The 55,778-nt window shown below is 67.0% G+C and carries 55 protein-coding genes and 1 pseudogene (1 of these 56 running past the window's edge); 20 read left to right on the top strand and 36 right to left on the bottom strand.

The window, feature by feature from the left end:
* From ABIA73_RS05150 to ABIA73_RS05130, 5 genes are all read right to left on the bottom strand, one after another.
* Nucleotides 1-791 carry the start of a TonB-dependent receptor plug domain-containing protein gene (locus ABIA73_RS05150; RefSeq protein ID WP_354275510.1) on the bottom strand. It extends 2,068 nt beyond the left edge of the window, so 791 of the gene's 2,859 nt are visible here — the first part of the coding sequence; it begins with the start codon at nt 789-791; the stop codon falls past the left edge of the window.
* A 487-nt stretch (nt 792-1,278) separates the two neighbouring features.
* Complete coding sequence (locus ABIA73_RS05145) at nt 1,279-2,595, bottom strand: ABC transporter permease (RefSeq protein ID WP_025878344.1); 1,317 nt, start codon at nt 2,593-2,595, stop codon at nt 1,279-1,281.
* Between the two features lie 13 nt (nt 2,596-2,608).
* Nucleotides 2,609-3,766: an ABC transporter permease gene (locus tag ABIA73_RS05140; RefSeq protein ID WP_032978283.1), complete on the bottom strand. Its 1,158-nt coding sequence runs from the start codon at nt 3,764-3,766 to the stop codon at nt 2,609-2,611.
* Nucleotides 3,767-3,780: 14 nt separating this feature from the next.
* Nucleotides 3,781-4,470 (bottom strand): ABC transporter ATP-binding protein, encoded by a 690-nt coding sequence (locus tag ABIA73_RS05135; RefSeq protein WP_025878346.1) that lies wholly within the window; start codon nt 4,468-4,470, stop codon nt 3,781-3,783.
* Nucleotides 4,471-4,587: 117 nt separating this feature from the next.
* Entirely contained in the window at nt 4,588-5,835 is a 1,248-nt protein-coding gene (locus tag ABIA73_RS05130; RefSeq protein WP_032978286.1) for an efflux RND transporter periplasmic adaptor subunit, read from the bottom strand.
* Between the two features lie 202 nt (nt 5,836-6,037).
* Here ABIA73_RS05130 and ABIA73_RS05125 point away from each other — a divergent pair, with 202 nt between their 5' ends.
* From ABIA73_RS05125 to ABIA73_RS05115, 3 genes are read left to right on the top strand one after another with little or no spacing between them, the layout of a single operon-like run.
* Nucleotides 6,038-6,373: an ATP-binding cassette domain-containing protein gene (locus ABIA73_RS05125; protein WP_025878348.1), complete on the top strand. Its 336-nt coding sequence runs from the start codon at nt 6,038-6,040 to the stop codon at nt 6,371-6,373.
* A gap of 6 nt (nt 6,374-6,379) precedes the next feature.
* The gene (locus ABIA73_RS05120) at nt 6,380-7,594 is read left to right on the top strand and encodes a sensor histidine kinase (RefSeq protein ID WP_354275509.1); all 1,215 of its coding nucleotides are present in this window, start codon (nt 6,380-6,382) and stop codon (nt 7,592-7,594) included.
* Complete coding sequence (locus ABIA73_RS05115; protein ID WP_025878350.1) at nt 7,591-8,193, top strand: response regulator transcription factor; 603 nt, start codon at nt 7,591-7,593, stop codon at nt 8,191-8,193. Before ABIA73_RS05120 ends, ABIA73_RS05115 begins: the two co-directional genes overlap by 4 nt.
* A gap of 509 nt (nt 8,194-8,702) precedes the next feature.
* Here the strand turns inward: ABIA73_RS05115 and ABIA73_RS05110 are convergent.
* The 10 genes from ABIA73_RS05110 to ABIA73_RS05065 all read right to left on the bottom strand — a co-directional run bounded on the left by ABIA73_RS05110 (nt 8,703) and on the right by ABIA73_RS05065 (nt 17,228).
* A complete protein-coding gene (locus ABIA73_RS05110; RefSeq protein WP_354275508.1) occupies nt 8,703-9,239 on the bottom strand; it encodes a cytochrome b in 537 nt (178 codons plus the stop codon).
* On the bottom strand, nt 9,236-10,342 hold the full coding sequence (locus tag ABIA73_RS05105) for a catalase family peroxidase (RefSeq protein ID WP_336023736.1): 1,107 nt from the start codon (nt 10,340-10,342) through the stop codon (nt 9,236-9,238). Before ABIA73_RS05105 ends, ABIA73_RS05110 begins: the two co-directional genes overlap by 4 nt.
* A 168-nt stretch (nt 10,343-10,510) precedes the next feature.
* On the bottom strand, nt 10,511-11,878 hold the full coding sequence (locus ABIA73_RS05100; RefSeq protein ID WP_223497514.1) for a leucyl aminopeptidase family protein: 1,368 nt from the start codon (nt 11,876-11,878) through the stop codon (nt 10,511-10,513).
* Nucleotides 11,879-11,881: 3 nt separating this feature from the next.
* Nucleotides 11,882-12,610, bottom strand: coding sequence for an HAD family hydrolase (locus ABIA73_RS05095; RefSeq protein ID WP_025878355.1), 729 nt, complete (start codon nt 12,608-12,610; stop codon nt 11,882-11,884).
* A 62-nt stretch (nt 12,611-12,672) separates the two neighbouring features.
* On the bottom strand, nt 12,673-13,143 hold the full coding sequence (locus tag ABIA73_RS05090) for a hypothetical protein (protein ID WP_032978295.1): 471 nt from the start codon (nt 13,141-13,143) through the stop codon (nt 12,673-12,675).
* 97 nt (nt 13,144-13,240) lie between these two features.
* Nucleotides 13,241-14,347, bottom strand: a complete 1,107-nt coding sequence (locus tag ABIA73_RS05085; RefSeq protein ID WP_025878356.1) for an AI-2E family transporter — start codon at nt 14,345-14,347, stop codon at nt 13,241-13,243.
* 67 nt (nt 14,348-14,414) lie between these two features.
* On the bottom strand, nt 14,415-14,852 hold the full coding sequence (locus ABIA73_RS05080; RefSeq protein ID WP_025878357.1) for a hypothetical protein: 438 nt from the start codon (nt 14,850-14,852) through the stop codon (nt 14,415-14,417).
* Nucleotides 14,849-15,319, bottom strand: coding sequence for a phage holin family protein (locus ABIA73_RS05075; RefSeq protein WP_025878358.1), 471 nt, complete (start codon nt 15,317-15,319; stop codon nt 14,849-14,851). The genes ABIA73_RS05080 and ABIA73_RS05075 overlap by 4 nt, the downstream gene beginning before the upstream one ends.
* 8 nt (nt 15,320-15,327) lie before the next feature.
* Entirely contained in the window at nt 15,328-15,690 is a 363-nt protein-coding gene (locus tag ABIA73_RS05070) for a hypothetical protein (protein ID WP_025878359.1), read from the bottom strand.
* Nucleotides 15,691-15,794: 104 nt separating this feature from the next.
* A complete protein-coding gene (locus tag ABIA73_RS05065) occupies nt 15,795-17,228 on the bottom strand; it encodes a Do family serine endopeptidase (protein WP_025878360.1) in 1,434 nt (477 codons plus the stop codon).
* A gap of 489 nt (nt 17,229-17,717) precedes the next feature.
* Here ABIA73_RS05065 and ABIA73_RS05060 point away from each other — a divergent pair, with 489 nt between their 5' ends.
* Both ABIA73_RS05060 and ABIA73_RS05055 read left to right on the top strand, forming a co-directional pair.
* Nucleotides 17,718-18,632 carry a histone gene (locus tag ABIA73_RS05060; protein ID WP_354275507.1) on the top strand — a complete coding sequence of 305 codons (915 nt, stop codon included), beginning with the start codon at nt 17,718-17,720 and terminating at the stop codon, nt 18,630-18,632.
* Between the two features lie 137 nt (nt 18,633-18,769).
* A complete protein-coding gene (locus tag ABIA73_RS05055; protein ID WP_134831883.1) occupies nt 18,770-19,468 on the top strand; it encodes a hypothetical protein in 699 nt (232 codons plus the stop codon).
* A 15-nt stretch (nt 19,469-19,483) separates the two neighbouring features.
* On the opposite strand, the gene ABIA73_RS05050 is transcribed toward ABIA73_RS05055, so the two are convergent.
* On the bottom strand, nt 19,484-19,843 hold the full coding sequence (locus tag ABIA73_RS05050) for a DUF1428 domain-containing protein (protein ID WP_025878363.1): 360 nt from the start codon (nt 19,841-19,843) through the stop codon (nt 19,484-19,486).
* Between the two features lie 278 nt (nt 19,844-20,121).
* Here ABIA73_RS05050 and ABIA73_RS05045 point away from each other — a divergent pair, with 278 nt between their 5' ends.
* Nucleotides 20,122-20,694 carry an OmpO family porin gene (locus tag ABIA73_RS05045; RefSeq protein WP_025878364.1) on the top strand — a complete coding sequence of 191 codons (573 nt, stop codon included), beginning with the start codon at nt 20,122-20,124 and terminating at the stop codon, nt 20,692-20,694.
* A gap of 191 nt (nt 20,695-20,885) precedes the next feature.
* Nucleotides 20,886-21,563, top strand: coding sequence for a response regulator (locus tag ABIA73_RS05040; protein ID WP_025878365.1), 678 nt, complete (start codon nt 20,886-20,888; stop codon nt 21,561-21,563).
* A gap of 9 nt (nt 21,564-21,572) precedes the next feature.
* Here ABIA73_RS05040 and ABIA73_RS05035 read toward each other — a convergent pair whose 3' ends face one another.
* On the bottom strand, nt 21,573-21,962 hold the full coding sequence (locus tag ABIA73_RS05035) for a DUF6165 family protein (RefSeq protein WP_218788447.1): 390 nt from the start codon (nt 21,960-21,962) through the stop codon (nt 21,573-21,575).
* Between the two features lie 165 nt (nt 21,963-22,127).
* Here ABIA73_RS05035 and ABIA73_RS05030 point away from each other — a divergent pair, with 165 nt between their 5' ends.
* Nucleotides 22,128-22,826 (top strand): TorF family putative porin, encoded by a 699-nt coding sequence (locus ABIA73_RS05030; protein ID WP_313283903.1) that lies wholly within the window; start codon nt 22,128-22,130, stop codon nt 22,824-22,826.
* On the opposite strand, the gene ABIA73_RS05025 is transcribed toward ABIA73_RS05030, so the two are convergent.
* Nucleotides 22,823-23,971: an MFS transporter gene (locus tag ABIA73_RS05025; protein ID WP_189914910.1), complete on the bottom strand. Its 1,149-nt coding sequence runs from the start codon at nt 23,969-23,971 to the stop codon at nt 22,823-22,825. The two genes, ABIA73_RS05030 and ABIA73_RS05025, sit on opposite strands and share 4 nt — an antisense overlap.
* A gap of 144 nt (nt 23,972-24,115) precedes the next feature.
* On the opposite strand from ABIA73_RS05025, the gene ABIA73_RS05020 reads away from it, so the two are divergent.
* Nucleotides 24,116-25,003, top strand: coding sequence for a LysR family transcriptional regulator (locus tag ABIA73_RS05020; RefSeq protein WP_354275506.1), 888 nt, complete (start codon nt 24,116-24,118; stop codon nt 25,001-25,003).
* On the opposite strand, the gene ABIA73_RS05015 is transcribed toward ABIA73_RS05020, so the two are convergent.
* Nucleotides 24,972-25,439 (bottom strand): YehS family protein, encoded by a 468-nt coding sequence (locus tag ABIA73_RS05015; RefSeq protein WP_088100722.1) that lies wholly within the window; start codon nt 25,437-25,439, stop codon nt 24,972-24,974. The genes ABIA73_RS05020 and ABIA73_RS05015 overlap by 32 nt on opposite strands.
* Before the next feature lie 85 nt (nt 25,440-25,524).
* Between ABIA73_RS05015 and ABIA73_RS05010 the strand changes: the two genes are divergently transcribed.
* The gene (locus tag ABIA73_RS05010) at nt 25,525-26,019 is read left to right on the top strand and encodes a hypothetical protein (RefSeq protein WP_354275505.1); all 495 of its coding nucleotides are present in this window, start codon (nt 25,525-25,527) and stop codon (nt 26,017-26,019) included.
* Between the two features lie 88 nt (nt 26,020-26,107).
* The gene (locus ABIA73_RS05005; RefSeq protein WP_025878372.1) at nt 26,108-26,860 is read left to right on the top strand and encodes an SDR family NAD(P)-dependent oxidoreductase; all 753 of its coding nucleotides are present in this window, start codon (nt 26,108-26,110) and stop codon (nt 26,858-26,860) included.
* Between the two features lie 85 nt (nt 26,861-26,945).
* Here the strand turns inward: ABIA73_RS05005 and ABIA73_RS05000 are convergent, their stop codons facing one another.
* From ABIA73_RS05000 to ABIA73_RS04985, 4 genes are all read right to left on the bottom strand, one after another.
* Nucleotides 26,946-27,839, bottom strand: a complete 894-nt coding sequence (locus ABIA73_RS05000; protein WP_279208116.1) for an SPOR domain-containing protein — start codon at nt 27,837-27,839, stop codon at nt 26,946-26,948.
* A 21-nt stretch (nt 27,840-27,860) separates the two neighbouring features.
* Nucleotides 27,861-29,549 (bottom strand): arginine--tRNA ligase, encoded by a 1,689-nt coding sequence (gene argS, locus ABIA73_RS04995; protein WP_279208117.1) that lies wholly within the window; start codon nt 29,547-29,549, stop codon nt 27,861-27,863.
* A 114-nt stretch (nt 29,550-29,663) separates the two neighbouring features.
* Nucleotides 29,664-30,368, bottom strand: coding sequence for a RadC family protein (gene radC, locus ABIA73_RS04990; protein ID WP_025878375.1), 705 nt, complete (start codon nt 30,366-30,368; stop codon nt 29,664-29,666).
* Nucleotides 30,369-30,439: 71 nt separating this feature from the next.
* Nucleotides 30,440-31,066 carry a response regulator gene (locus ABIA73_RS04985; RefSeq protein ID WP_025878376.1) on the bottom strand — a complete coding sequence of 209 codons (627 nt, stop codon included), beginning with the start codon at nt 31,064-31,066 and terminating at the stop codon, nt 30,440-30,442.
* Nucleotides 31,067-31,291: 225 nt separating this feature from the next.
* On the opposite strand from ABIA73_RS04985, the gene coaBC reads away from it, so the two are divergent.
* The 3 genes from coaBC to ABIA73_RS04970 are packed head-to-tail and all read left to right on the top strand — an operon-like array spanning nt 31,292 to nt 35,394.
* Complete coding sequence (gene coaBC / locus ABIA73_RS04980) at nt 31,292-32,548, top strand: bifunctional phosphopantothenoylcysteine decarboxylase/phosphopantothenate--cysteine ligase CoaBC (RefSeq protein ID WP_059064131.1); 1,257 nt, start codon at nt 31,292-31,294, stop codon at nt 32,546-32,548.
* Nucleotides 32,545-33,033: a dUTP diphosphatase gene (gene dut, locus ABIA73_RS04975; RefSeq protein ID WP_025878378.1), complete on the top strand. Its 489-nt coding sequence runs from the start codon at nt 32,545-32,547 to the stop codon at nt 33,031-33,033. The genes coaBC and dut overlap by 4 nt, the downstream gene beginning before the upstream one ends.
* Before the next feature lie 12 nt (nt 33,034-33,045).
* A complete protein-coding gene (locus ABIA73_RS04970; protein WP_180831796.1) occupies nt 33,046-35,394 on the top strand; it encodes a phosphomannomutase/phosphoglucomutase in 2,349 nt (782 codons plus the stop codon).
* A 336-nt stretch (nt 35,395-35,730) separates the two neighbouring features.
* Here the strand turns inward: ABIA73_RS04970 and ABIA73_RS04965 are convergent, their stop codons facing one another.
* The 8 genes from ABIA73_RS04965 to pyrE all read right to left on the bottom strand — a co-directional run bounded on the left by ABIA73_RS04965 (nt 35,731) and on the right by pyrE (nt 45,191).
* Complete coding sequence (locus ABIA73_RS04965) at nt 35,731-36,444, bottom strand: response regulator transcription factor (RefSeq protein ID WP_025879418.1); 714 nt, start codon at nt 36,442-36,444, stop codon at nt 35,731-35,733.
* A complete protein-coding gene (locus tag ABIA73_RS04960; protein ID WP_134831886.1) occupies nt 36,425-39,085 on the bottom strand; it encodes an ATP-binding protein in 2,661 nt (886 codons plus the stop codon). The genes ABIA73_RS04965 and ABIA73_RS04960 overlap by 20 nt, the downstream gene beginning before the upstream one ends.
* 51 nt (nt 39,086-39,136) lie before the next feature.
* Nucleotides 39,137-39,781: a potassium-transporting ATPase subunit KdpC gene (gene kdpC / locus ABIA73_RS04955; RefSeq protein ID WP_025879420.1), complete on the bottom strand. Its 645-nt coding sequence runs from the start codon at nt 39,779-39,781 to the stop codon at nt 39,137-39,139.
* A complete protein-coding gene (gene kdpB / locus ABIA73_RS04950; protein WP_059064134.1) occupies nt 39,778-41,838 on the bottom strand; it encodes a potassium-transporting ATPase subunit KdpB in 2,061 nt (686 codons plus the stop codon). The genes kdpC and kdpB overlap by 4 nt, the downstream gene beginning before the upstream one ends.
* Before the next feature lie 9 nt (nt 41,839-41,847).
* Entirely contained in the window at nt 41,848-43,557 is a 1,710-nt protein-coding gene (gene kdpA, locus ABIA73_RS04945; protein ID WP_025879422.1) for a potassium-transporting ATPase subunit KdpA, read from the bottom strand.
* A 12-nt stretch (nt 43,558-43,569) separates the two neighbouring features.
* Entirely contained in the window at nt 43,570-43,662 is a 93-nt protein-coding gene (locus ABIA73_RS04940; RefSeq protein ID WP_005407770.1) for a potassium-transporting ATPase subunit F, read from the bottom strand.
* A gap of 175 nt (nt 43,663-43,837) precedes the next feature.
* On the bottom strand, nt 43,838-44,512 hold the full coding sequence (locus ABIA73_RS04935) for a hypothetical protein (RefSeq protein ID WP_025879423.1): 675 nt from the start codon (nt 44,510-44,512) through the stop codon (nt 43,838-43,840).
* 19 nt (nt 44,513-44,531) lie between these two features.
* Complete coding sequence (pyrE, locus tag ABIA73_RS04930) at nt 44,532-45,191, bottom strand: orotate phosphoribosyltransferase (protein WP_025879424.1); 660 nt, start codon at nt 45,189-45,191, stop codon at nt 44,532-44,534.
* Between the two features lie 238 nt (nt 45,192-45,429).
* Between pyrE and ABIA73_RS21515 the strand changes: the two are divergent.
* Nucleotides 45,430-45,543: pseudogene (locus ABIA73_RS21515) on the top strand (SOS response-associated peptidase family protein); the annotation flags it as partial.
* A 4-nt stretch (nt 45,544-45,547) separates the two neighbouring features.
* Here ABIA73_RS21515 and ABIA73_RS04925 read toward each other — a convergent pair.
* The 3 genes from ABIA73_RS04925 to ABIA73_RS04915 are packed head-to-tail and all read right to left on the bottom strand — an operon-like array spanning nt 45,548 to nt 47,666.
* A complete protein-coding gene (locus ABIA73_RS04925; RefSeq protein WP_256994001.1) occupies nt 45,548-46,381 on the bottom strand; it encodes an XVIPCD domain-containing protein in 834 nt (277 codons plus the stop codon).
* Between the two features lie 14 nt (nt 46,382-46,395).
* Nucleotides 46,396-47,031: a Tle-like phospholipase domain-containing protein gene (locus ABIA73_RS04920; RefSeq protein WP_486669441.1), complete on the bottom strand. Its 636-nt coding sequence runs from the start codon at nt 47,029-47,031 to the stop codon at nt 46,396-46,398.
* Nucleotides 47,028-47,666 (bottom strand): hypothetical protein, encoded by a 639-nt coding sequence (locus tag ABIA73_RS04915; RefSeq protein ID WP_218788459.1) that lies wholly within the window; start codon nt 47,664-47,666, stop codon nt 47,028-47,030. Before ABIA73_RS04915 ends, ABIA73_RS04920 begins: the two co-directional genes overlap by 4 nt.
* 630 nt (nt 47,667-48,296) lie before the next feature.
* Here ABIA73_RS04915 and ABIA73_RS04910 point away from each other — a divergent pair.
* The 4 genes from ABIA73_RS04910 (at nt 48,297) to ABIA73_RS04895 (ending at nt 51,206) form a co-directional block, all read left to right on the top strand.
* Entirely contained in the window at nt 48,297-48,659 is a 363-nt protein-coding gene (locus tag ABIA73_RS04910; RefSeq protein WP_025879431.1) for a hypothetical protein, read from the top strand.
* Nucleotides 48,660-48,790: 131 nt separating this feature from the next.
* Nucleotides 48,791-49,597: an exodeoxyribonuclease III gene (locus ABIA73_RS04905; protein ID WP_354275504.1), complete on the top strand. Its 807-nt coding sequence runs from the start codon at nt 48,791-48,793 to the stop codon at nt 49,595-49,597.
* Entirely contained in the window at nt 49,594-50,898 is a 1,305-nt protein-coding gene (locus ABIA73_RS04900; protein ID WP_032977021.1) for an AmpG family muropeptide MFS transporter, read from the top strand. Before ABIA73_RS04905 ends, ABIA73_RS04900 begins: the two co-directional genes overlap by 4 nt.
* Before the next feature lie 77 nt (nt 50,899-50,975).
* The gene (locus ABIA73_RS04895) at nt 50,976-51,206 is read left to right on the top strand and encodes a hypothetical protein (protein WP_025879428.1); all 231 of its coding nucleotides are present in this window, start codon (nt 50,976-50,978) and stop codon (nt 51,204-51,206) included.
* Nucleotides 51,207-51,293: 87 nt separating this feature from the next.
* Here the strand turns inward: ABIA73_RS04895 and ABIA73_RS04890 are convergent, their stop codons facing one another.
* Both ABIA73_RS04890 and ABIA73_RS04885 read right to left on the bottom strand, forming a co-directional pair.
* Complete coding sequence (locus ABIA73_RS04890; RefSeq protein WP_080277682.1) at nt 51,294-52,421, bottom strand: anhydro-N-acetylmuramic acid kinase; 1,128 nt, start codon at nt 52,419-52,421, stop codon at nt 51,294-51,296.
* Between the two features lie 64 nt (nt 52,422-52,485).
* Nucleotides 52,486-53,955, bottom strand: coding sequence for a M23 family metallopeptidase (locus tag ABIA73_RS04885; protein ID WP_025879426.1), 1,470 nt, complete (start codon nt 53,953-53,955; stop codon nt 52,486-52,488).
* Between the two features lie 167 nt (nt 53,956-54,122).
* Here ABIA73_RS04885 and tyrS point away from each other — a divergent pair, with 167 nt between their 5' ends.
* Entirely contained in the window at nt 54,123-55,331 is a 1,209-nt protein-coding gene (gene tyrS / locus ABIA73_RS04880; RefSeq protein WP_032977018.1) for a tyrosine--tRNA ligase, read from the top strand.
* The last annotated feature ends 447 nt before the right edge of the window (nt 55,332-55,778 follow it).

Here is a 55,778-nt window from a genome sequence, read left to right as displayed (position 1 = left end):
CCCGGGCCCACGGTCAGCGGCTTGCCACCGACGGTGACCGTGCCCCACTGGGTGGTCGGGCTCAGCGCGTCGACGTCGTCGGCATGGCGCGGGCCACCCGGGTAGCGGCTGAACTCGCGCGCATCGCCGAGGATTTCGTCTTCCTTGGTGCGCTCGGCGCCGACGCTGAACCAGCCGCGGTCGAAGGTCTTGCCGAAGGTGGCGCTATAGGAGCGCTTCTGGCCGTCGCCTTCACCGTACTGGCCGACATAGACGCTGGCTTCGCCACCGTCGAAGTTCTTGCGGGTGATGATGTTGACCACGCCGGCGATGGCGTCCGAGCCGTACAGCGCCGAGGCGCCATCGGTCAGCACTTCCACGCGTTCCACGATCGCCGACGGAATCGAGGCCAGGTCGGAGTAACCGCCGGCGCTGACGCCCATGCGGCGGCCGTCGATCAGCACCAGGCTGCGTTCCGGGCCGAGGTTGCGCAGGCTGACATACATGCCGCCGAAATCGCGCGAGGAGCTCAGCGAGGACGAACGGCTCAGGCTCGGTGCGCCGGCTGCAGTGACGTCCTGCAGGATGTCGGCAACGTTGACGTAGCCCTTCTTCTCGATGTCGGCGCGGTTGAGTGCCACCACCGGCTGCGCGGTCTCGACACTGGCCTGGCGGATGCGCGAGCCGGTGATCTCGATGCGGTCGAGGTTGGTGGGGGTATCGCCGGCTTCCTGTGCGAAAGCGGGCGTGGTGCAGCTGGCGGCCAGCGCGATGACGATCGCGTTGCGCAGCGGGGTGGTCTTCAGGGACATCCGTGAAATCTCGTGTTTCAGAAAAAACATGCGTCCGTTCTATGGACGCGTGGGGTGCTGCAAACCAACGTGGGGGCCGGATTCTAGAGTGTTTTCATCGGTAACTGTTTGTCCGCGCGCGCTGTAACGCCGCGAAAATGAATCGCAACCAACAATCCACAGGTGCACTGTGCGCAACGTCACGCGCGATGCGTTTGCGATGGGCAGAGGCACCGATAGCGGCGGTGTTTGCGCAATCTGTAATCGTTGTTGCGTGCGTACACGCATCCATCCACGCATGGCGTGGATCTACTGCAACAACGTCGGCGTCCACACCATGCGGATGGGCCGGTAGATCCACGCCATGCGTGGATGGGCCAGTAGATCCACGCCATGCGTGGATGGGCCACCAGTAGATCCACGCCATGCGTGGATGACGTGCAAAGAAAAAGGGACGGAGCCTTCGCTCCGTCCCCTGCGCAACGTCCACTCAATCAATGCGTGATGCTCAGGTCTCGCGCAGCGCCGTGGTGATCGGCAGGCGTGCCGCGCGCAGTGCCGGGAACAACCCGCCCACCAGGCCGATGCCCAGCGCCCACTTCAGCCCGCTCCACAGCAGTTCCGGCGATACATGGAACTTGAACACTACCGCGCTGAAGTTGCTGCCGATGGTGGACACGCTGTAGCCGTTGAACAGCAGCCATGCCACCGCGCAGCCAAGCAGTCCGCCGAGCAGGGCCAGCAGCATGGTTTCCAGCATCACCGCAGTCACCACCGGCAGGCCACGGAAGCCGATCGCACGCATGGTGGCGATCTCGCGTGCGCGCGTGGCCACGGCGGCATACATGGTGTTGAGCGCACCAAACACAGCGCCTACGGCCATGATGGTGCCGATCACCTTGCCGAGGATGTCGATCAGCTTGGTCAACCCGCCACCCTGCTTGCTGTAGTAGACGCGGGTGGTTTCCACGTCCAGCTTCAGGCGCGGATCGGCGGCCACGGCGGCCTTGAACTGCTCGAAGCCGGCCTTGCCGTCGGTACGCACGCTGATCGACTGCCAGGCACTGCGCTGGTAGGTGGTGGCCAGCGTGTCGGCGTCGGTCCACAGTTCCGAGTCATGCGCATCGCCGGTAGCGAACACGCCCACGACCGTCCAGGTCTGGTTGCCCAGGGTGAGCGTTTTGCCAACATCCATGTCGCGGAACTGGCTCCTGGCGCCCTGGCCGACCACGATCTCGCGCAGGCCGGCGGCGAACCGGCGGCCTTCGACGATCTTGACCTTGTCATGCACGGCCCACGCCTGCGGGCCGACACCGCGGAACTGCGCATTGACGTCGGTGCCATCGGCCTTGGACACCAGGTTGACCACCTGCGAGAGTTCCGGCGACAGCAGCGGCCGCCCCTGCGCATCGCGAGTGATGCCGGGCAGGGTGGACAGCGTCGGGACCTGTTCGCGGGTGATGACCGAGTTGGTCTCGGCCTGCGAACCGCCGCGCAGCACGATCGCGGTGGTGTCATCGCCGGTGTTGTTGAGCGTGGCCTGGAAGCCTTCGCCCATCGCCAGCATCGCGACCAGTACGCCGACCACGCCGGCGATGCCGACCACGATCACCGAGGAGGCACCCCAGCGTTGCGGCAGGCTGGCGATGCCGATGCGGGTGGCGGCCAGGGCCAGCCGGCCACTGCGGGTGAGCGCCAGCCACAGCCCCAGCAGCACCGCGATGGCAGCGACGCCGATCCACGGCAGGCTGATCCAAACCACCAGGCCAACGACCAGCAGCAGCACGGTCACCGCGTTCCCCAGCCACTTCTTGAGCTTGTTCATGTCGGTGTCCTCTTCAGCGGCCGGCGAGCGCGTCGACGATCTTCAGGCGCTTGGCGCGCAGTGCGGGCAGCAGCCCGACCACGATGCCGATCACCACGATCAGGACGATGCCCACCAGCCAGGTCGGCGTCGGTACGTGCGGCGGCAGCATGCCCATGCTCTTGGGGCTGATGGCCGGCAGGATCAGCGCCGCCAGGCCCATGCCGATCAGTCCACCGAGGCCGATCAGCAGCACCGATTCGACCATCACCAGGGTCAGCACCGTGCTGTCCTTGAAGCCCAGCGTCTTCAGCGTGGCCAGTTCCGGAACGCGCTCGCGCACCGCCTGGGCCATGGTGTTGCCGGTCAACAGCAGCAGGGTGAAGAACACCGCGCCCATGATCGAGGTGACGATCATGCCGATGTCGGCGAACTGTTTCACGAACGCCTGCTGGAACGCCGATTCGGTCTGGGTCTTGGTTTCGTGGTCGGAATTGGCCGAGATCGCATCGATGGCCTGCGCCACCCTCGACGACTGCTCCGGGTTGTCCAGCGTCACCGTGTACCAGCTCACCTGGTTCTTGATGTAGTCGTTGGACTCATCGAAGTACTTCCAGTTCATCATCAACTGGCGTTCTTCATTGGCCGCCAGTGCGCGATCCTTCGAGCGGTAGATGCCCTTCAGCTCCAGCGGCCAGTCGTTGCTGCCGCCACGCGGGAAGATGGTGGCCTGCAGCGGGATGGTGTCGCCGATCTTCCAGCCGAACTGCTTGGCCAGCGTCTCGCCGACGATCGCGCCGGTACGGGTCTGCTGCCAGTCCTGCAGCTGCGCCGGGTCGATCTGCAGCTCGCGGTAGACATCGAAGTAGTTGGGCGCCACCGAGAAGTTGGGGAAGAAGTTCTTCGGGTCCTGGTAGATGCCGCCGAACCACATGCCGTAGGTGACATCGCGCACGCCGCTGACCTGGCGGATCTGCGTTTCCAGGCGGATCGGCAGCGACTGGGTGATCGACAGGCGCGAAGCCACCACCAACCGGTTGGCACCTTCCACGCTGCCACCGGACGAGAACGCCACGCGCACCGAGTCGAGCATGCCGAACAGCAGGAACGCGGCCACCACCGACAGCAGGGTCAACAGGGTGCGGGTGCGGCTGCGGAACAGCTGCGCCCAGACCAACGAGAAGTATTTCATCGCTGTGGCCTCCGTCAGTGGGCCAGCGGCGCGTCGGCCAGCTCGCCCTTGTCCAGGTGCACCGTGTGGGTGGCGTACTCGGCTGCCTTCGGGTCATGGGTGACCATGATGATGGTCTTGCCGTGTTCGCGGTTGAGCTGCTGCAGCAGGCCCAGGATCTCTTCGGCGGACTGGCGGTCAAGATCGCCGGTAGGTTCGTCGCAGATCAGGAAGGTCGGGTCGGAGACGATCGCGCGGGCGATCGCCACGCGCTGCTGCTGGCCGCCGGACAGTTCGTTGGGGCGATGGCTGCGGCGGTCGGCCAGGCCGACCAGGGTCAGCGCGATCTCGGCATTGCGCTTGCGCTGCGCCGCGCTGAGGTGGGTCAGCAGCAACGGCAGTTCCACGTTCTTCTGCGCGGTCAGCATCGGCATCAGGTTGTAGAACTGGAACACGAAGCCGACATGGTGGCTGCGCCACGTCGACAGCTGGCCGCCGCTCATCTGGTCGATGCGCTCGCCTTCGATGCTGATCTCGCCGCCGGTGGGGTTGTCCAGGCCGCCGATCAGGTTGAGCAGGGTGGTCTTGCCGGAACCGGACGGGCCCATCAGCGCGACGAAATCGCCGCTGGCGATATCCAGATCGATGCCGTGCAGCACCTGCACCTTTTCGGGGCCACGCTGGTAGGTCTTGGTGATGTTGCGCAGTGAAACCAGGGTCGACATGGGTGGTTCTCCACGAAAGGCGGGAAACGGGGATGCGTCCCGGCCAACGGCCGGCACGCGTCGAACAGTGGTGCTTTCCAGCGGTACTGCCGGTGGCGCCATGCGGGCGCCGGGCCGTTACTGCGCTTGCTTCTGCTTGACCCTGGTGCCGTCGCGCAGGGTGTCCGGCGGGTTGACCACCACCGACTCCCCCGCGCTCACGCCCTTGAGGATCTGGCGGTCCTTGCCCATCGCCTGGCCCGCCTCGACCGTGCGCTGCTGCACACGGTTGTCATCGCCCAGTGCGAAGGCCACCGACGCGCCCTCACGCTCGACCACCGCAGTGGCCGGAACGCGCACGCCCTGTGGCTTGGCTTCGGTCTGCGGCTTGGCCTGTTCCAGGAAGCTGACCCGCACGCCCATCTCCGGCACGATGCGCGGATCTTTCACCTTCAGTGCGACCCGTACCTTCACCGTGGCCTTGCCGCGGTCAGCGGTGGGGACGATGGCGATCACCTCGGCCGGGATCTTCCAGTCCGGGTAAGCGTTGAGCGTGGCTTCCACCGGCATCTTCGGCTGCACGCGGCCGATGAAGGCTTCGCCGACCTCGACTTCGATCTCCAGCGATTCCATGTCGACGATGGTGCCGATGCCGGTACGGGTGAAGCCACCACCGGCCGACAGCGGCGAGACGATTTCGCCGGGCTGCGCGGCCTTGGCGGTGACCACGCCGGAGAACGGCGCGCGCACGATGTTGTTGTCCACGCCAAGGTCGGCGATGGACAGCTGGTCGTTGGCAACCTTGACGTTGCGTCGTGCGGTTTCCAGCTGCGCACGCAGGCTGTCACGCTGGGCCACGGCCTGGTCGTACTGCGAACGCGAGACCAGCTGCTGGCCGACCAGCGCCTGCAGGCGGCTGGCTTCAGCGGCGGCCTGCTTCTGCTGGGCTTCCAGGCCGACCACCTGGCTGCGTGCGGCCTGCAGCTGCGAGGCGTACAGGTTGCGCTGCGCGTCGGCATCGATCGGGTCCAGGGTGGCCATGATCTGCCCCTGTTCCACCCGCATGCCTTCTTCGATCATCACCTCGCGCACCTTGCCGGTGATCTTGGCCGACACCGTGGCCATGCGCCGGGCGACCACGTAGCCGCTGGCGTCGAGCACCGAGCTGCTGGCGCTGCCCTGCTGGATGGCCACCGCCGGCGCGGTGTCCACTTCCACGGTGGGCGCGCGGCCGAACAGTGCGAATGCACCACCGGCCAGCAGCACGATGATCACGGCCACGGCGATCCACAGCCAGCGGCGGCCACCACTGCCGCCACTGGAGGCGGGCGGCGGCGACTTGCGGTCGATACGGAGTTCCTTCAACAGCTCGGCAGAAGCGTTCATTCGTTCCATCACAGGCGTTCGGGCGGGTGTGACCGGAAGGGCAGGCAGCGGCGGTTCCGGCGGTGGAGCGTGCGGCACAGCATGAAGGCAGGTGCATCGGCGATGGCAGTGACAGCTGTCATCCGATGTCATTGACGGCGGCAACTGCGAAATGTGACCACGGCGGCACAGGATGGCAACGTCCCCGCTACCGGTACCGCCCATGGATACGATCGCTCCGTCGCTGGCCCGCCTGCAGCAGGTGCAGGTGCGTTACCGCGACCATACCGCCCTGCACGGCATCGACCTGCAGGTGCGCGCTGGCCAGGTACTGGCCCTGCTGGGCCGCAACGGTGCCGGCAAGAGTACCGCGATCAGCGTGCTGTTGGGCCTGCGCCGTGCCGACGCCGGCCAGGTCGAGCTGCTGGGCGGTGATCCGCAGCAGCGCGATCAGCGGCTCGGCCTCGGCGTGATGCTGCAGAGCACCAGCCTGCCGCCGATGCTGCAGGTGGATGAACTGGTGGCGCAGGCGTGTCGGCGCCTGCGCCGGGTCGGCTGAACTGGCATGATCGGCAGCGATCGTCCCCGCCTGGAATCTTCCGTGCCACCGAGCTGGCTTGCGTCCCTGCTGCGCCCTGCCCCGGATTCGGCGGTGGCCGAACTGCTGCGGCGTGGCAAGTCGCCCTGGAGTGGTGCGATCCACCTGCTGTGGTCGGTCTGGATCTTCCTCACCCCGGTGCTCGGGAATGGCTTCACGCTGCGCTGGCTGTTGCTGACGCTGGCCAGCTATCCGTTGTTCCTGCTGTTCTATGCCAGGGTGATGCTGGCGCCACGGCACCACGCCTGGCGCTACGCCCTGGGCATGATTGCGATGGCCCTGGTGCTGCTGCCGTGGTATCCGTCGGGACTGAGCTACTTCGTGTTCGGCTGCGTGATGATCCGCATGAGCAGCCGCGGCGGCTGGTGGGTGTACCTGTTGCAGCTCACTGGCCTGAATCTCCTGTTCTGCAGCACCGCGCTCTACTTCGGTTATCCGTGGCAGGCCATGGTGTGGATGCCGGCGGTGTCGTTCATTGTCGGGCTGGTGGTCAACGTGGAGGCCTTGAGCCATCAGCGCGACGTTGCCCTGCAGCTGTCCCAGGACGAGGTGCGGCGCCTGGCGACCACCGCCGAGCGCGAGCGCATCGGCCGTGATCTGCATGACCTGCTGGGGCATACGCTGTCATTGATCACGCTGAAGCTGGAACTGGCGCGCAAGCTGTACGACCGCGATGACGCGCGTGCCCGGCAGGAAATCGGCGAGGCCGAGGACATTGCCCGCGAGGCGCTGGCACAGGTACGCAGTGCGGTCACCGGCATCCGCGCCAGCGACCTGGCCGGCGAGCTGGCCTCGGCACGCCTGCTGCTGGAATGCCAACAGGTACACCTGCAGTACATGCCGCCGCCACCGATGCCAGTGGAGGTAGAGCGTGGGCTGGCACTGGTGCTGCGCGAGGCGGCGACCAACATCGTGCGCCACGCGCAGGCGACCCGGGTGCAGGCGGATTTCATGCTTGAGGACCGACAGTTGGTGATGCAGATACGCGATGACGGCCGTGGTGGCGTGCAGGCCGAGGGCAACGGACTGTGTGGCATGCGTGAGCGCGCAGCGGCGCTGGGTGGCCAGTTGACGCTGCAGTCGCCGCGCGGGGAAGGCACGCTGCTGACCGTGCGCGTGCCCCTGGTGGCCGCGACTACGCCGCTGTCGCCGGCATCGCTGGCACAGGGAGGTGCGGCATGATCCGCATACTGCTGGCCGAAGATCAGGCGATGGTGCGCGGCGCGCTCTCGGCGCTGCTGGGTCTGGAACCCGATATCGAAGTGCTTGGCAGTGCTGCCGACGGCGAAGCCGCCTGGCGCATGCTGCAGCAGCTGCAGCCGGACATCCTGGTCACCGACATTGAGATGCCGGGGCTGAGCGGGCTGGAACTGGCCCAGCGCATCGCCCGCCATGAACTGCCGATCAAGGTGGTGATCGTGACCACCTTCGCCCGTGCCGGTTTCCTGCGTCGCGCATTGGAAGCGGGCGTACTGGGCTATCTGCTGAAAGATGCACCGGCCGAGAACCTGGCCGAGGCACTGCGCAAGGTGAAGCAGGGCATCCGTGCGATCGATCCGCAGCTGGCGCTGGATGCGTGGTCGCAGGCCGACCCGCTGACCGATCGCGAGCGCCGCGTGCTGCGCCTGGCGGGCGAGGGCCGCACCGCCAGCGAGATCGCCGAGCAGCTGGGGCTGTCGCACGGCACGGTGCGCAATTACCTGTCCGAATGCATTGGCAAGCTGGGCGTGGCCAACCGGATCGAGGCGTACCGGCTGGCGCGGCAGAAGGGGTGGTTGTAGGGGGTGTCACTTTCTTTGCTCGTGCAAAGAAAGTAACCAAAGAAACACGCCGCCGGCCGCGAGCCGGTGCTGCGCACCGGTACCCTGCGCTTCTCGGTGAATCAGGGGACGGCGCCGAACTCGCTGCGCTCAGACATCGGCGCCTCTACGCCCCTGCTTCCCCTGCGATGCTCGGCTCGCTATAAGGCGGACCCAACGTCAAACGCCACACCTGCACCCAGTAGATCCACGCCATGCGTGGATGCTCTTCGCTTTGCTTTTCCAATCCGCCTTCAAGCGAGCCGAGCACCGCAGGTCCGGCGAGGGCGCAGAGGCGCGGGTGTCTGAGCGCAGCGAGTTCCGCGCCGTCCCTCGGCGGACCGAGGAGCACAGGGCACCGGCGTGCGAAGCACGCCGGCTCGCGGCTGGCGGCGCGTTTCTTTTGGTTACTTTTCTTTTCGCGCGAAAAGAAAAGTGACACCCCTCCGCAGTCGCGGAAATGACCAGCCGGGAACCCCCGGCGAACCCATTCAATCCTTCCCGCGTGCCATCGCCTGGAACACGCCATCGCGGCGCACCCACAGGTGGAACAGCGCCGCACCCACGTGCATCAGCACCGTGGCGAACAACACGTATGCCAGCAGGCTGTGCGCATTGCGCAGCGCGGCGTACAGCGCTGGCGTGTGCGGCACGATCGGCGGCAGGTGCAGGCCACCGCCCAGCACGATCGGGTAGCCGCCGGCCGACAGCATCGCCCAGCCGATCAGCGGCATCGCCAGCATCAACGCGTACAGCATCCAGTGCGAAGCCTTCGCCGCCAGCACCTGCCAGGCGGGAAGATCCGCTGGCAGCGGCGGTGGGCGGTGGCGCAGGCGGTTGTACAGGCGCAGCACCGCCAGCAGCAGGATGGCGATACCCAGCGGCCGGTGCAGGTCGATCAGCATGGGGCGCAGGTGCAGCGAGGCGACCATGGTCACGCCGATGAACAGCATGGCGATGATCATCAGCGCCATGGACCAGTGCAGCACCCGGGCGAGCAGGTTGAAGTAGCCGTTGCCGGTACTCATCGTGCTTCCCCCTTCGTCTGTGCCGCCGCACCGCTGGCGCGCTCGCGTTCGCGGCGGTTGAACGACTGCGAATACACCGCCGAGCGCGCAGCCAGGATCGGATCGTCGCTGCCGCGCACGCCGCTGGGCACGATCAGCGGATCGAAGTTGAGCTGGCCGCAGGCGCCTTCTTCCTGCGACTGCATGCGGTCGAGGCTGAGCACGCCCGCCACCACCTGTTCGCGTGATTCCGGCCACGGCACCGAGGGATCATCAATGGCATCGCCCGGCGCGGCCAGGCTGACCACCAGGTTCCAGCGCACCGGGCCGGTGGCCAGGCGCTGCTGCAGTTCCTGGCTGAGGAAATCGACATTGGCCTGCTTGCGCGCCTCCGCATCCATCTCCACCAGCGGCGCCTGCGGCTGCCAGCGCCAGCGCACCGCGCGTTTCTGCCCCTGCGCGTTGGTGAACCAGAAACTGTTGACGCTGTTGAAGGTGGTGTTGGCCCAGCTGCTGGTCCACGGTGCGCTCTTGGCCCACTGCTGGAAGGCCTGTGCGCTGGGGTACCTGGCCAGCACGGCCGCCATCTTCTGCGGGTCGGGCTTGCCGGTGGCCGGATCCGGAACCTGCGCGCGGGTCTGCTCGTAGAACGCCTCGGCGGTGGGCACGGCGAAGAACGGGAAGCTGTTCATCGCCATCCGCCATTCCTGCCCGTCATCGCCCACCAGCTGTACGGCGATGCTGCGCACGCGCGCGCTGCCATCGGCGCCGTGCGGATCGCCGCCGCCGATCGACAGCCGGCCCAGCACCGGAACCTTCGCCTGCGAGAACACCCGTGCGCTGGACAGCGTGGGCGCCTGTGCGCTGGGTTCGAACCAGCCGCTCACGCACACGCCTTTGCTGTGCGCGCGGCGGAAGCCGGGATGCGCAGGGCCGGTGGCCTCGATGGTGTCGGTGAAGCGCTGTGCGGTCAGCCGGTCGCGGCCGATCCAACCGGCCAGCCAGGCGAAGGCGAGGGCAACGATGCCCAGGATCAGTGCGATCAGCGCGATCCAGGGCAAGGGCGAATGCCGGCGCGGCGCGCCCGGCTCCTGGCCGGCGCGGGTGTAGCGGAAGAGCGACATGGTCGGAGTCCTGCCTTCACGGATGTGTGGGTGGGCGACCACACCATCCTCGCAGAACCCGGCCGGGGCCGAAATTCAATTTTTCGTCAGATTTGCAGGGTGATGCAGTGCCGACCAAGGTCGGCACCCACCGGCATGGGTAGCGCCGGGCCATGCCCGGCGGCTCCATCAGCCGTAACGTGCCTTCAGCATCGTCCACGCCGAACGCAGGGCCAGGGCTTCGCCACCGGCCGGGCGGCCCGGGCGCTCGCCATCGTTCCAGGCATACACGTCCAGATGTGCCCAGCGCTGTCCGTCTTCCAGGAAGCGTTCCAGGTACAGCGCGGCGGTGACCGAGCCGGCCATGCGCGAACCGGCGTTGGCCAGGTCGGCGATGCCGCTGCTCAGGTAACGCAGGTACGGGCGCCACAACGGCATGCGCCACACCGGGTCACGGGTGGCGTCGCCCGCCTGCAGCCACTGCTGGGCAACCGTGTCATCGTTGCTGAACAGCGCCGGCAGGTCCGGGCCCAGCGCGATGCGTGCCGCGCCGGTCAGCGTGGCGAAGTCCAGCACCAGGTCCGGCTTCTGCTCACCGGCGAACGTCAGCGCGTCGCACAGGATCACCCGGCCTTCGGCATCGGTGTTGTCGATCTCCACGCTCAGGCCCTTGCGGGTGGCGATCACTTCGCCCGGGCGGAAGGCATCCGGGCCGATCGCATTTTCCACCGCCGGTACCAGCAGGGTCAGGCGCACCGGCAGCTGCTGGGCCATCACCAGCCCGGCCAGCGCCAGCGCGTGTGCGGCGCCGCCCATGTCCTTCTTCATGTTGCGCATGCCATCGGCCGGCTTGATGTCCAGGCCGCCGGTATCGAAGCACACGCCCTTGCCGACCAGTGCCAGCGCCGGGTCGGTCTCCTTGCCCCAGCGCAGCACGATCAGCCGCGGCGCACGGTGCGAGGCACGGCCCACCGCATGGATGGCCGGGAAGTTCTGCGCCAGCAGTTCGTCGCCGGTGATGGCTTCCACCTGCGCGCCATGCGCTTCAGCCAGGGCACGCGCGGCGTCTTCCAGCTGCTGCGGGCCCATGTCTTCGGTCGGCGTGTTGACCCAGTCACGCACGCGCAGGCTGGCGGCGATCAGGTCGGCCACTTCGCCGGTCGGTGCAGCCACCAGCTGGGCCGGCGCGCGGTTGCGCTTGCGGTAGCGGTCGAAGCGGTAGCTGCCCAGGCCCCAGCCCAGCTGCAGCAGCGCCTGCTCGGCGGCCGGCAGTTCGCTGGCCAGCTGCCACACGCTGCCTTCCGGCAGGGCATGCGGTGCATGGGCGTAGCTGTAGGCATCGGCACGATCGCCGACGCCGATCACCGCGCCAGCCAGGCCATCGGCGCCGGGCAGCAGCGCAACCGAATGCGCGCCCGCAGTGAAGCCCTGCGACTTCAACCACGCCTGGGTGGCAGCGGATTGGCTGTTCTTCCACGCCTCGAACTGGCTGCGGTCCAGCACGTGCAGCGGCAGTGCGGCGGTGGTGTCGGCGGTGAAACCAGTGATCTCGCTCATGCGTCAGGTACTCCGGGATGCGTCAGCGTCGGCGGCGTCGAGGTTGGCATCGAGCCAATCGGCCAGGCCGGTGAGGGTGTCGAACTGCAGGTCAGGCTGCAGCTGCGGATGGTTCCAGGTGGCCGCTTCGCGGTTGATCCAGCAGCCGCGCAGGCCGGCAGCCATCGCGCCGGCCACGTCCATCTCGACGTGGTCGCCCACGTGCAGCACCTGCGCCGGGGCGACGCCCAGGCGGTCGCAGGCAGCGTGGAAAATGCTCGCTTCCGGCTTGGCTGCGCCATGCTCGCGCGCGCCCAGCTGGAAGCTGAAGTGATGGGCCAGGCCGATCCGTTCCAGATCGGCATTGCCGTTGCTCAACGCGGCCACCGGCACCCGCGCGGCGATACGCGCCAGTGCGTCCAGCGCATCGGGGTAGCACTCCACCTGGTTGCGCGCGGCGTAGAACACTTCATACGCCGGCTCCAGAAGATCCAGGCTGGCGCCACTGTTTTCCAGCGCCTCCTGGATCGTCAGCCGGCGCAGCGCGCTCAGGTCGAAATGCAGGTGTGGGTTGTCGCGGAACGAGCGCTCGCGCAGTTCGCGCATGGCCGCCACCGGATACATCGCGGCGGTGGCGGGGCTGTGTTCGCGCATCCAGTCGAACAGGACCTGGTCGATGCGGGCGCCGATCGGAGCGAACGGCCACAGCGTATCGTCGAGGTCGAGGGTGATGGCAAGGACAGGGAATTTCACCCCGCCATTCTACGCCTGCCCGCGCGGGCTTTCATGCGCGCGGCGGGCAGGCGCTGCCGCCGTCAGTGGCTGCGCAGGTCGTAGGAGCAGTACAGGACGGTCTGGCCATCGACGCGATCCACGCTCAGGTCATGCCTGCCCACTTCGCGCCGGTAGCCACCGGCCACCGGCGGCGGCATCTTCGCCAAGGCGGCGACCTTGCTGATTTCCGCGCTGCCGAAGTACGCCGTGTAACTGTCCACGCCATCCTCGCCGCTGGAGCCGTCGTAGGAGGTCACATGGGTCACCGGCAGGCCAAGCACCATCAGCGGCGAGGCCAGTGTGTAGCCGTCGTCGTACTCGTCCCTGGTCTTGGCCCCGGCGGGCATCAGCACCTTGGCCATGGCATCGAACTGTTCGGGCGTGAGATGGCGCTGGCAGGTGATGGCCTCCACCAGCTGGGTGCGGGCCACTTCCGCACTGGGCGGGGCCGCGGCGAAGGCGGGGGCGGCCAGGCAGGTCAGGGCGAGGCATCGACGCGCGAAAGAGAACATGGGGAGGGTTCCATCCTGGGAAAAAGCGGGCGCATATTCTGCCAGCCTTCGCCGTCCCACCGTTCCTCTCCCCGCACGCCCGTCGATGGAGCGCGCCTCACTCCAGCAGCCGCGCCCAGCCGTGCATGCCGTCCAGCCGTGCCAGCACCAGCTTGATGCAGACCAGCAGCGGCACCGCCAGCAGCAGGCCGATCATGCCCCAGGCCCAGCCGAACACCATCAGCGCCAGGATCAGCACCAGCGGTGACAGTTTCATCTGCCGGCCAAGCACGATCGGCGTCACCAGCTGCCCTTCCAGGGTATGCAGTGCCAGGTAGGCGGCCGCAGGCAGCAGTGCCTGCAGCGGGTCGCGGAACTCGACAAAGCCCATCAGCAGCATCAATGCGACGCCGAGCAGCGGGCCGACATAGGGCGCGAAATTCAGCAGCGCCGCCACGGTTCCCCACAGCAGCGCCTCCTGCAGCCCGATGCCCAGCAGCATCAGCACCCCGGCCAACAGCAGGCCGACCACCGTGTTGATCACGCTGATGGTCAATACGTAGCGCGACACCTCATGCTCGATCGAGCGCAGGATGTCACTGGTGAAACGCTGCTGCTGCCGGTTCGGGAACAGGGCGATCGCTGCACGCTGCAGGCTCTGGCCGTAGATCATGAAGAACAGCGTCAGCAGCACGACGGCCAGCACCGAGGCGGCCAGCCGCGGCGCACGGGTGAGCATCCGGTAGGGGTCGTCCAGCTGGGTGCGGATCACCTGCACCTTGCGGTTGCCGTCGCCGCCGGCCACGCGCGCGAAATTCTCTGCGGCCTGGTTGGCCTGCTGCACCGGCTTGGTCAGGTCCTGCACCTGGCGCGCAACCTTGCGCAGCTGCTGCGGTGCTTCCTGTGCCCAGTCCATCGCCGGGCCGATCAGCTGCACAGCCAACGCACCCGTCACGCCCAAGCCGGCGCCCAGCACCAGCAGGGCGCCGAGCGCGCGCGGAATCCACAGCTTCTGCAGCAGGCGCAGGATGGGGTTGCCGACCAGGGCGAAGAACATCGCCAGCAGGACCGGCAGGATGATGTCCTGCGCCGCCCACAGGGTGAACGCCACGGCCAGGGTCGCCAGGATCACCAGCGACATCGGGCCACGTGGGCGCGAGGGCGGCGGCAGGGGTGCGGACTCGTCCGGCGCAGGCGACGACGGGGACAACAGGGACTCGCTCATCGACGCACCGACCAGAAAGAGAAGCCCATTATCGGCCCGCCGCGATCAACGCGGCGGGTAAGGTTCGTCAACGTTCGGACATCTCGGTCGCCGCTTCGGCCGGACGGGGCTCACGCAGCTCGGGCTCGGCCACCGGGCGTGCTGCCGGTCGTGCTGCGGCGGCGGGGGGCGGCCCGGCCGCTTCATCCACCTGGTCGGCGGCATCGTCTGCGGTTTCCGCCGCCTGCGCCGCCACCACCGAAGCAAACGCGGCCTGGGCACTGGCGAACAGGCTGGACACCGAACCGACCATCTGCAGCCAACGCGCTCCGTTGACCTTGCCCGGAACCTCCAGCTTGCCGGCGATGAACCCGCCGGCCAGACCCACCACCACGATGCGCAGTGGCGACCAGCCCTGTCGCCAGACCTGGCTGAGCACGTTCCAGTGGTCCTGGGTCTCGCCGAGGCGCACGGCCATCACCTGTTCGCAACGTTTCACACGCCGCTGCAGTGCACCGAACTTCATGGCTTGCCCTCCGGGATCTGCACGCCTGCATCGGGATCATCATCGGTGGGCTCATCGAACAGGCCCAACCGGGACAACTGACGCCGGGTGGCGTGCATGCCGGTGTGGTGGAAGAAGTAGGAAACGCGCCAGATCGCATAGCCGGTGACGGCCAGGCTCAGCAGCGAGGTGATCAGCAGGGCCTGCAGCCAGCTCAGGCCGAAGCTCTGCAGGAGGGCGATGAGGGTGGCGGCCAGCAACAGCCAGGCCGACGCACCGAACACGATGGCGACGCCGGCCCAGGCCAATGCGCGGCCGAACGCGCTGCGCGCCAGCGCGAAGTCCGCCGACGCCAACCGGCGCAGCGAACGCAGTGAGTGCTTGGCCGAATCGGCAGTCGCCCGGCCGGCTGCGCCGACCTGGCGGATGCTTTCGTCCAACGGCGGGGTGGCCGCCGGATCAGGACGTTGCGTGGTGTCTTCGCTCACGCCGCAGCTTACTTGTCGCTGCCGCGGGCCAGCTTGGCGATGATCCAGCCGGTAGCGAAGGCCACGCCGAACGAGGCCAGCGGACGTTCGCGGATCAGCTCAGCAGCGCTGTCGATCAGGTCCTTGCCCTTGTCCATCAGCGCGTCGACCTGTTCCTTGGCGGCGGCACCACCGAACTCGGCAGCAGCCAGGCCCGACAGCGCGCTGTCGGAAAGTTCAGCCTTGACGTTGGCCTTGCCGATGCGCAGTTCATCGGTCGCGGCGCCGGTAGCGCCCTTGATCGCACCGCCGGCAGCGCTGGCGGCCTGCTTCAGGTGGGAACCGGCTTCACCCAGGTGGTCCTTCAGGTTCTCGGTATTGGTGGGGCTCATCGAATCACTCCTGTTGCGATGGGGGAACGGGCGATCGGCGCTTGGCCGACCTGGACGTACAGCAATAGCATCACGTGGGTATAGGGGGCGTTACGGCCAGGCGATCAGCGCATCACCAACTGGCCCTGCTGCTGGCCATTGTTGCGCAGCACGCGCAGCACCAGGGTGGGCGGGCGCTGCTGGAAATTGGCGCGCCAGCTGGCCAGGTCGGCGAACTCGCCCACCGTGGCGTCGGTGATGATGTCGCCCTGCTGCAGGCCATTGGTCGCGGCGCGGCTGCCGCGCTTGACCTCGCTGACCAGCACGCCGCCCACGCCAGACTGACGCAGCGATTCGGGCAGGTCGACGAAGCTGGCACCGGTCAGGCGCGGGTCCAGGCTCTCGCCGCTGACCACGCGCGCCTGTTCCTTCAGCGTTGCCTTGATCTGCAGCGGCTTGCCTTCGCGGCGAACGTCCAGGGTCAGCACGCTGCCCACCGCCGCCAGGCCTTCCACGTTGTGCAGTGCTTCGGCACTGTCCACGCGCTGGCCGTTGGCCGATACCACCACGTCGCCCGGCTTCAGTCCTGCGGCGGCACCGGCCGAACCGGCCAGCACGCGGGTTACCAGGGCGCCGCGGGTTTCGCCCAGGCCCAGGCCCTGCGCGATCTGCGCGCTCAAGTTCTGGCTTTCGATGCCCAGCGTGCCGCGCACCACCACGCCATGCTTGACCAGCTGGTCCACCACGCTGCGGGCCAGGTTCGACGGAATCGCCAGGCCCAGGCCGATGTTGCCGGCCATGCTGCCCTGCGGGTTGAAGCTGGCGGTGTTGATGCCCACCAGCTGGCCCTGCAGGTTGACCAGTGCGCCACCGGAATTGCCGGGGTTGATCGATGCATCGGTCTGGATGAAGTTCTGGTAGCCCAGCCCGCGGATGCCACTGCGGCCCACCGCCGAGACGATGCCCGAGGTGACCGTCTGGCTGAAACCGAACGGATTGCCGATCGCGACCACGAAGTCGCCCACCCGCAGCTGGTCGCTGTTGCCCAGCTTGATGTCGGTCAGGTTCTGCGCCGGAATGCGGATCAGCGCGATGTCGGTGTCGCGGTCCGAGCCGAGGAACTCGGCCTTCACCGTGCGCCCATCGGCCAGTGTCACCTGCACGTCATCAGCGTTGTCGATGACGTGGTGGTTGGTCAGCACCAGGCCTTCGGTGGCATCGATGATGACGCCCGAACCGAGTGACTCGTTGATCCGCTCCTGCGGGATGTCCGGGAACAGGCGGCGGAAGAACGGGTCGTTGAAGAACGGGTTGCGTACCCGCACCACCTGCTTGGTGTTGACGCTGACCACCGCCGGCATCGCCTTTTCCAGCATCGGTGCAAGCGAAGGCACCGCCTGCCCGGCGACCGCGGCCGGCAGCGCTGCGGAGGTGGGCAGTACCGCCGGCAGCGGAGCGGCATCGGCACGGTTGTCCAGGTGCGCATTGAGGCCGGTGGCAACGAAGCCGCCGAAGGCAGCGGCGATTGCGAGCGTAAGCAGGGTGGGAAGCGGTCGCATGGGAGTCGGTTCGCAGGCTGAGGTTGGGGCCGTTGACGCATACGGTAGAACAAGCTGAATGAGTGTGTCGCGATCTGGATAAATGCCCCATGAAAATCCGACCCCCACCGCAGGCGCCGGAAAGCTGACGCGCGCACCACAACGCTGTTCGCGACAGCCGCGAGCGAGCGCCGCAAGGCACGCCGGCAGCGCCCTGATACACCGCGACACTTGCGCAGTTCCGCGCATCCCGACCTTGCGATGACGCTCAGTGCTGCGCGGATGTGTGGCTGCTGCCAGTGCCTGCATCGGCACGCCAGCAGCAGGCAGGCTGCGCCGCACACTGCTTAAAAAAAGGGATTTCCTGACTGCGGGGCACGTCAGCCGCCGTTATCGCTTACTCCAGTTGCGTCGCACCGGATGCGATTGGCCGGCCGTGCCCGTTCCACGATAGCCATTGTCGGTATAGCATCGCCCCGTTTTGACAATCCAGGCCCCTAGGAGGGCAACATGAGCAACGGTAATGGTGTGTCGGTCGTGACCGACGCCGTCGAGAACGTGAAAGAAACCGCCACCAACGTCGGCGAGACCATCGCCCACGCCGCCGAAGACGCAGTGAAGTCGGTCAAGAAGACCGTCAAGCGCGCCCGCAAGGCTGCCACCACCCGCGTCGCCAAGGCCAAGAAGGTCGTGGCCAAGGTCGAGAAGACCGTTGCCAAGAAGGCCGAGAAGGCTGCCAAGTCGGTCGGCAAGACCGTTGCCAACGCCAAGAAGAAGCTGGAAGCGGCCAAGAAGAACGCCAAGGCCGAAGCGGCTGCCCTGAAGAAGGAAGTGGCCAAGAAGAAGGCGGCTGCCGGCAAGACCGTGACCAAGAAGGCTGCTGCTGCCAAGAAGACCACCAAGGCTGCCGGCAAGAAGGTCGCTACCGTGAAGAAGGCCGCCACCAAGAAGGTTGCGACCGCCAAGAAGGCTGTGGCCAAGAAGACCGCTGCTGCCAAGAAGGTTGTCGGCAAGAAGGCCGCTACCGCCAAGAAGGCTGTGGCCAAGAAGACCGTGGCCGCCAAGAAGGTCGTCGGCAAGAAGGTCGCTACCGCCAAGAAGGCTGCGGCCAAGAAGACCGTCGCTGCCAAGAAGGTCGTCGGCAAGAAGACTGTCGCTGCCAAGAAGGTCGTCGGCAAGAAGACCGTCGCTGCCAAGAAGGTCGTCGGCAAGAAGACCGCCGCTGCCAAGAAGGTCGTCGGCAAGAAGACCGCCGCTGCCAAGAAGGTTGTCGGCAAGAAGACCGCTGCTGCCAAGAAGGTTGTCGGCAAGAAGGTCGCTGCTACCCGCAAGACGGTCGCCAAGAAGGCTGCACCGCTGAAGAAGGCCGTGGCCAAGAAGGCTCCGGCCAAGAAGGCCGTGCGCAAGGCTGCCAAGCGCAAGTAATCGCGCGTGGTTCGAAGGCCCTTCCGCTCATCGGGCGGGAGGGCCTTCTGCGTTTTCGGGGGGGCTGATCGTTGCCTGGCGTGGATCTGCGGCAGCAGCCTGGGGCAAGATGAAGGTCTTCCGCAGGAGCCCTGACCATGCGCGGCATCGATTTCAGTTCCTGGCAGGGCGTGCTGTCCACCCTGGCCGGGTTGGTCCTGATCACCCTGCTCGGCGTGGGCATCCGCCTGCTGGTGATGCAGACCCTGCAGCAGCGCCGCGAACGAGAGAATCGGCAGATCAATGAGCGGCTGCGTACCTTGATGGCGGCCTACAAGACGCTGGGCGGCTCCTTCACCGGTGAGCTGGGGGTCGATCCAACCCACCTGCGCGACCTGCGCCAGCGGGCCCACGAAGAAGGCATCGCCGAGCCGGGCTCGGATCGGGCCCGGCGCATCCGCGATGCGGTCGAAGCGGCCTTGTCGGACATCCTGCTGCTGGGCACCGACGAGCAGGTAAGGCTGGCCGCGCGCGCTGCCAGTGAACTGGCACAGGGGCGTGCGGTGCACACACACGAACTGGTGATCTCGCTGCGCGACTTCGTCCGCGAGGCGCTGGACCTTGCGCCGGTACCGGCCGACCTGGAGATCCCGCGCCAGGGGCCTACCCGCCCTGCGGGCAGCGCTGGCGGAAGTGGCAAGGGCCGCAACGAGGGCGAAGCCAAGGGCGGTCGCACCGGTGGAGGTGGCGGCGGTGGCGGCGGCATGGGTGCCGGAATGGGCGGGCTGGGTGTGGGTGCCGGTGCTGCGCTGGGTGCCGGCCACGCGGCGGGTGAGGATGAAGCGGGCGCCCGCTGAGGACGCCCGCCCGGGTCAGCGCTTGAGTTCGAAGATCGGCTCGAATCCGCCGTAGATCATCCGTGCACCGTCGAACGGCATGGGATTCTTCGACGGGTCCAACCGCGGGTCTTCCATCATTTTCTGCATGCCTGCATCGCGGGTGGCCTTGTCCGGCCACTCGATCCAGGAAAACACCACGGTCTCCTCCGCCGTGGCTTTCACCGCGCCGAAGAAGTCGGTGGTCTTGCCGTGCGGCACGTCATCGCCCCAGCACTCGACCACGCGCAGCGCGCCGTGTTCGAGGAACACCACGTCGCCGCTGCGCGCGTGGGCGAGGAACTTCTCCTTGTTGGCGGTGGGCACCGCCAGGACGAAACCATCGATGTAGCTCATCGCTTGCCTCCGGAATGGACCGTGCCAGGTGCACGGCCTTCATTGAGTCGACGCTTCAGGGCGCGGCAAATCGACATCGATTGCCGCGCCATTGAATCGAAGCGCGTGCGCGTACCGCGCGCGTATGCCTGAGCCTTGCTGAATCAATGCAAAAAATTCAGCAATGCGAAGACCGCTGTTTTCAGGGAGCGTTGTGGCGAATAACGGAGAATTTACATTCCCGATGCGATGGCGCCCTGGCGCTGCTGCACACCATAAGAAAGTAAAGGTGTACCCCCATGAAGAATTCGCTGATTGCTCTGGCTCTGGCCGCTGCCCTGCCGTTCACCGCTTCGGCCGCCGAGAACCTGTCCTACAACTACGCCGAGGCTGACTACGCCAAGACCGACGTTGACGGCATCAAGGCTGATGGCTGGGGCGTGAAGGGTTCCTACGGCTTCCTGCCGAACTTCCACGCTTTCGGCGAGTACAGCCGTCAGGAAGTCGACCACACCAACATCAAGGTTGACCAGTGGAAGGTCGGTGCCGGCTACAACGTCGAAATCGCTCCGTCGACCGACTTCGTTGCCCGCGTCGCCTACCAGAAGTTCGACCAGAAGCACGGCCTGGATTTCAACGGCTACAGCGCTGAAGCCGGTATCCGTACCGCGTTCGGTGCCCACGCTGAGGTCTACGGCCTGGTCGGTTACGAAGATTATTCGAAGAAGCACGGCGTCGACATCGACAGCCAGTGGTACGGCCGTCTGGGTGGTCAGGTCAAGCTGAACCAGAACTGGGGCCTCAACGGCGAGCTGAAGATGAACCGCCACGGCGACAAGGAATACACCGTCGGCCCGCGCTTCAGCTGGTAATTGCATCTACGGCGCGCCCGCGCGCTGTTCGTGCTGAAACAGGCCCGGCATTGCCGGGCCTGTTGCGTTGTGGGGAATCAGAACAGAGTCTGACTGCGATGCGCGGCGTCATGTTGCATTGCAATGAATTGGATTCCGCCACCGCCAGTGGCGGCCTACGGTGGATATCCCGTGCTGCCGGATACACCGCGATGCCGCCCGTACTCCCACCGCTGCTCCCCGACCGGCCGCGCCGTCTGGCGCTGCTGGATCCGCATCCGGTGCTGCGGCTGGGGGTGGAAGTGCTGCTGCACCAGCATAGCGGCGTGCACGTGCGCGGCAGCTACGCCAACGAAGATGACCTGGTGGAACTGCTGCAACGCGAACCCGGCTGCGTTGACCTGCTGGTGATCGATGCGCTGCCGCTGGGGGATCTTGGCGACGGGCTGCAGCTGCTGCGCGGATTGTCCCGGCGCTGGCCCAGCCTGCCGATACTGGTGCTGTCGGCGCACTGCAATGCCAGCACCGTGGCCACGACGATGCAGGCCGGCGCACGCGGCTTCCTGTCCAAGGCGACCACGCCGGAAATGCTGCTGCGCGCGGTGGACGTGGTGGCCCGCGGTGGGCGGTTCGTGCCCCCGGAGCTGCGCACGCAGCTGAATCGATCACGCGCTCGGCGCATGTCGGCGCCCAGCCTGACGCCACTGAGCCGGCGTGAACGCGAAGTGCTGCGGCTGGTGCTGCAGGGGTGCAGCACCGGCGAAGTGGCCCGGCGCTTCCAGCGCTCGGCCAGCACCATCAGCACGCAGAAGAAAGCGGCCTATCAGAAGCTCGGCATCCGCAGCGATCTCGAACTGTTCCGCATCCGCCACCTGCTGGAGTGTGGCTGACGGGCGCGCTTACTCGCCCTGGTACTGCTTTTCCTCGACCAGCGCCGAACCGGCAACACGGTTGATCTCGTTCTTCACCTGCACGCGTTCGCCGTTGGTGCCGTACACGCCGCGCGCCAGCTGGATGAACGCCTCGTCGAATACCTGCGCCGCTTCCTTGTCGCGCAGCTGGTCCTGGATCTCCCACATGCGCTCGTTGATGGCCTTCAACTGCGTCTTCAGCGCGGCCAGTGCCGGCTGCGCGTCAAGCTGCTGCAGCAGCAGCGGCAGCAGGCCGTCAAGCTCGGTGCGCACGTTGGCCAGCTTGGTCGCATCGTCGATGCGCTCGGCCTTGATCTCGAGAATGGTGATCTTGTCGATCAGCTCGCCGATCGATACCGGGGTCAGGATGGCGTCCACGTGGTTGGTTCCTGGAAATAGGCCCGCATGATACCGCGCCCACCGCGGCGCGGATTTACGCTGAATTTGCGCTGGCACGGCAGCATCGCCATCGAACCGTTACGGCCCTGCCATCGACACTGCCGTCCCGGCGGACAGACCGCCTTCGACGAGGAAGGGAGTGCAGTGAAGAGCAAGGGGATGATCATGGCCAGCGCGGCCGCACTGGCGGGGCTGCTGTGCGCCGGCAGCGTGCAGGCGCAGGTGCAGGTGAGTGGCACGGCGGCATTGACCAGCGACTATGTCTGGCGCGGCAGTTCGCAGAGCGAGGGCGATCCGGCCGCGCAGGTGGGGGCAAAGGTGACGGTGGGTTCGGGCTGGTATGCCAGCGCATGGGGATCGAATGTCTCGTTCACGCCGGACAGCGGGGCACGCAGCGAGTTCGATCTCGTCGCCGGCTGGTCCGGCGCGCTGTCGCCGGACTGGAGCCTGGATGCGAACCTCACCCGGTATGTCTATCCGGGCACTGGCCGCGCACTGGACTGGACCGAACTCAATGTCACCACCACCTGGAAGCAACGCGCCTGGCTGCAGGTTGCCCACTCCAACGATGCCCTGGCCGGCGGCCATCGCGGCACCTACGCACAGCTGGGCGTGCGGGTGCCGTTGAACGAGCGCGTGCGGTTGGAAGCGGCGGTGGGGCAGTACTGGCTGGCCACCGCGCAGGGGCCGGACTACCTGCATGGCCAGCTCAGTGCCATTGCCACGTTGACGCCGGCGTGGGAACTGCGCGCCACCGTGCATGACACCGACAGCGCCGCCAAGCGTCTGTTCCCGGGCAATGCCGGTGGACGCTGGGAACTGGCGCTGCAGGGCAGCTTCTAGTCGGCCGACGCGGCCTGGCGTGCGCGCCAGGCACTGGGCAGCCACACCAGCAGGGCCAGTACCGCCACCGCGGTACCGGCCACGCATACGCCGGTCCAGCCGAAACGCTGGTAGACCTGTGCCGACAGCAGCGAGCCCAGCGAACCCCCGATGAAATAGCCGGTCATGTAACCGGCATTGAGGCGGTTGCGTGCCTCCGGCTGCAGTGCGTAGATCAGGTTCTGGTTGCTGACATGCAGCAGCTGCGCGGCCAGGTCCAGCACCACCACGCCGACCAGCAGCGCCAGCAGCGAATGCGCCGACAGCCCCAGAGGCAGCCAGGACAGCAGCAACAGCACCAGCGCAATGGCCGTGGCCCGGCCGGTCTGGCCACGATCCGACATGCGCCCGGCAAGGCCGGCAGCCAGCGTACCGGCGGCACCGACCAGCCCGAACAGGCCGATGGTGGCGTCGCTGTAGGCATACGGCGGCTGCGCCAGCAGGAAGGCCAGTGGCGTCCAGAAGATCGCGAACATCGCAAAGCTGCACGCGCCGAGCAGCGTGCGCTGGCGCAGCACCGGCTCCTGCACGAACAGCGTGCCGATCGAGCGCAGCAGCGCGAAGTAGCTCAGCCCGGCGCTGTGGTGGAAACGCGGCAGGCCGCGCTGCAGGGCCAGCGCGGTCAGCACCAGCGTACCTGCAGCGATCGCATAGACCAGGCGCCAGTCGCCCAGGCTCGACAGCAGCCCGGCCACGGTGCGTGCCAGCAGGATGCCCAGCAGCAGCCCGCTCATCAGCGTGCCGACCACGCGGCCGCGATGCTCCGGTGCGGCCAGGGTGGCGGCGAACGGCACCAGCACCTGCGCCACCACCGAGAACAACCCGGTGATCGCGGTACCAGCCAGCAGCCATGGCAACGACGGCGCGCATGCGCTGATCACCAGTCCGCTGGCCGACAACAACGTCATCACCACGATCAGCCGGCGGCGCTCGAACAGGTCACCCAACGGCACCAGCAGGATCAGGCCAGCGGCGTAGCTCAACTGCGCAGCGGTCACCACCATGCCGACCTGGCCGAAAGGCACGCCGAAGGCATCGGCGATGGTATGCAGCAACGGCTGCGCGTAGTAATTGCTGGCCACCGCGATACCGGTGGCGACCGACATCAACAGGATCTGCCAGCGCTGCAGGGGAGGAAGGGAAGGGGACACGCGATGTTCCGTGAAGCAGGGCAGCACAGTGTCCGCCTGCTGCTCTCATGATGGAAATGAATCATCATCATCGCTGTCATCTGGAATTGAGATACGGGTGTGAACCTCAAGCAGCTCGAGTTCGCCGTGGCCCTGGCAGAAGAGGGCAACTTCACCCGTGCGGCCGCGCGCTGCCACGTCGTGCAGTCGGCCCTGAGCCATCAGATTGCCCATCTGGAGCAGGAGCTGGGCACGACGTTGTTCGAGCGGCTGCCGCGCCAGGTGCGCGCCACCGCGGCGGGAGAGGCGTTGCTGGTGCACGCCCGGCAGGTGCTGGCCAGCCTGCGCCACCTGCGTGCCGACGTCGCTGCCGTCAGTGGTGACGTGCGCGGGCTGCTGGCGATCGGGCAGATCTCGTCGCTGACCGGCATCGACGTGGTGGCCATGCTGGCTGCCTTCCAGCAGCAGCACCCGCAGGTGGAGTTCCAGTTGCGGGTGGACAAGAGCGAGACCCTGCTGCAGCAGGTGCAGTCGCGCGCACTGGACGTGGCGCTGGTGGGGCTGGCGCCGTCGGCCCATCTGGAGGGCGTCTGCCACCAGATGCTGCAGGAAGAGGATCTGGTGGCCGTGCTGGCGCCGCAGCATCGGTTGGCCACGCGCAAGCGGTTGCCGTTGGCGGCGCTGCAGGATGAGGCCCTGGTCGATTTCCCGCGGGGGACCGGCGCGCGCCGGCAGACCGATGATGCGTTCGCCGCAGCGGGCCTGCCGCATCAGGTGCGTTTCGAGGTCAACCTGATGGAACTGGTCGAGCGCTTCGTCCGCCACGGCCTGGCGGTGGGCATCGTGCCGGTGCGGATCGCCGACGGTTTCGAAGGGGTGGTGCAGGTGCCGCTGCAACCGACCCCGACCCGGCGCGTACATCTGGTCTGGCAGCGCCTGCCGACGCCGGCCGCACGCGCCTTCGTCGACGCCGTGCTCAGCTGCGCAGGCGCAGGCTCAGGCCCTTGAGGAAGTTGCGCAGCATCTGGTCCAGGCAGCGCCGGTAGTTCTTGTGGCCGGGCTGGCGGAACAGCGCGCCGAGTTCGGATTTGGAGACGTTGAAGCCGATGCTGGTGAAGATCTCCATCATGTCGACATCGCGCAGCTGGAAGGCCACGCGCAGCTTCTTCAACACCAGGTTGTTGTCGATGCGGGTTTCCACCGCGCGCGGCGTCTGGCCCTCATCGTGACCGCGCAGGTGCAGGATCAGGCCATCGAGAAAGTGCGCCAGCGCACTGTCGCTCATCGGCTGGAAACCCGGCTCGTCTTCGCGCAGCAGCCAGGCCTTGGCCTGGTCGACATCCACTTCGAACGCCGGATCGGCCATCTGGCACAGGGTCACCACGTGGTGGTCGCCGAGGTCCAGGGAGTAGCGCACGCTGCGCAGTACATCATTATTGATCATGGCCCATTGTACCGGCCCTGCGGCTGTAACCGGACTGTCACCGGATTGCAGCATCGTGAGCGCTGTTCTGCAGAGACCCTCTCCGATGCGCCGGTACCTCCTTTCCGTTCTGCTGGTCGCCAGCAGCTTCGCCGCCACCGCCCAGGACCGTTTCGTGCCCGTGGAGCAGCGTCTCAGCGCGGCCCAGCTGGCCGAAGTGGGCCTGGACGCGACCCAGCTGCAGACCCTGAACCGCGTGCTGCGCGAGGCCGAGGCATCCACGCCCGTACCCACGCGGGCGGCGGTTGCGGCCAACACCGGCGCGCCGTTGCCGGCCAACGTTCCCGCCCCGGCGGCGATGCACCTGGGCCTGGAAGAGGGGCCGGTCAGCGCCCGCGTGGTCGGCGACGTCGCGGGTTGGCAGCCGGGCACGGTGTTCACCCTCGACAACGGTCAGCAGTGGCAGGTGATGAAGGGCCAGATGAAGCTGCGCAAGACCCTGCAGACACCGCAGATCGAGGTGATTCCGGGTATCGCCGGGCGCTGGTTCCTGCAGGTCGACGAAGATCTGCCGAAGGCACGCGTGTTCCGCCTGCGCTGACCGCGCGCACCGCAGCGGGCCGATCCGGCAACGCAGCCGTGGGCCGACGGTGCCAGAATGGCGGTCTGGTTTCCCACGGAGTTGTCTGATGACCCGAACCGTCCTGATTACCGGCGCCACGTCCGGCTTCGGCGCCGCTGCCGTACACCGCTTCGCCCAGGCGGGCTGGAAAGTGATCGCCACCGGCCGTCGCAGCGAACGCCTGCAGCCGCTGGTCGAGCGCTACGGCAAGGAGGTGGTGCACGCGGCCGTGTTCGACGTGCGTGATCCGGTCGCGATGGAAGCGGCACTGCTGGCGCTGCCGCCGGCCTTCGGTGACATCGATCTGCTGGTCAACAATGCCGGTCTGGCCCAGGGCACCGCGCCGGCGCAGAGCGCCAGCCTGAAGGACTGGACGACGATGATCGACACCAACATCACCGCGCTGGTCACCCTGACCCATCGCCTGTTGCCGCAGCTGGTGGAGCGCAAGGGCGCCATCATCAACATTTCGTCGGTGGCCGGTGTCTATCCGTATCCGGGCGGCAACGCCTATGGCGGCACCAAGGCGTTCGTCAGCCAGTTCTCGCTGGGCCTGCGTTCGGACCTGCACGGTACCGGTGTACGCGTGACCACCATCGAACCGGGCATGGCCGAAACCGAGTTCACCGTGGTCCGCACCCATGGCGACCAGGTTGCGTCGGACAAGCTGTACACCGGCGCCAACCCGATGACCGCCGAAGACATCGCCGAGCAGATCTTCTGGGTGGCGAGCCTGCCCCCGCACCTGAACATCAATCGCCTGGAACTGATGCCCGTCAGCCAGTCGTTCGCCGGTTTCCAGGTTGCCCGCGAGAGCTGATCCGCTGTCTGCAGCGTCGAGCCCGGCGCTGCACGGGCAAAAAAAAGCCGGGCAATGCCCGGCTTTTTTCATTATGCCCGCACGCTTACTGCGCCTTGATCGCCATCGCCTGCAGGCCGGTGCCATCCAGCTTCTGCTTGGCTTCGGAAAGCTCACCGGCGGTGCCATAGGGCCCCATGCGTACGCGGTACACGGTCTTGCCGTTGATCTGCGCCGACTCCACGCGTGCGGCCAGGCCCATCATCGCCAGCTTGGCCTTGGTCGCTTCGGCATCGCCGGACGCGCCGAACGCACCGGCCTGCAGGATGTAGCGGGCGTTGTCGGCCGTTGCCGGGGCTGCTGCAGTGCTGGCGGCGGCCGGCGCGGTTTCGCTGCGTGCCGCAGGAGCGGCGGCACCGGTGCTGGTGCTGGCCGGCGCGGTGGTGGCCGCTGGCGCGGCGGTCGTCGGGCGTTCACTCACCGGCGTCGGCAGCGGACGGCTGGTGGCGGTCACCGGCGCGGTGCTGGCAACGCTCGCCGTCGCCGCAGGGGCTGCGGCCGCAACCGCCGCCGGCACGGGCTTGCCTTCCAGTGCGGCCTGCGCGCGCTGCGCTTCGGCCTTGCTCCGGCGCTGTTCCTCGGCGCGCGCGCTGGCGGCCAGTTCGGCGTCGGACATCTCCACTTCCTTGCCAGGCAGCAGGGTGTAGAAGTCGTACTGGGTGGCGGCCGGCTTTTCCGGCTCAGCCGGTTTCGGCGTGGCCGGCTGTGCGGCCGGCTGGGTGCCGACATCGCCTTCGCCATCGGCCACCGGCGCCGGCTGCGCGTTCGGGTTCGGCTGCGGACCGGCGCGCAGGAAGCCATCGCCCTCGCCCTTGAACAGGTTCGGCGCCGCCAGGAACACCACGGCGGCGATCGCCACGCCGGCAACCAGCCACACCCATCCGGGCGTGCCTTGGCTGCTGTTGCGCCGAGCCTGTGTCTTGCCGCGTCGTGCTGCCATGTCTACTGCGTCTCCTGAGGCTTACATTTTTTCCGGGGCGGAAACGCCCAGGAGGTCGAGGCCGTTGGCCAGTACCTGGCGCGCCGCGCAGGCCAGGGTCAACTTGGCATTGCGATCGGTCGCGTCGTCCACCAGCACCGGCGTCCCGTGATACCACGTGTGGAAGGCGTGCGCCAATTCGCGCAGGTACTGCGCGACCAGATGCGGTTCCAGCGCCACGCCGGCCGCTTCCACCACTTCCGGATAACGCGAGATCTCGTTCATCAGGGCCAGCGATGCGTCATCGGCCAGGCGGCCCAGATTGGACAGGCCGGTGCCCTGTTCGTAGACCATCCCCTTCTCCTGCGCCTGGCGCAGCAGGCTGCAGACACGGGCATGTGCGTACTGCACGTAGAACACCGGGTTGTCGTTGCTCTGCTGACGGGCCAGGTCGATGTCGAAAGTCAGCTGTGAATCGGGCTTGCGTGCGATCAGGAACCAGCGGGTCGCGTCGCGGCCGGCTTCTTCGATGAGGTCGCGCAGGGTGAAGTAGCTGCCGGCACGCTTGGACAGCTTCACTTCCTCGCCGCCGCGCATGACGGTGACCATCTGGTGCAGCACGTATTCCGGCCAGCCCTGCGGGATGCCCACTTCCATGGCCTGCAGGCCGGCACGCACGCGCGCCAGTGAACCGTGGTGGTCCGCGCCCAGTTCGGTGATCGCGCGCTCGTAGCCGCGCTGCCACTTGGACAGGTGGTAGGCCACGTCCGGCACGAAGTAGGTGAAGGTGCCGTCGGACTTGCGCATCACGCGGTCCTTGTCGTCACCGAAGTCGGTGCTGCGCAGCCACAGCGCGCCGCCTTCCTCATAGGTATGGCCCGACGCCTGCAGCTTGGCCACTGCCTCGGCGACCTTGCCATCGGCGTACAGCGAGCTTTCCAGGAAGTAGATGTCGAAATCCACGCCGAACGCGGCCAGGTCCAGGTTCTGCTCGTTGCGCAGGTAGGCCACGGCGAAGCGGCGGATCGCCTGCAGGTCGTCCGGGTCCTTGGCGCCGACCACCAGGGTGCCTTCCAGGTCGACGCTGGCGCCGGACATGTAGGCACGTGCCACGTCGGCGATGTAGTCGCCGCGGTAGCCGCCTTCCGGCCAGCCTTCCTGGTCCGGGGCAATGCCCTTCACGCGGGCCTGGGTCGACAGCGCCAGGTTCTCGATCTGCACGCCGGCATCGTTGTAGTAGAACTCGCGCTTGGCATTCCAGCCGTTGGCATCGAGCACGCGTGCCACGCAGTCGCCGATGGCCGCGGCGCGGCCGTGGCCGACATGCAGCGGACCGGTCGGGTTGGCCGACACATACTCCACGCCTACCGTGCGGCCATTGCCGGACAGGTTGCGGCCGTAATCGGCGCCTTCCTTGATGACGGTGACGGCTTCACGCTGGTACGCGGCCGGCGCCAGGTGGAAATTGATGAAGCCGGGGCCGGCGATCTCGACCTTGCTGACGTCTTCGCTGCGCGGCAGTGCCTCGACCAGCGCCTGTGCCAGTGCGCGCGGATTGCTGCGCGCGGCCTTGGCCAGCAGCATCGCGGCGTTGGTGGCGAAGTCGCCATGGTCGCGGGTCTTCGGGCGCTCGACCACGAAGTCCGGCGGCAGGGAGTCGACGGGCAGGGTGCCATTGGCGCGCAAGGCTTCGATGCCTTGGCTGATCAGGGCGCGGAGGAGATTTTTCACGAGGCCTGCTGTGAGAATGAGCGGCGGAATCGCCCATTTTAGCGCAGATGCCGGCCTCAACGCTGACCGGGGCCTGCCTGCCAGGGCACGCGTCGCGGCGTGCTGCTGCGGGGCTCATCCGACCAGGCGGGCCTGGAGCGGTGGCAGAAGACCCCGTTCAGCAAACGAAACCGGACGCCCCTCGCCGACCACGAAGTGGTCCAGCAGGCGGATGTCGACCAGTGCCAGGGCCCGTTGCAGTTCCTCGGTGATCTGCGCGTCGGCGGCCGAGGGTTCCGGGTCGCCAGAGGGATGGTTATGGCTGAGGATGACCGCGGCGGCGTTGTGCAGCAGGGCTCTGCGCACTACTTCACGGGGGTAGACCGGGGCCGCGTTGATGGTACCGGCGAACAGTTCCTCGCAGGCGATCAGGCGGTGGCGGTTGTCCAGGAACAGGACCACGAACAGTTCCCGTGCCTGCCCACGCAGACGGTGCTGCAGGTAACGGCCGACGGCGGCAGGGTTGTTGCCGACCGCTTCGCCCTGCTGCAGTTCAGCGGCCAGGTAGCGGTGGGCCAGTTCCAGCCCTGCGGCCAGCGTGCAGCTGCGAGCCGGCCCCAACCCAGGGAGTTTCGATAGTTCGCGGGCGGAGCGGTCCAGCAGCACCCGCAATGGGCCGTGGGCGAGCAACAGGTCGCGCGCGGTCTGTACGGCGTCCCGGCCGCCAATGCCGGAACCCAGGAACAGGGCCAGCAGTTCGGCGTCGGACAATGCCGTGGGACCCCGGGCCAGCAGCTTCTCGCGGGGACGCTCTTCTTCGGGCCATTCATGGATGGGCATGGCACCCATCATGGCGATCATCGCCGACCGCTCCCATAAGCCCTTGCCGCACCTGGGGGTCGGCCAAGCCCTCAGTCGCGCCGGGTCTGCAGGTAGTCGTAGAGTTCCTGGTTGGTCTGCAGGCCCAGCTTGCGCATGGCTTCGGCCTTCTGCCGGCTGATCGTCTTCGGGCTGCGCCCGCTGCGGTCGGCGATGGCATTGATGTTCAGGCCATCGGTCAGCAGTTGCAGCACTTCCAGTTCGCGTGTCGACAATGCGGCCGGTGGATGGGGGAACAGCAGATCGCGGGCCTGCAGGTGGCGCCGCAGCTGGTCGGAAACGAACACCTGCCCAGCCATGGCGGCATGCAGGGCCTGCGGTAGTTCGGCGAAGTCGGCGCTCTTGTCGACAAGGCCGTGTACGCCATCGCGCAGCAGGCCATCGAGCAACCCCGGGTGCCTGGCCCCGGTCAGCACTACCACGGGAAGGTCGGGATGGCGTTGGCGCAGCTCGGCCAGCAGTTCAGGGCCGTCCGGGCCGGGGCCGGGCATGGACAGGTCGGTGAGTACGGCGTGGCAGGGCTGCTGGACCAGCAGCTGCAGCAGTCCGGCACCGTCGGCAGCGGCACCGGCCACGTCCATCTGGTGACGCTCAAGCACGATTCGGATGCCGTGCAGGACGACCGGATGGTCGTCGGCAATGATGATGCGCGGTTGCACGGGGAACTCCTGGGAAATCGAACGGCACACCTCGGTGGCCAGCAATGATTCTGCAAAGCGGGGACGCGAAGAGGTATAGGAAAGTTCCGAATCGGCGCGCAGCAAACCCGGAAAACTCCATCGGCCCCCGCCCATGTGCAGATAGCCGCCCGCTATGTGCCGCGTGCACCGGGAGGTTGCTGGCCTTCGGGTAAGCTAACGCCCTCGTTTGCACAGGAATTCCAGGTGGCTGATTCTCCCAACGCTTCCCCGACGCGGACCCGCGCGCTGGAAGGCCAGAAACTGCTCTTGTGTGTCGGTGGCGGGATCGCGGCCTACAAGGCCCTGGAACTGGTTCGACGCCTGCGTGATGCCGGTGCGCTGGTGCAGGTGGCGATGACGGCCGGCGCCCAGCAGTTCGTCACCCCACTCAGCTTCCAGGCCCTTTCCGGCCAGCCGACCCGCACTACCTTGTGGGACAGCGCCGCCGAACAGGCCATGGGCCACATTGAACTGGCACGCTGGGCCGATCGCATCGTGATCGCGCCGGGTACCGCCGACCTGCTGGCCCGCCTGGCCCAGGGCCACGCCGATGACCTGGTCAGCACCTTGTGCCTGGCCAGCACCGCACCACTGACCGTGTGCCCGGCGATGAACCATCGAATGTGGCTGCATCCGGCCACCCAGGCCAATATCGCCCTGCTGCGCCAGCGCGGCGCGCAGGTGATCGGTCCGGTCGATGGGCCGCTGGCCGAAGGCGAATCCGGCCCCGGTCGTTTGGCCGAGCCGGCCGACATCGTCGCCGCCCTGGCCGCCAACGGCGCTGCCGCTGCCGCGGCGCCGGAAACGCGCGCCCTGCAGGGCCTGCGCCTGCTGATCAGCGCCGGCCCGACCTATGAAGACATCGATCCGGTGCGTTACGTGGGCAACCGCAGCAGCGGCAAGATGGGCTACGCGCTGGCCGCCGCTGCCGCCGGGCTCGGTGCCCAGGTGGTGCTGGTCAGCGGCCCGGTGCAGCTGCCGACGCCGCCCGGCGTGCAGCGCATCGATGTGCGCTCTGCCGCGCAGATGCGCGAGGCGGTACTGGATGCGTTGCCGGCCGACATCTACATCGGTGCTGCCGCCGTTTCCGACTACACCCCGCGCCAGGTGGCCGCGCAGAAGCTGAAGAAGACCGCCGACAGCCAGTCGCTGGTGATCGAGTTGGTGCGCACCCCGGACATCCTGGCCGAGGTTGCCGCGCAGACGCAGTCGTTGAAGCTGGTGGTCGGCTTTGCCGCCGAGACCCACGATGTGGAGAAATATGCGCGCGGCAAGCTGGTCGACAAGCGCCTGGACCTGGTGATCGCCAACCAGGTGGGCATCAGCGGCGGTGGTTTCGAAAGCGACAACAATGCCGCCACGGCCTTCTGGCAGGATGGCGAACAGGTATTCCCGGCTACTTCCAAGCGTGAGCTGGCCGAACAACTGCTGGCGCTGATCGCGCGGAGGCTTCAGGCATGACCCAGGCAAGCAACACCCACGGACTCTCCCCGCAACCGTTGCAGGTAAAGCTGCTCGACCCCCGCTTCGGCGACAGCTGGCCGCTGCCGGCCTATGCCACCGAAGCCAGCGCCGGCATGGACCTGCGCGCGGCGCTGGAAACCGCGCTGACCCTGCAGCCGGGCGATACCGCACTGGTCCCCAGCGGCCTGGCCATCCATATCGCCGATCCTCATCTGTGCGCAGTGATCCTGCCGCGTTCGGGCCTGGGCCACCGCCATGGCATCGTGCTCGGCAACGGCACCGGCCTGATCGATGCCGACTACCAGGGGCCGCTGCTGATCAGTGTCTGGAACCGTGGCCGCGAGGCCTTCACCATCGAGCCGGGCGATCGCATCGCCCAGTTGGTGATCGTGCCGATTGCCCGCGTCAGCCTGCAGGTGGTGGATACTTTCACCGACAGCGTGCGGGGAACGGGTGGATTCGGCCATACCGGGGTGCGTTGACAGGGGACATCGATGAGCGGCATCGGGGAAGCACAGCGGGGAAAGACGTTGGGACGCAGCGCGCCATTGCTGGGCGTGCTGCTGGTACTGCTGGCCGCCTGGTTCGGCTGGAGCGCGGTGCAGCAGTGGCGGCAGGCCGCCAGCGGGGACGCGCTGGAACAGGCGCGCGACCAGGCCGTGCAAGGGCTGCAGCAGGCTGCCTCCGGCCAGTTGCAGCAGCTGCAGCAGCAGTTGAAGGGCGACCGCGTGCAGCAGGCGCTGCAGGCCGGTGATGCCGCCGGCGCCGCGCTGGCGCTGCGGGAAAGCTGGACCGGCGTCGAGCAGGTGGAGGTGCTGGGCGCTGACCTGGCCGCAGGCTATGCCGATGCGGCCACCTTTGGATTCGCCCGCCTGGCCCTGCTGGAATCGGCGCTGGCCGAAGGCAAGGCAACCCTGCGCGTGGTCCGCGATGGCGGCGGCAACCGCCTGGGTCTGGCCGCGCCGGTACAACTGGCCGGTGTCGGGCCGGCGGTGGTGTATGTCCGCCAGCCGCTGCTGCGGTTGACCGCGCCGCTGGATCAGGTGAGCGCCCCCGGCAATGGCTTCCTGGCGCTGCGCCAGGGAGCACACAACATCGTGGTGCAGGGCGATACCGGCCTGTCCGAGAGCGCCGAAGCAATGGCGCGCCCGGTGGCGGGAACGCCGTTGCGGCTGGCCGCCGGGGTGCCCAATGTGGAACCCGGCCCGCTGGGGCTGGGAGCCCTGGCCAGCGCGATTGTCGCCCTGCTGCTGGGCTTCATCGCGGTACTGCTGGTGGTAGGTCGTGGCCGGCTGCCGAAATCACTGCCGCTGCCCAGCCGGCGCAGCGCGGTGGCCGACGCCGATCACGGCCCGACCCTGCGCGAAAGCCTGCAGATGGTCCCGCCAACTGTGCCCGGCGAGACGGTGGCCGAGGCTGCGCCACCTCCGCCGCCACCGGTTCCGGCCGACGAGCTGGCTGCAGGCATCTTCCGCGCCTACGACATCCGCGGCGTCGTGGGCAGCCAGCTGACGGCGCGCACCGCCGCGCTGATCGGCCAGGCCATCGGCACCGTCGCCCTTGAGCAGGGCCTGCGCGAGGTGGTGATCGGTCGCGATGGGCGCTTGTCCGGTCCCGAACTGTCGGCCGGTCTTGCCGAAGGCCTGCGGCGCGCCGGCTGTGCGGTCATCGATATCGGCCTGGCGCCGACCCCGGTGGTGTATTTCGCCGCCTTCCATCTGCGCACCGGTACCTGTGTAGCGGTCACCGGCAGCCACAATCCGCCGGACTACAACGGTTTCAAGATCGTCATCGGTGGTGAGACCCTGTCCGGCGATGCGATCACCGACCTTTACCAGCGCATTGTCGAAGGCCGTCTGGTGCAGGCTGCGGAGCCAGGTGATTACCAGCAGCGCGAGGTCGCCGCCGATTACATCCAGCGTATTGCCGATGACGTGCAGCTGGACCGACCACTGAAAGTGGTGGCCGACGCGGGCAACGGCGTGGCCGGTGCCTTCGCCCCGCAGCTGCTGGAAGCGATCGGCGCAGAAGTCATCCCGTTGTACTGCGATGTCGACGGCACCTTCCCCAACCATCACCCCGATCCCAGCGAGCCGGCCAACCTGGAAGACCTGGTGCAGACGGTCAAGCGCTTTGGCGCCGACCTCGGCGTGGCGTTCGATGGTGATGGCGATCGCCTTGGCGTGGTCACCAGTGAAGGCAAGATCATCTACGCCGACCGTCTGCTGATGCTGTTCGCCGCCGACGTGCTGATGCGCAACCCGGGCGCGATGGTGATCTACGACGTGAAGTGCACCGGCAGGTTGTCCGATCACGTGCTGCGCAACGGCGGCAGCCCGTTGATGTGGAAGACCGGGCACTCGCTGATGAAGGCGAAGATGCGCGAGACCGACGCCGAACTGGCGGGCGAGATGAGCGGCCACTTCTTCTTCAAGGAACGCTGGTTCGGCTTTGACGATGGCCTGTACGCCGCTGCACGCCTGCTGGAGATCCTCGCCCAGCGCGAGGAAACGCCGGACGAAGTGCTGGCCGAACTGCCGGAAATGGTGGCGACGCCGGAGCTGAAGGTGCCGGTGGCCGAGGGCACCCCGCATGCGTTGGTGGCGATGCTGGTGGCCGCTGCGCAGTCGCCGGACAACCCGTATGTCGGCGGCCGCCTGTCGACCATCGACGGCCTGCGGGTGGACTTCGCCGACGGCTGGGGCCTGGTTCGCGCCTCCAACACCACGCCGGTGCTGGTGCTGCGTTTCGAAGGCAACGACGAAGCAGCACTGGAGCGTATCCAGGCGCTGTTCCGCAGCCAGCTGCAGCCGGTGCTGGGCGACACCCCGCTGGGGTTCTGAGGTGAGGCCGGGCTGCGCCCGGCACCCGCGGTAGTGCCGGCCGCTGGCCGGCAACCTCAACAGCAACAGCGGGCACTCCGTGGGTTGGTGGAGCGGTGTCGGAGTGCGGGGACGCCGCAAGTACGTCCTTGTAGGCTTGGCAGCCGCATCCATGCGGCTGACACCCCGCACTCCGACACCGCCCCACCTCTGACAATTTCCCGGTGCTGTTGGTGGGTGTCGACCTTGGTCGACACAGTAGATCCACGCCAAGCGTGGATGCTCTTCGATGGATGTCCATCCACGCATGGCGTGGATCTACTTGGCTGGTGGGTGCCGACCGTGGGTCGGCACGCCTCACCCCTTGAACCGCAACCCCACGCCCGGTTCGGTGAACAGGTAGCGCGAATCCAGCGCCGAGTCGCCCAGCTTGTGCCGCAGCTTGCCGACCAGGATGCGCAGGTAGTGGGTGTCGTGCTGGTGGGTGGGTCCCCAGATTTCCTGCAGGATCTGTGGCTGGGTAACCACCCGCCCGGCATTGCGCAGCAGCAGCGACAGCAATGCGTACTCCTTGCGGGTCAATGCCACCAGTTCGCCATCGATCGCCACTTCACGGCGCACCAGGTCCACGTGCAGGTGGCCATCGTCGAACACCGGCGGCGTGCCATCGGTCGGCACGCTGCGTGTGCGCAGCAGCGCCCGCACCCGCGCCATCAGTTCCTGGGTGCCGAAGGGCTTGGTCACATAGTCGTTGGCGCCGTTGTCCAGTGCACGCACTTTCTCGGTTTCGCCGGCACGCACGGTCAGCATGATCACCGGCACCTGGCTCCATTGCCGCAGCTGCTCCAGTACCTCGTGGCCTTCCATGTCCGGCAGGCCGATGTCCAGGATCACCAGGTCCATGTCCTCGCTGGCAGCCATCTGCAGGCCTTCCTGGCCGGTCGCGGCCTGGCGCACCTGGTAGCCCTGCGCGCGCAGGCTGATGTCCAGGAACCGGCGGATCTGGGTTTCATCGTCGATCACCAGCACGCGCGGGGCCGGCGCGCTGGCATCAGTCGGGGTCGGACTCATCGTGGGAGGCTGGCTTGAGCAGGGGCAGGGTGATGCGGATCAGGGTACCGCGACCGTCGCGCCCGGGCAGCGCCTGCACGCTGCCGCCGTGTGCGCCGATCATCCCCTGGCAGATGGTCAGGCCCAGGCCAGTGCCGTGGCGGCCGCGGTCGCCGCGTTCGACGCTGTAGAACATGTCGAAGATGCGCGCGCGCTCGTCGTCGGGAATGCCGGGGCCGGCATCGATCACGTCGATGCGCAGCTGACCGTCCAGTTCGCGCGCCAGCACCTGCACGGCGGCATCGGCTGGCGAGAACTTGGCAGCGTTCTCCATCACGTTGAACACCGCCTGTTCCACCAGTGCCGGATGCACCCATATCGGTGCCAGCGTTGCCGGAATATCCAGCTCCAGCCGCACCTTCGGCTGGTAGCGCTGCAGGCGGCGGGCGGCCGAACCGATCAGCTCGTCCACGCCTATCCAGTCGCGGTTGATCTTCAGGCCCTCGTGGCCCAACCGGGTCATGTCCAGCAGGTTCTGGATGTAGCGGTCCAGGCGCTCGCCTTCGACCAGGATGGTGTCCAGCAACGCGCGGCGGTCGGCCAGATCCATCGCCGCACCGTAGCTGGCCAGGCTGTCGGCCGAGCCGATCATCGCTGCCAGCGGCGAACGCAGGTCGTGCGACACCGAGGAAAGCAGGGCAGAGCGCAGCCGCTCGGTCTCGTTGCTCACATGCGCCTGTTCCAGCTCGGCCACCAGGCGCGTGCGCAACGCGGCCTGGGCGATGTCGTCGACCATCGCTTCGGCCAGCTGGCGCTGTTCGGGCAGCAGCCGCGCCTGCGCACCCGGCAGGTACAGGCCGGCCACGCCGATCGCGCGGTCTTCGCCGTCCAGCAGCGGCAGGAACCACCATTGCGCGCCGGCCAGGGTATCGGTGAAGCGGCCACTGGGCTGGCCATGGCGCAGGGCCCAGTCGGCCGCCGCCAGATCGGTATCACCGGGCAGGCTGCGGCCACCGGCGGCGGTATCGGCGCCGATCCGCAGCCAGGCCGGTACGTCCATGGCCTGTTCCAGCGCATGCCGGCCGGCCTGTGCCACTTCACCATTGCCGGCCGCGCTGGCCAGCTGCCGGCCCAGCTGCTGGCGTGCGCGTGCATGGCGGTTGGCCGCGCGCAATGCGATCACCTGCATGCGCAGGCGCGACGCCAGGCGTCCGGCCACCAGCGCCGCCGCCAGGAACAGGAACACGGTGATCACGCCCTGCCGCGCGCCGATGGCGAAGGTGAAGCGCGGCGCGATGAACAGGAAGTTGTAAGCGAGAAAACACAGGATCGCCGCCATCACCGCGACACTGGCGCGGGTTCGTGCGGCCACCAGCACCACCGCCACGATGAATACCATCGACAGATCGGCCATGCCCACCCAGCGTTCGACCAGCCACGCCACCGCGCAGGCAAGGGCGGTGGCGATCAGGGCCTGCAACGGCTCGTGGCTGACCCCGCGCATCGGTGGCAGCAGCCCCTCTCGACGGGAACGCGCACGCGCCTGCGGCGTGCTGATGATGGTGATCTCGTAGTGCGCGCCGCGCTGGATCAGCTGCTGGGTCAGGGTGCGGTTGAACATCCGCGCCAGCGGCCGTTCGCGGGTACGGCCCAGCACCAGCGTCGATACGCCGTTGTGCGCGGCGTGGTCGAGCAATGCATCGGCGATGCTTGAACCATGCAGCAGCTCGGCTTCGCCGCCGAGGCGGCGGGCCAACGCGAACGCAGCATCGATCTCGCGCCGGGTCGCTTCGTCCTGCCGGCGCCCCTGCACCGTCACCACCGTCCACGGTGCATCGCGGCGTTCGGCGATGCGCCGTGCCACCCGCACCAGGTATTCGCTCTGGCCACCGCCGTCGATCGCCACCAGCACGCCACGCCGCAACGGCAGATTGCTCTCGCCGCGCGCGGCGCGTGCTTCGCGCAGGCTGCTGTCGACACGGTCGGCGGCCTCCTGCATCGCCAGCTCGCGCAATGCGGTCAGGTTGGCCGGCGAGAAGAACGCCTGCAGGGCCTGCGCGGCCTGCTCGGGCACGTACACCTTGCCCTGCTGCAGGCGCGCGATCAGTTCGCGTGGCGGCAGGTCGACCAGCACGATGTCATGCAGGCGGTCGAGCACGCCATCGGGCACGGTCTCGCTGACACGCACGCCGGTGATGCGCATCACCACATCGTTGAGGCTTTCCAGATGCTGGATGTTGACCGTGGTCCAGACGTCGATGCCGGCGTCCAGCAGTTCCATCACGTCCTGCCAGCGCCGTTCGTGGCGGCTGCCCGGCGCATTGCGATGGGCCAGCTCGTCCACCAGCACCAGCGCTGGTTTTCTCGCCAGCACGGCGTCCAGGTCCATCTCCTGCAGGTCGTGGCCATGGTAGGCCACGTCCTTCAGCGGCAGCCGTGGCAGGCCTTCCAGCAGGGCCTGGGTATCGGCACGGCCGTGGGTCTCCACCAGCCCGACCACCAGGTCCACGCCACGGCGCAGCTGTTCCTGCGCGCGGGTCAGCATGGCGTAGGTCTTGCCGACGCCGGGCGCAGCGCCCAGGAACACGGTGAGCTTGCCACCGGCTTCGCGTTGCAGTCCTTCCACCAGGGCGTTGGCCTGGCGGGTCCGCAGATCAGTCATGGGAGCCGCTGTCATGGCCGCCATTGTGCGCGCAGCGGGTGCAGCCCTGCATCACGGCGCGCGTGCCGCGTGGTCCAGTGCGAAGTTCAGCGTCACCACGTTCACTCGTGGCTGGCCGAATACGCCCCATTGCCGGCCCTGCGTGTTGGCCTTCACCAGTGCCTGCACCTGCTCGACGGGCAGGCCACGCGCACGCGCCACCCGGGCAACCTGCAGCTGCGCTGCCGCCGGCGACAACTGCGGATCCAGGCCGCCGCCGGACTGGGTGACCAGATCGGCAGGCACCTGCGCGGGCGTTACGCCTTCGCGCGCGGCCACTGCTGCGGTGCTCGCCGCCACACGCTCGGCCAGCGCCGGGTTGCTGCGGGCCAGGTTGGAGCCGGCCGCCGCCATCGGGTCGTAGTTGGCGGCCGACGGTCGCGCCTGGAAGTAGCCATCGCCGGTGAACGGCTGCGACAGCCATGCCGACGCACGCACCTGGCCGCTGCCATCGCGCAGCAGGCTGCCTTCGGCCTGCGCCGGGAAGGACAGGCCGGCAAAACCGGTGGCGATGCCGGCGTAGACCGCACCGGCCAGCAGCAGGGTGGCCACGCCCAGGCCGATGGCCGGGCGCCAGCTGGCGCCATCCTGCAGCGTGGCCACGCGCGCCTCGCGCTTCAGCTCGCGGGAAAGGGAAGGGGAGTCAGAACGGTTCATGCGCCGAATACCAGGACAAGAAGGAGGTCGATCAACTTGATCGCCGCGAACGGCAGCAGCACGCCACCCAGGCCGTACACCAGCATGTTCCGGCGCAGCAGCGCCGTTGCGGTGGCCGGGCGGAAGCGCACACCGCGCAACGCCAGCGGGATCAGGGCGGGAATCACCAGGGCATTGAAGATCAGCGCCGCCAGCACCGCGTTGCGCGGGCTCGACAGCTGCATCACGTTCAGCGCGGCCATCGCAGGCACGGTGGCGGCAAACAACGCCGGCAGGATCGCGAAGTACTTGGACACATCGTTGGCCAGCGAGAACGTGGTCAGCGCGCCGCGGGTGATCAGCTGCTGCTTGCCCACTTCCACCACCGCCAGCAGCTTGGCCGGATCCGAATCCAGATCGACCATGTTGCCGGCTTCCTTGGCCGCCTGCGTGCCCGAATTCATCGCCAGGCCGATGTCGGCCTGTGCCAGCGCCGGCGCATCGTTGGTACCGTCGCCGACCATCGCCACCAGGCGGCCACCGGCCTGCTCGGCACGGATACGGGCCAGCTTGTCCTCGGGCCGTGCCTCGGCGATGTAGTCATCCACACCGGCTTCGGCGGCGATCGCAGCAGCCGTCAGCGGGTTGTCACCGGTGATCATCACCGTGCGGATGCCCATCGCCCGCAGCTGTGCGAACTTCTCGCGCATGCCGTGCTTGACCACGTCCGACAGCTCGATCACGCCCAGCACATGGCGACCCTCGGCCACCACCAGCGGCGTGGCACCGTTGCGCGCGACCTGGTCCACGCGCCCGGCCAGTTCGGCCGGTACGGTGCCGCCGAGCGCCTGCACATGGGCACGGATCGCATCGGCAGCGCCCTTGCGGATCTGCCGGCCGTGCATCAGGTCGACACCGGACATGCGGGTCTGCGCACTGAAGGCCAGGTAGTCGGCCTGGTCCGGCTCGGCGGTGGTGCAGCCCTGTTCGCGGGCCAGGCGCACGATCGACTTGCCTTCCGGGGTCGGGTCGGCCAGTGATGACAGCAGCGCCGCCTCACGCAGCTGGTCGGCGTCGATTCCGGCCAGTGCGTGGAAGTGGCTGGCCTGGCGGTCGCCGTAGGTGATGGTGCCGGTCTTGTCGAGCAGCAGCACGTCGACGTCACCGGCCACTTCCACCGCCTTGCCCGACTTGGCCAGCACGTTGGCGGCCAGCGCGCGGTTCATGCCGGCGATGCCGATGGCCGGCAGCAGGCCACCGATGGTGGTCGGGATCAGGCACACCAGCAGCGCGATCAGCAGCAGCGGATCCACCTTGACGCCCACCGACGCACCGATCGCCGGCAGCGTCGCCACCACCACCAGGAAGGTCAGCGTCATCGCCGCCAGCAGCAGGGTCAGCGCGATTTCATTCGGGGTCTTCTGACGGTTGGCGCCTTCCACCAGCGCGATCATGCGGTCCAGGAAGCTGTGTCCCGGCTCGGCAGTGATGCGTACGACGATCTGGTCGGACAGCACCTTGGTGCCGCCGATCACGCCGGAGCGATCAGTACCCGCCTCGCGCAGCACCGGTGCCGACTCGCCGGTCACCGCCGCTTCGTTGATGGTGGCCAGGCCCTGCACGATCTCGCCGTCGGCCGGCACCAGCTCGCCGGCACTGACGATCACATGATCACCGGGGCGCAGTTCCGCGGCGGGCACCTGGGTCTCGCTGGCACCGGCCTGCGCCGACGCCAGACGACGCGCCACCAGGTCCTGGCGGGCGCGGCGCAGCGAGGCGGCCTGGCCACGGCCACGTGCTTCGGCCACGGCCTCGGCGAAATTGCCGAACAGCACGGTGACCAGCAGGATCGCGGTCACCGCCAGGCCGAAGCCCAGTGGTGCACTGCCGGTCAGGGTGATGATCGCGGCGACGATCGTGCCGGCCATCACCACCGCCATCACCGGGCTGCGCACCAGATGCATCGGCGACAGCTTGCGTACGGCCTCGATGAGCGCCCGGCGCAGGCCGGCGGCATCGAGCAGGGCCGGGCGGGAAGCCACGGAAGAGGAACGGTTTGCGGTTGCGTGACTACTCATGGGGTGTCCTCAGTGCAGTCCCAGGCTCAGGTGGTCGGCGATCGGGCCGAGTACCAGGGCCGGCATGAACTGCAGCACGGTCAGGATGACGATCACCGAGACCAGGGTCAGGGCGAACGTCGGGGTTTCGATCTGCAGGCTGCCGGCCGATTCAGGGGCCTGCCGCTTGGCGGCCAGCTGTGCGGCCACCACCAGCGGGATGATCAGCAGCGGGAAGCGGCCCAGCAGCAGCACCAGCGAGCAGCTCAGGTTCCACCAGGGCGTGGCGTCACCCAGTCCCTCGAAGCCCGAGCCGTTGTTGGCGTAGGCCGAGACGTACTCGTAGAACACCTGGCTGATGCCATGGAAGCCGGGATTGGAGGTGCCCGCCAGACCCGGCACGGCCAGCGTGATCGCGGTGAACAGCAGCAGGGTGATCGGCTGCAGCAGCACCAGCAGTGCCAGCAGGCGCACCTGCGGCGTTTCCAGCTTGCGGCCGAACAGTTCCGGTGTACGGCCGGTCATCAGCCCGGCCAGGAACACACCCAGCAGCAGGTACACGATGAACTGCTGCAGGCCGCAGCCGATGCCGCCCCAGATCGCGCTGACCAGCATGTTGACCATCGCCAGGCCGCCAGACAGCGGGCTCAGCGAATCATGCATGCCGTTGACCGAACCGTTGGAGACCTGGGTGGTCACCGCCGCCCACAGCGCGGTGCCATCGGCGCCGAAGCGTACTTCCTTGCCTTCCATCAGCAGCGGCGTGGCCGCGCTGGCGCTATGGCCCTCGCTCCACACCATCGCACCGGTGGACAGCAGCGACATGCCGAGCATGCAGCTGAACACCAGCGCGCCGAAACGACGGCGCCCGGTGAACGCGCCGATCATGAAGATCACCGCCATCGGCACCAGCAGGATGCCGATCACCTCCAGCATGTTCGACACCGGGGTCGGGTTCTCCAGCGGGAAGCTGCTGTTCGGGCCATACCAGCCGCCGCCGTTGGCGCCCAGCTGTTTGGCCGCGACCATCGCCGCAACCGGGCCCAGCGGCAGCTTCTGCTGCGCCATGCCGGCACTGGCATCGATCGGCGTGGCCTGCGGGCCACCGGCCATCGTGGAGGGCACGCCCTGGCTGGTCAGCAGCAGCGTCCATACCAGGCACAGCGGCAGCAGGAAGCGCACGCACAGGCGCACGACGTCGGCGTAGTAATTGCCCACCGCCACCTGGCGGTCATCGCCCGCGGCGGGCGCGGTGACCGACTTCGGCGCGCGCGAGAACAATGCACGCAACGTGGCCACGGCCAGCGCCAGGCCCATCATCGGCGTCACCACCTGCAGACCGGTGATACCGGTCATCTGCGAGAAGTAGGACAGCTGGGCCTGGCCGGAATAGTGCTGCTGGTTGGTGTTGGTCAGGAACGAGATCATCGTGTGCAGCGCCGTGTCCCAGCGCATGTTCGGGATCTGGTCCGGATTCAACGGCAACCACGCCTGGGTCATGAACACGGCCTGGGTCAGCACCGCGATCACCACGTTGCTGAGCACGAATGCCAGCACGTAGCCCCGCCAGGACATCGAACGTGAAGGATCAACGCCGAGCACCTTGTACAGCGGCTTTTCGATCCAGTGGAACAGCACGTCGACCTTCATCGGCGTGCCGCGCATCACCCGGGCGAGGTACAGGCCCAGGGGCCAGGCCAGCACCAGGCTGGCGGCAAGAATGGCAAGAATTTCAGTCATGGCAGGCTCCGCTCAGAACGACTCGGGCCGCAGCACGACATAAAGAAGATAGGCGGCGGCAACCAGTACCAGCACGCCACACAGCAACGACAGCCAGGGGGACATGGAATTTGAGACCTGGTGGAACCCCTCCACCTCAGGCCGTCATCGTCGTCCCCGCCCCCATAAACGCACTACGCGCCGGACAGGGCCGACGCGTAAAGAGTGCATAAATTTCAGGGTCCAGGCCGTAACCCGGCAAGCGGTAGCGCCGGGCCATGCCGGGCGAGCAGCGCGCCGCTCAACCCGCCGGGGTCTGTGCCGGCACGTCCACCGGCGCCAATCCCTTCAGCTGCCGATAGCGCTGCAGGCTGCTTTCGATTTCGACCTTCAATGCCTGCTGCTGCTGTTCGAAACTGGCCAGCAGCCGTTGCTGCGACTGCAGCTGCGCATGGCGCTGGCCGATCGCCTGGGCCTGCTTGTCGGCCACCTTGCCGCCGGCCAGTTCGCGGTCGCCGGCGGCAGCAAGCAGGGCCACCAGCGATTCGCGCAGGCTGGCCACGTTGTACTGGGCGGTCTTGAGGTTGTTGTCGAGCACCTCCTGGCGCTCGGCGAACACGCGTCGCAGCGCATTCTCATCACCGTAGGTGGTCAGCATCGCCTGTTCGGTACGCTGCCGGGTCTGCTCGGCCATCTGGTCCAGCTGGACCTGCGCCGCCGCCGTGCTGGCGGCAGCGCGTTCCTCATCGCTCAGCGCGCGCTGCACCTGCGCGTTGCGCAGGCCGCTGTTGGCGCTGAACTCATCGCGGGCGTGGTTGACCGCATCGGCCGGCAGCGCGTCGCTGCAGATCCGCTCCTTGCCCTCGTTCCAGCAGTACAGCTTCTTGTCTGCGGCCTTGCCGCTGGACTGTGCCAGCAGCGTCTGCGGCATCACCAGCAGCAGGCTGGCAGCAACGATGGCAGGAACTCGGAACATGCGACCTTCCCCCTGGTGGTCAGCGCGTGGAACGGACGCCGTACTGGGCGCGATAGGCCTCCAGCGGCTGCCGGTAGCCTACAAGTTCCGGATTTCCGGACGCGAAATCAAGCAGGTCGGCCAGCGTCGCCACGGCGATCACCGGGATGCCGGCTTCTTCGGCCACGGCCTGTGCGGCGGAGCGATGGTCGCTGTCCGAGGCGATCTCCTGGCGGTCCAGGGCGACCACGATGCCGGCCGGAATACCGCCCGCAGCGCGGATGATCGCCAGCGCCTCGCGGATGGCGGTGCCGGCGGTGATTACGTCGTCGACGATCAGCACGCGCTTGCCGGTCATGTCGGCGCCGATCAACTGGCCGCCTTCACCATGGTCCTTCACTTCCTTGCGGTTGAACGACAGCGGCAGGTCGCGGCCACGCTGGGCCAGCTCGCAGGCCATTGCGGTGGCCAGCGGAATGCCCTTGTAGGCCGGGCCGAACACCACGTCGTACTTGATCCCGGTGGCGTCGATGGCGTCGGAATAGCACGCCCCCAGCTGCGACAGCAGGGAACCGGAGTCGAAACGGCCGGCGTTGAAGAAATAGGGGCTCAGCCGGCCGGACTTGAGGGTGAACTGGCCGAAGCGCAGGGCGTCGGCGGTCAGGGCCAGCTGCAGGAAACGGTGACGGTGGTCGCTCATCAAAACTCGATTCATCTTCATTTGGAGCGCAAATCCTAATCCAGCTGGGCTTTCTGCGCTCGTCCGGCCCCTTCACGCAGGTATCCGCAGCTGCCCCCGCGGGCTGCTCAGCCCGGCAGGCAACGTTATTCTTGCCGGCCTCGGGCACGAAAGCACCCTTGTCGCTGGATTGGGCGCGGGCTGACTTCTGCCGTATCCATCACGCTGCCACAACGCGGCCTGCGGCCAGAGTGCGGCCATGTGCTATTCCGCCCAAATCGAAGCCGCCTACCAGAAGCTGGTCCGCATGACGGGCGCCACCGTGTCGCTGCAGGAGTTCGCCGCGCTCTATGCCCACGATCCGGGCAGGCGCTGGGCTAGCTCATGCGCATCGCGGCTCGCGTCTGCTCCTGGGCGTGGTCCTGCTGGGCGACCTGCTGTGCCTGTGAAATCTGCTCGACCTTGGCGAGCGACTGCTCCACGGGTGTGTTGACGGCCTCGCTGATCGCAACCGACGCCCGCAGGTGTGCCGGATTGTCGAGCTCGCCTTGCACGACGAACATGCGCTGGCCTGAGCTGTTGGCAGGTGGGTTGCCCAACACGACGTGATCTACGCGTTCCAGCCCGCTGCTCTTGGCCGTTGCCAGCAGGCTGGCCGTTATTCGCTCACTGGTTTCATCGAAGTCACGCCCATGCTTGGCATCCAAGGCGGATACACCATCGCGAATCTGCCGGTAGAGCGCACGTTCCAAGTGGCCTTCCTTCCTGGGATCCAGGCCTGCCTTGTCCAAGGTTGATTCGATGCTTTCTTGCAACGGGCTCGTGGGAGAGAAGCCTGGATTGGTCAGAGAGGGCGAGCCCTTGTCGGTTGCATCCGGGACCAGCTGCCCGCCGGGCTTGAGCGCATTGTGGGCGCGCTGCTCCGCTTCAGCTTCTTGGCGAGCGTATGCACCGGCTTCCTCGGTGCCGCGCAGGTAATTGACCCCGTCGCGCAGCAGTCCAGGTCCGCCGCCGACAAGCACGGTCGCTCCCACACGCAGCTGATGAATATCACCGCGATAGTCGGCAATCCGGCGCAGGTCTTCAGGGTCTGTGACCCGGGCTCTGGGGTCGTCCAGTACAGACTGCACCGGCCCCTTGTCGGTCATCCGATCAAGGAAATGAACCATTCGATGGGAATCCCCCAACTGGACCGCCACAGCGGCGGACATGAGGTGGCCGCTTTTCAGCCCAGGTGCTCCGAGGGACGCGATGCGTTGGCCTGCTCGGCGGTGCGCAGAACCTCCAGTTCCTTGGGGAGCGCGTACATCTCAACCTTGCCGTAATGCGGGCCGCCCGCACTGACCAGGTCGCCTGCCATGACATGGTTGGTGAACGGCGCCGCATTGGCTGGCTGGCCTTCGGGAAGGCGATAGGCCAACCCGGCAGCGCCGTACGGATTGAACGCGTCGCCGGGGAGGTTGTAGTGGTGCGCGGTGATCTGTGCGAGCGCGCCGCCCAGCGAATGCCCGGTGACGTGCACTGGCCCATACCCATTTTCCTCAGCCAGTTTGGTTGCCTGCTTGGTGAGCGCAAGGGCATCGCCGAGCTGTGAGTTGATTCTGGCGGTGACCATCGCAGCGTCGACGCCGCCATCAAGCAGTGCCTGGCGATCGAACTCGGTGCCGCGATGGGCGACGATAATCTCCTTGGTCCTGACATTCAGGGACACAACGCCTTGATAGCCACTGGCTGCGTCACGTCTCGCTAGCACTTCGTAGTCTTCACCATCTGCGCGCAGCGATTCCTTATCACCTGGCGCTAGATGTGATGGTGGGGAGTAGGCTGCATTGGTCAGGGCTGCGGTGGCTTGAGGCCTCACGGGGCGATTCCTTTCGAATGGGACGATATCTCTATGGGGAAGTACTTCCGTTTCTCGATATCAGCCAATTTAGCGTAGCTATACTGGGACTGCGTCCGTACCCAGGCAGGCGTCGCACTCTTTGACTGCGTGGTCATTTCCCTATCAGCGTACGAAATCGACGTAAGTAGTTCTTTCAGTTCGAGATGGTTGACGGAAACCGATATGTAGCCTTCGCGTCCGTCAGCGATGACTGGAAATGACGCTCGAATGATGCTGGGTTTCCATTCACACGGCCCGCGCCCGTAATAGTCAGCAACCGCCATGCCATCCTCGAACACGGTGCTACTGAACTCGGTTGCACTGACGCGTCGTACCGGAAACTCCACTGACTGCCGTTGGGGAGCGTATTGCACACCCTCGTAGTTGTTGATCGGTGGGAGGCAGAGCGGATCTATCTCATACGAGACGAAAACTTTGGGGATAGCGAGCTCCACCGGGGCATCGCGGACGCGAATCACAATCGGCAGCGCATCCTTGGGAGCGGGGTTTTCGCGGTAAACAGGGTATGAGCGTTCCTTGTGGCAGCCTGGAATGGCTAGTGTGATCAAGGCGATCAGTGCCGCATGACGAAGGGCCGGCAGAGATTTCAGCATGAACGGTCCATGTCGCGGATTGAGGAACTACGGGGGCATGCCTGTACAGGGGTACTACGGAGCATGGTTCTCGGCGCGTGACACTGCCGACAGGATTGCCCTGATCGTTGATCAGCTGAACAAGGGGTATGGCCGAGGAAGACGGCGCCATGCAGGGCATTTCGGGGGAAATACGACAGCCTCCGCGCTGCCGGCTGCCCGATCCCATAGCCTCCATCCTTGCGGCCCAGCGATATGGGGCCTTGCGAGACGGTGTTCATCATCGCTCCATTGCTCTTCGTCATCAGACTATACGGTCCGTTTCTTCAGTGTTCCACGGGTCTCGGCGACGCCAGCCTGACCGTCCCTCCAGGATTGAGTGGCGCCCCGGCAAGACGATTCAGGCAAATTGACGATTTCGTCAAATCGCCGATGCAGGCCTTAACAAGTTCGTTGCCGTCGTCGGCTTGGATGGGTAATAGACGGGTTCCCGGGCTGGCAACGGCGAGTCAAGCCCTTCTTCTCCGGCAGCCTCTATGAATTCGCGGGTTTGCGGTAGGCACTCCGTCTATTGCCTACCGGCCGCCGCGTCTCAGGCAGTGCGATAGTACTGCGGCAGGATCCAGGTCCATTCACAGCACTGGCGGCCCCATGAGAATCCCCATTGTTCGCACCCCGCGCTCGGTGTCCTCGATTGCAGAGGACTTGATGGATCATGGGATTGTCGTGGTTGACACGATGAGGTCGCATGCCCAGCGCTTGGCCCAGGAGCTGCGGGACGAGCTCGGGATCGAGCGGGTGGATTCCGAGCGCGAGGACGCCGAGCTCCTGCTGCACCTGTCCTGCGACGTGGAGCCCGTGAACGATTACGGCTGGGTCGACTACTACGTCCATTGCGGGACGTCCCCGGTTGATGCCATGGACGCGAAGGAACTGGTGCGCACTGCCGTCCGTCAGTGGGGCAAGGCAGGGAAGCCCGATTACTTCGTCGCCCAACTGCCCGCCCATCGGTAGCATTGGGCCACGGCGGGAAGTAGTCTTGCCCACGCAATTGTGTTGGTACGCCGCGCCTGAAATAGTTGGTATCGGTGTTGGTACGGCAGGCGTTAATTCTTTTAAGTCTTCATTAAAAACAACGGGTTACTGTGACTTTTCGCATCATCAGCTTCAACGCCAATGGCATCCGCTCGGCCGCCACCAAGGGCTTCCTCGACTGGTTCCGTGGCCAGGACGCCGACGTCCTCTGCATCCAGGAGACCAAGGCCCAGGAAGACCAGCTGACCGACCCGATGTTCCGCCCGGACGGCCACCATTGCTTCTACCGCGATGCCATCACCAAGAAGGGCTACAGCGGCGTGGCGATCTACAGCAAGCGCGAACCGGACCAGGTCATCACCTCGCTGGGCTGGGCCCCGTTCGACGACGAAGGCCGCTACATCGAGGCCCGCTTCGGCAACCTCAGCGTGGTCTCCTTCTATATCCCGTCAGGCAGTTCGGGCGACCTGCGCCAGGGCTTCAAGTTCGAAGTGATGGAGTGGCTGCGGCCGATCCTCGAGGAATGGGCGCGCAGTGGCCGCGACTACGTGCTGTGTGGCGACTGGAACATCGTCCGCTCGGCGCTGGACATCAAGAACTGGAAGTCCAACCAGAAGAACTCCGGCTGCCTGCCCGAGGAACGCGACTGGCTCAATGCCCTGTGTGCCGACCATGGCCAGGCCACCGATGTGGGCGCAGGTCGCGGCTGGGCCGATGCCTACCGCCTGCTCAACCCGACCGGCGAGGACTACACCTGGTGGAGCAACCGTGGCGCCGCCCGCGCCAACAACGTTGGTTGGCGCATCGACTACCAGTTCATCACCCCGGGCCTGCGTGACCACCTGCGCAGCTGCTCGATCTACCGCGACCAGCGCTTCTCCGACCACGCGCCGTTCATCGTGGACTACGACCTGTGACCGAGGCTGCCAAGCCTGCCGGTTACAAGGGCTGGGCCGGCATCAAGCGTGCGTTCGGTACGCCCTCGGCGCTGACCATGGCCCTGCTGGGCTTCGGTAGTGGCCTGCCGTTCCTGCTGATCGCCTCGCAGACCCTGTCCACCCGTCTGCGCGATGTCGGCCTCGATCTGGGCAGCATCGGCCTGATCAGCCTGGCCAGCTTCTTCTACCTGCTCAAGTTCGTCTGGGCACCCCTGCTGGATCGCTACGCGTTTCCGTTGCTGGGGTTCCTCGGTCGCCGCCGCTCGTGGCTGCTGGTCTCGCAGATCCTGGTACTGGTGGGCCTGGTGGCACTGGCGTTCGTGCGACCAGAGCAGGGCGTGTGGCCGCTGGTGGCCTGGGTACTGGTGGCATCGTTTGCAGGTGCCACCCAGGATTCAGTGGTCGACGCCTACCGCATCGAGATCGCGCCGCAGACCGCGCAGGCCGCGTTGGCCGCCACGTACACGCTGGGCTATCGCATCGGCCTGATCCTGGCCGGTGCCGGCGCCTTGTACCTGGCACAGTTCGAAGGCTGGATCATTGCCTATCTGGCCATGGCCGCACTGATGATCCTGCCGATCATCACCACCCTGTTCTGCCGCGAACCGGAGCGCCCGGCCAACGCCGTGCAGCGCCGCATCGACATTGCCGAAGCGTTCGTACAGCCGATCACCAGCTTCTTCACCCGCAACGGCATGGCACTGGCGCTGGCGCTGCTGGCGTTCGTCGGGTTCTTCAAGTTTCCTGACCAGGTCATCGGCGTGATGGCCGGACCCTTCTATCTCGATTCGGGCTTCGACAAGGCAGACATCGCTACGGTCTCCAAGCTGTTCGGCGTGTGGATGGGTATTGGTGGGGCGTTCCTTGGCGGTATCGCCGTCGCCGCCTTCGGTTTCCGCCGGATGCTGCTTGTCGCGGCGCTGGGTGTGGCCCTGTCGAATCTGGCCTTCCTGCTGATGGCGCACAATCCGGGGCAGTTGTGGGCGTTCTACGCCGCGCTCAGCGCCGACAACCTGTTCCAGGGCTTTGCCGGCACGGTGCTGGTGGCTTTCATGTCTTCGCTGACCGATCGCAACTTCACCGCAACCCAGTATGCCCTGCTGGTATCGCTGGCCAACCTGCCGGGCAAGTTCGTCGGCGGCGTTTCCGGTTACATCGTGGAGGCCACCTCGTACAGCACCTTCTTCATGCTCAGCGCCGTCACGGTGGTGCCCACCATGCTGCTGCTGGCCTGGCTGTGGCCACGCATCGTTGATCGTGGGCCGTCCCCCGCCGCCTGATTGCCTGTCCGCGCCTACTGCGGGATGATCGCCCCGACGCGCCGAGGGGGCGGTGCCTTGCGAACGGGGAAGTGAGCATGGCCGACGTAGTGCTGCGGGACCTGGACCCGCTGCTGCTGGAACGCATCAAACGGGTCTCGGTGGCCCGGGGCTGGACCCACGAACAGACCTGCGCGGTCCTGCTGGAGCAGGGCCTGTTCAGCAGTGAACTGGAGGTCCGCTCCGGCTTCGGCGATCCCGAAGTCGACGCGCTTTCCGACGCGATCGCCGCACTGCAGGCGCTGCCGGCCGGCCAGGGCTTCGATTGATCTGATGTCGGGTCGCCGGGCATGGCCCGGCGCTACCGCGCGCCGCCGACGGGTAGCGCCGGGCCATGCCCGGCGGATGGCGTCACCTCACGCCGGATGAATCGCCCCGAGAATCCGCGGCCCCGTCGCCCCGGTCACGCTCGGCAGGTTGCCCGGCAGCCCGTCCATCGTCCGCTGCGCCAGCCAGGCAAACCCCATCGCCTCCACATACTCCGGGTCCAGCCCGTGCAGCGCCGTGGACTCCACCACCACGCCCGGCAACCGCGCCGCCAGCCGCCGCATCAACTGCGTATTGCGCACGCCACCGCCGCACACCAGCACCCGCCGGGTGTGCGGCTGCTGGGCCAGCAGCGCATCAACCACCGTCGCCGCGGTCAGCTCCAGCAGTGTTGCCTGCACATCGGCTGCGGCGAACTGGCCTTCCTCCATGTGTGCTTCGGCCCACGGCAGGTGGAACTGCTCGCGTCCGGTGCTCTTGGGCGGCGGCAGCGCGAACCACGGGTCCGCGCGCCAGCCGGCCAGCAGGCTGTCATCCACCGCACCGCTGGCTGCGTAGGCGCCGTCAGCATCGAAGCTGCGCCCGGTATGGCGTTGGCACCAGGCATCCATCAGCGCGTTGGCCGGGCCGGTATCGAAGCCACGCACGACGCCCTCGCGGGGAATCAGGGTCAGGTTGGCGATCCCGCCCAGGTTCAGCACCGCACGGTCCTCATCGGCCGCACCCAGCATGTCCAGGTGGAAAGCCGGCATCAGCGGCGCGCCATGGCCACCGGCGGCAACGTCACGGCGGCGGAAATCGCACACGGTGGTGATGCCGGTCAGCTCGGCGATGCGGTTGCCGTCACCCAGCTGCACGGTGAAGGCCGGGTCGGCCAACGGTCGATGGCGCACCGTCTGCCCGTGCGAGCCGATGGCTCGTACCTGCGAACGGTCGACACCGGCTTCTTCCAGCAGCTGGTTGGCGGCGGCGGCGAAGCTGATCGCAATCCGCGCGTCCAGTTCGCCCAGCTCCTCCAGCGACTGCAGCGGGCCGCCTTCGCCGAGGGCCACCAGCCGCGCCCGCAGCACCGGCTCCCAGCGGGCGGTCAGCCCGTGCACGAAGCGGCACCCTCCATCGGCCGGGAACTGCACCAGCGCGGCATCGATGCCGTCAGCGCTGGTGCCCGACATCAGGCCCAGGTAGAGGGGAAGGGACGGATCGGCAGTGGTGTTCATGGCGGGCATAAAAAAAGGACACGGCAAGCTTGTGCTGCCGTGTCCTCCTTCGTCAACGCAGGGCTCAGCCGCGCTTGCGGCCTGCCGGCGCCTTGTCCTTGGCGCTGGCCACCTCGGTGCTCGCGCTTTCGGCGGCCGGCGCGGGGCTGGCGTCGGCGTAGATCAGCTTCTCCATGCCCTGGATGCGGGCCATCGCCGGCGCGGTCTGCGCCCGGAAGGCCACCAGCTCGGCGCCCTTCAGCGGCTCCGGCGGCGGCATGGTCACCGTCAGCGGGTTGCGGTGCTCGCCATTGACGCGGAATTCGTAGTGCAGGTGCGGGCCGGTCGCCAGGCCGGTCGAGCCGACGTAGCCGATCACCGTGCCCTGGGCCACGCGCTGGCCATTCTTGATCCCGGCAAAGCGCGACATATGGCCGTACAGGGTGGTGTGGCCACGGCCGTGGTCGAGGATCACCACGTTGCCATAACCGCGCTGCACGCCGACGAACTGCACCCGCGCATCGCCGGCGGCCATGATCGGGGTACCGGTGCGCGCGGCGTAGTCCACGCCCTTGTGCATGCGCATCTTGCCCAGCACCGGGTGCTTGCGCGCGCCGAAGGTCGAACTCAGCCGTGCGAACGGGATCGGCATGCGGATGAAGCTCTTCTTCAGCGAACGGCCGCTGATGTCGTAGTACTCGGACTTGCCGTTGCGGTCGAAGCGGAAGCCGGAATAGGTCTTGCCGCCGGTGGTGAAGGTCGCCGCCAGGATCTTGCTGGTATCGACCTTCTCGCCCTCGCGCCAGGTCTCATCCATCACCACGCTGAAGCGGTCGCCCGGCTGCAGGTCCTTGGAGAAGTCGATGTCGTACTTGAAGATGTCGTCGGTCATCGTCGCGATTGCCGACGGTGACAGTCCGGCGCGGCGCGCGGCCGCATACAGCGAACTGGTGATCTCGCCGCTGGTGACCACCGTGCGCGTGGATGTCTCGCGCTTGGTCACCGTTTCCTTGATGTCATCGCCGCTCAGGCTCAGTTCGACCCGGTTGTCGGCATCGCGGTCGAAGCGGATGCTGCGCAGGTCACCGGACAGCGGCATGTCGAAGGCGATCTCGGCACCCGGGCGCAGCTTGGTCAGCGATTCGCGCGCACCCGGATGGTCCAGCACCCGGTGCAGGGTGGTGGCGGAGATGCCGGCCTTGTCGAACAGGTCGCTCAGGGTCTGCCCGCGCTGCACCCGCAGCACCTGCCAGCTGTCGCCGGGGATCTGCTGCTGGCGGGCCATTGCCAACGGCGGCAACGGCAGTGCCAGGCTGGTGTGGCTGTCGGCGTAGGGCGCATCGATGGTGTGCGAGAAGCCCGGCACGATCGTGGCCACCAGCGCGCCAATGGTCACAAACAGGCTGGCGTGCATCCAATGACGCCGCGTCCAGCGCTCATTGAACGCAGCGGGAAGGTGTTGCCTCAGCTTCCGGTGCAGGGCGTTGTCGTGCAGGACGTGGAGTCGTTCCTGGAAGCGCTGCTTGCGAGCGCGGCCTTGATCGGAATTGAGCATCAGATGTCGGTCTCTGGCTGACCCGGGAACGCGGGCCCAAACGCCGGTAACATAGACACCTAACAAATTCGCGTCAAACCCTTGTGCCTATTGGCTTTTGTGAAGCCGATCGGGTTAACTTCGCTTTAACACCCCACATAAGAAACGGCGTTGCCGGGAGTAGTCACGTGTCCTCGATTGAAGAAGCCCTTGCCCTGATCGGCCGCGGTGCCGACGAGATCCTCAAGCTCGAGGATCTGCGCGCGCGCCTGCAGGAAGGCCGCCCGCTGCGCATCAAGGCCGGCTTCGACCCCACCGCGCCTGACCTGCACCTGGGCCACACGGTGCTGCTGAACAAGATGCGTCAGTTCCAGGACCTCGGCCACCAGGTCATTTTCCTGATCGGCGACTTCACCGGCATGATCGGCGACCCCTCGGGCAAGAGCCTGACCCGCAAGCCGCTCAGCCGTGACGACGTGCTGGCCAACGCCCGTACCTACGAGGAGCAGGTGTTCAAGGTGCTGGACCGCAGCCGCACCGAGGTCCGCTTCAATTCGGAGTGGTTCGGCAAGATGAGCGCGGCCGACATGATCCGCCTGGCCGGCCAGCACACCGTGGCACGCATGCTCGAGCGCGACGACTTCGCCAAGCGCTATGCCGCCCAGCAGTCCATCGCCATCCACGAATTCCTGTACCCGCTGGTGCAGGGCTACGACTCGGTGGCCCTGGAAGCGGACGTCGAGCTGGGCGGTACCGACCAGAAGTTCAACCTGCTGATGGGCCGTGGCCTGCAGGAACACCACGGCCAGAAGCCGCAGGTGGTGCTGACCATGCCGCTGCTGGAAGGCCTGGACGGCGTCAACAAGATGTCCAAGTCGCTGGGCAACTACATCGGCATCAGCGAGCCGGCCATCGACATCGTCACCAAGACCATGAAGGTCGATGATGCCCTGATGTGGCGTTGGATCGAGCTGCTGTCCTTCGATATCAGCCAGGCCGAAGCGGCCTCCCTGCGCGAGCAGATCGCCGCCGGCCTGAATCCGCGCGTGGTCAAGCTGCGCCTGGCCCGTGAACTGGCTACCCGGTTCCACGATGCCGCAGCGGCCGAGCAGGCGATTGCCGGGTGGGAAGCTGCCGTTACCGGGCAGGGCGACATCACCCAGCTGCCGCTGCAGGATGTGGCCATCCCGGCCGAGGGCCTGCGCATCGCGGCCCTGCTGACCGCCGCCGGCCTGACCCCGAGCAACTCCGAGGCCAACCGCAAGCTCAAGGAGCGTGCGGTGAAGGTGGACGGTGAAGTGGTGGAAGACGGCCAACAGGTACTGCAGCCCGGCTTCGAGGGGCTGCTGCAGGTCGGCAAGCGCACCTTCGCCCGCGTGCGCCTGGTCGCTGCCTGACCGGAGGCAGGGGCCGGCGCAGCCGGCCCCTGCTTCTGCTCCTGCAGAGCGGCGCTGACGCTCTGCCGCTGTTCGCGGGGCCTGTGGCGGCGCCTTTGCATGAACGGATGCAACATCCGATGAAAAAAGTTGCCACACCCCCTTCACAAAGGCCGCGAATAGGGACATACTTTCCCTCCCCCGTCGCAGGGGTCGCCAACAAGGGGCTTCAGCGACACAAGGGACGCCACCACCGACGAACGAGATGATCGAACGAAAGGTGTTGACGGACTCGAAAAGTCCGGCATAATAGGCGGCTCGCTACGAAGGAAACTTCGCAGCACACGGGAACGGCGCTGAGGCCACTTCCCAAGATCTTTGAAAGTATGCGCAGGTATCTTGTGAAGGCGCCTGCAGGAAGGATGATTGTCCATCTTGCAGACGTTTGATCAAGCAACTATTAATTGT

This window comes from Stenotrophomonas sp. 2694, assembly GCF_040548715.1.
GTDB classification, from domain to species: Bacteria; Pseudomonadota; Gammaproteobacteria; order Xanthomonadales; family Xanthomonadaceae; genus Stenotrophomonas; species Stenotrophomonas indicatrix.
The sequence above is the reverse complement of the archived record's forward strand: the minus strand, read 5'-3'. Positions and strand labels throughout refer to the sequence as shown.

Excerpts from the sequence above, each read along its gene's own strand:
- ABIA73_RS05025 (WP_189914910.1), bottom strand. The coding sequence starts at position 23,971 with ATGTCGGTCGCCACCGGTATCGCGGTGGCCAGCAATTACTACGCGCAG.
- ABIA73_RS04895 (WP_025879428.1), top strand. The coding sequence starts at position 50,976 with ATGGCCGACGTAGTGCTGCGGGACCTGGACCCGCTGCTGCTGGAACGC.
- ABIA73_RS05145 (WP_025878344.1), bottom strand. The coding sequence starts at position 2,595 with ATGAACAAGCTCAAGAAGTGGCTGGGGAACGCGGTGACCGTGCTGCTG.
- ABIA73_RS05100 (WP_223497514.1), bottom strand. The coding sequence starts at position 11,878 with ATGAGCGAGATCACTGGTTTCACCGCCGACACCACCGCCGCACTGCCG.
- ABIA73_RS05045 (WP_025878364.1), top strand. The coding sequence starts at position 20,122 with ATGAAGAATTCGCTGATTGCTCTGGCTCTGGCCGCTGCCCTGCCGTTC.
- ABIA73_RS05065 (WP_025878360.1), bottom strand. The coding sequence starts at position 17,228 with ATGCGACCGCTTCCCACCCTGCTTACGCTCGCAATCGCCGCTGCCTTC.
- ABIA73_RS05010 (WP_354275505.1), top strand. The coding sequence starts at position 25,525 with ATGCGCCGGTACCTCCTTTCCGTTCTGCTGGTCGCCAGCAGCTTCGCC.
- ABIA73_RS04915 (WP_218788459.1), bottom strand. The coding sequence starts at position 47,666 with ATGCTGAAATCTCTGCCGGCCCTTCGTCATGCGGCACTGATCGCCTTG.
- ABIA73_RS05135 (WP_025878346.1), bottom strand. The coding sequence starts at position 4,470 with ATGTCGACCCTGGTTTCACTGCGCAACATCACCAAGACCTACCAGCGT.
- ABIA73_RS05115 (WP_025878350.1), top strand. The coding sequence starts at position 7,591 with ATGATCCGCATACTGCTGGCCGAAGATCAGGCGATGGTGCGCGGCGCG.
- radC (WP_025878375.1), bottom strand. The coding sequence starts at position 30,368 with ATGCCCATCCATGAATGGCCCGAAGAAGAGCGTCCCCGCGAGAAGCTG.
- ABIA73_RS04970 (WP_180831796.1), top strand. The coding sequence starts at position 33,046 with ATGAGCGGCATCGGGGAAGCACAGCGGGGAAAGACGTTGGGACGCAGC.
- ABIA73_RS05090 (WP_032978295.1), bottom strand. The coding sequence starts at position 13,143 with ATGTTCTCTTTCGCGCGTCGATGCCTCGCCCTGACCTGCCTGGCCGCC.
- ABIA73_RS04925 (WP_256994001.1), bottom strand. The coding sequence starts at position 46,381 with ATGTCCGCCGCTGTGGCGGTCCAGTTGGGGGATTCCCATCGAATGGTT.
- ABIA73_RS04965 (WP_025879418.1), bottom strand. The coding sequence starts at position 36,444 with ATGAGTCCGACCCCGACTGATGCCAGCGCGCCGGCCCCGCGCGTGCTG.
- ABIA73_RS05080 (WP_025878357.1), bottom strand. The coding sequence starts at position 14,852 with ATGAAGTTCGGTGCACTGCAGCGGCGTGTGAAACGTTGCGAACAGGTG.
- ABIA73_RS04940 (WP_005407770.1), bottom strand. The coding sequence starts at position 43,662 with ATGTCCCCCTGGCTGTCGTTGCTGTGTGGCGTGCTGGTACTGGTTGCC.
- ABIA73_RS05120 (WP_354275509.1), top strand. The coding sequence starts at position 6,380 with ATGATCGGCAGCGATCGTCCCCGCCTGGAATCTTCCGTGCCACCGAGC.
- ABIA73_RS04935 (WP_025879423.1), bottom strand. The coding sequence starts at position 44,512 with ATGTTCCGAGTTCCTGCCATCGTTGCTGCCAGCCTGCTGCTGGTGATG.
- ABIA73_RS04910 (WP_025879431.1), top strand. The coding sequence starts at position 48,297 with ATGAGAATCCCCATTGTTCGCACCCCGCGCTCGGTGTCCTCGATTGCA.
- ABIA73_RS05040 (WP_025878365.1), top strand. The coding sequence starts at position 20,886 with ATGCCGCCCGTACTCCCACCGCTGCTCCCCGACCGGCCGCGCCGTCTG.
- ABIA73_RS05125 (WP_025878348.1), top strand. The coding sequence starts at position 6,038 with ATGGATACGATCGCTCCGTCGCTGGCCCGCCTGCAGCAGGTGCAGGTG.
- kdpC (WP_025879420.1), bottom strand. The coding sequence starts at position 39,781 with ATGAACCGTTCTGACTCCCCTTCCCTTTCCCGCGAGCTGAAGCGCGAG.
- kdpB (WP_059064134.1), bottom strand. The coding sequence starts at position 41,838 with ATGAGTAGTCACGCAACCGCAAACCGTTCCTCTTCCGTGGCTTCCCGC.
- ABIA73_RS05005 (WP_025878372.1), top strand. The coding sequence starts at position 26,108 with ATGACCCGAACCGTCCTGATTACCGGCGCCACGTCCGGCTTCGGCGCC.
- ABIA73_RS05015 (WP_088100722.1), bottom strand. The coding sequence starts at position 25,439 with ATGATCAATAATGATGTACTGCGCAGCGTGCGCTACTCCCTGGACCTC.
- ABIA73_RS05110 (WP_354275508.1), bottom strand. The coding sequence starts at position 9,239 with ATGAGTACCGGCAACGGCTACTTCAACCTGCTCGCCCGGGTGCTGCAC.
- kdpA (WP_025879422.1), bottom strand. The coding sequence starts at position 43,557 with ATGACTGAAATTCTTGCCATTCTTGCCGCCAGCCTGGTGCTGGCCTGG.
- ABIA73_RS05070 (WP_025878359.1), bottom strand. The coding sequence starts at position 15,690 with ATGAGCCCCACCAATACCGAGAACCTGAAGGACCACCTGGGTGAAGCC.
- pyrE (WP_025879424.1), bottom strand. The coding sequence starts at position 45,191 with ATGAGCGACCACCGTCACCGTTTCCTGCAGCTGGCCCTGACCGCCGAC.
- ABIA73_RS05140 (WP_032978283.1), bottom strand. The coding sequence starts at position 3,766 with ATGAAATACTTCTCGTTGGTCTGGGCGCAGCTGTTCCGCAGCCGCACC.
- ABIA73_RS05050 (WP_025878363.1), bottom strand. The coding sequence starts at position 19,843 with ATGAGCTACATCGATGGTTTCGTCCTGGCGGTGCCCACCGCCAACAAG.
- ABIA73_RS05130 (WP_032978286.1), bottom strand. The coding sequence starts at position 5,835 with ATGAACGCTTCTGCCGAGCTGTTGAAGGAACTCCGTATCGACCGCAAG.
- dut (WP_025878378.1), top strand. The coding sequence starts at position 32,545 with ATGACCCAGGCAAGCAACACCCACGGACTCTCCCCGCAACCGTTGCAG.
- ABIA73_RS04890 (WP_080277682.1), bottom strand. The coding sequence starts at position 52,421 with ATGAACACCACTGCCGATCCGTCCCTTCCCCTCTACCTGGGCCTGATG.
- ABIA73_RS04960 (WP_134831886.1), bottom strand. The coding sequence starts at position 39,085 with ATGACTGATCTGCGGACCCGCCAGGCCAACGCCCTGGTGGAAGGACTG.
- ABIA73_RS05085 (WP_025878356.1), bottom strand. The coding sequence starts at position 14,347 with ATGAGCGAGTCCCTGTTGTCCCCGTCGTCGCCTGCGCCGGACGAGTCC.
- ABIA73_RS05000 (WP_279208116.1), bottom strand. The coding sequence starts at position 27,839 with ATGGCAGCACGACGCGGCAAGACACAGGCTCGGCGCAACAGCAGCCAA.
- ABIA73_RS05060 (WP_354275507.1), top strand. The coding sequence starts at position 17,718 with ATGAGCAACGGTAATGGTGTGTCGGTCGTGACCGACGCCGTCGAGAAC.
- ABIA73_RS04885 (WP_025879426.1), bottom strand. The coding sequence starts at position 53,955 with ATGCTCAATTCCGATCAAGGCCGCGCTCGCAAGCAGCGCTTCCAGGAA.
- ABIA73_RS05055 (WP_134831883.1), top strand. The coding sequence starts at position 18,770 with ATGCGCGGCATCGATTTCAGTTCCTGGCAGGGCGTGCTGTCCACCCTG.
- ABIA73_RS05105 (WP_336023736.1), bottom strand. The coding sequence starts at position 10,342 with ATGTCGCTCTTCCGCTACACCCGCGCCGGCCAGGAGCCGGGCGCGCCG.